The 57,671-nt window shown below is 45.3% G+C and carries 40 protein-coding genes and 1 riboswitch (2 of these 41 running past the window's edge); of the genes, 33 read left to right on the forward strand and 7 right to left on the reverse strand.

Going from position 1 to position 57,671, the window contains the following annotated elements:
• Window positions 1-241, forward strand: the 3' end of a protein-coding gene (locus P3T48_RS00945; RefSeq protein ID WP_276505268.1) for an Outer membrane protein SusF domain-containing protein. The gene continues 1,139 nt to the left of window position 1, outside the view; only the last 241 of its 1,380 coding nucleotides appear in the window; its start codon lies beyond the left edge, outside the window; the stop codon is at window positions 239-241.
• Between the two features lie 165 nt (window positions 242-406).
• On the forward strand, window positions 407-967 hold the full coding sequence (locus tag P3T48_RS00950; RefSeq protein ID WP_276505261.1) for an ORF6N domain-containing protein: 561 nt from the start codon (window positions 407-409) through the stop codon (window positions 965-967).
• Between the two features lie 223 nt (window positions 968-1,190).
• Here the strand turns inward: P3T48_RS00950 and P3T48_RS00955 are convergent, their stop codons facing one another.
• Window positions 1,191-2,318 (reverse strand): AAA family ATPase, encoded by a 1,128-nt coding sequence (locus P3T48_RS00955; protein ID WP_276505269.1) that lies wholly within the window; start codon window positions 2,316-2,318, stop codon window positions 1,191-1,193.
• A 79-nt stretch (window positions 2,319-2,397) separates the two neighbouring features.
• Window positions 2,398-2,805 (reverse strand): hypothetical protein, encoded by a 408-nt coding sequence (locus tag P3T48_RS00960; RefSeq protein ID WP_276505270.1) that lies wholly within the window; start codon window positions 2,803-2,805, stop codon window positions 2,398-2,400.
• Between the two features lie 380 nt (window positions 2,806-3,185).
• Between P3T48_RS00960 and P3T48_RS00965 the strand changes: the two genes are divergently transcribed.
• The 16 genes from P3T48_RS00965 (at window position 3,186) to P3T48_RS01040 (ending at window position 27,945) form a co-directional block, all read left to right on the forward strand.
• Window positions 3,186-4,211, forward strand: coding sequence for a LacI family DNA-binding transcriptional regulator (locus tag P3T48_RS00965; RefSeq protein WP_217757618.1), 1,026 nt, complete (start codon window positions 3,186-3,188; stop codon window positions 4,209-4,211).
• Between the two features lie 26 nt (window positions 4,212-4,237).
• Entirely contained in the window at window positions 4,238-5,566 is a 1,329-nt protein-coding gene (locus P3T48_RS00970) for an MFS transporter (RefSeq protein WP_276505271.1), read from the forward strand.
• A 109-nt stretch (window positions 5,567-5,675) separates the two neighbouring features.
• Window positions 5,676-8,351, forward strand: a complete 2,676-nt coding sequence (locus P3T48_RS00975; protein WP_276505272.1) for a 4-alpha-glucanotransferase — start codon at window positions 5,676-5,678, stop codon at window positions 8,349-8,351.
• Window positions 8,352-8,536: 185 nt separating this feature from the next.
• On the forward strand, window positions 8,537-10,672 hold the full coding sequence (locus tag P3T48_RS00980) for a glycoside hydrolase family 97 protein (RefSeq protein WP_276505273.1): 2,136 nt from the start codon (window positions 8,537-8,539) through the stop codon (window positions 10,670-10,672).
• A gap of 291 nt (window positions 10,673-10,963) precedes the next feature.
• On the forward strand, window positions 10,964-13,015 hold the full coding sequence (pulA, locus tag P3T48_RS00985; RefSeq protein WP_276505274.1) for a type I pullulanase: 2,052 nt from the start codon (window positions 10,964-10,966) through the stop codon (window positions 13,013-13,015).
• A gap of 40 nt (window positions 13,016-13,055) precedes the next feature.
• Window positions 13,056-14,984, forward strand: coding sequence for a glycoside hydrolase family 13 protein (locus P3T48_RS00990; RefSeq protein ID WP_276505275.1), 1,929 nt, complete (start codon window positions 13,056-13,058; stop codon window positions 14,982-14,984).
• Between the two features lie 286 nt (window positions 14,985-15,270).
• Window positions 15,271-16,035, forward strand: a complete 765-nt coding sequence (locus P3T48_RS00995) for a DUF5020 family protein (protein ID WP_022253283.1) — start codon at window positions 15,271-15,273, stop codon at window positions 16,033-16,035.
• Between the two features lie 28 nt (window positions 16,036-16,063).
• Window positions 16,064-16,252 (forward strand): hypothetical protein, encoded by a 189-nt coding sequence (locus P3T48_RS01000; RefSeq protein ID WP_276505276.1) that lies wholly within the window; start codon window positions 16,064-16,066, stop codon window positions 16,250-16,252.
• A 621-nt stretch (window positions 16,253-16,873) separates the two neighbouring features.
• Window positions 16,874-17,059 carry a restriction endonuclease subunit S domain-containing protein gene (locus P3T48_RS01005; RefSeq protein ID WP_276505277.1) on the forward strand — a complete coding sequence of 62 codons (186 nt, stop codon included), beginning with the start codon at window positions 16,874-16,876 and terminating at the stop codon, window positions 17,057-17,059.
• A 72-nt stretch (window positions 17,060-17,131) separates the two neighbouring features.
• On the forward strand, window positions 17,132-18,280 hold the full coding sequence (locus tag P3T48_RS01010; RefSeq protein ID WP_276505278.1) for a Fic family protein: 1,149 nt from the start codon (window positions 17,132-17,134) through the stop codon (window positions 18,278-18,280).
• A gap of 579 nt (window positions 18,281-18,859) precedes the next feature.
• Entirely contained in the window at window positions 18,860-20,302 is a 1,443-nt protein-coding gene (locus tag P3T48_RS01015) for a DNA recombination protein RmuC (RefSeq protein WP_276505279.1), read from the forward strand.
• A gap of 132 nt (window positions 20,303-20,434) precedes the next feature.
• Window positions 20,435-20,650, forward strand: a complete 216-nt coding sequence (locus P3T48_RS01020) for a helix-turn-helix transcriptional regulator (RefSeq protein WP_276505280.1) — start codon at window positions 20,435-20,437, stop codon at window positions 20,648-20,650.
• 18 nt (window positions 20,651-20,668) lie between these two features.
• The gene (locus P3T48_RS01025; RefSeq protein ID WP_276505281.1) at window positions 20,669-22,558 is read left to right on the forward strand and encodes a site-specific DNA-methyltransferase; all 1,890 of its coding nucleotides are present in this window, start codon (window positions 20,669-20,671) and stop codon (window positions 22,556-22,558) included.
• Between the two features lie 12 nt (window positions 22,559-22,570).
• Window positions 22,571-24,013 carry an AAA family ATPase gene (locus P3T48_RS01030; RefSeq protein WP_276505282.1) on the forward strand — a complete coding sequence of 481 codons (1,443 nt, stop codon included), beginning with the start codon at window positions 22,571-22,573 and terminating at the stop codon, window positions 24,011-24,013.
• Window position 24,014: 1 nt separating this feature from the next.
• On the forward strand, window positions 24,015-24,914 hold the full coding sequence (locus P3T48_RS01035) for a hypothetical protein (protein WP_276505283.1): 900 nt from the start codon (window positions 24,015-24,017) through the stop codon (window positions 24,912-24,914).
• A gap of 4 nt (window positions 24,915-24,918) precedes the next feature.
• Window positions 24,919-27,945 carry a type III restriction-modification system endonuclease gene (locus P3T48_RS01040; RefSeq protein WP_276505284.1) on the forward strand — a complete coding sequence of 1,009 codons (3,027 nt, stop codon included), beginning with the start codon at window positions 24,919-24,921 and terminating at the stop codon, window positions 27,943-27,945.
• Between the two features lie 364 nt (window positions 27,946-28,309).
• On the opposite strand, the gene P3T48_RS01045 is transcribed toward P3T48_RS01040, so the two are convergent.
• From P3T48_RS01045 to purL, 4 genes are all read right to left on the reverse strand, one after another.
• On the reverse strand, window positions 28,310-28,720 hold the full coding sequence (locus P3T48_RS01045) for a hypothetical protein (RefSeq protein ID WP_217757594.1): 411 nt from the start codon (window positions 28,718-28,720) through the stop codon (window positions 28,310-28,312).
• Window positions 28,721-28,772: 52 nt separating this feature from the next.
• Window positions 28,773-29,345: a chromate transporter gene (locus P3T48_RS01050; RefSeq protein ID WP_276505285.1), complete on the reverse strand. Its 573-nt coding sequence runs from the start codon at window positions 29,343-29,345 to the stop codon at window positions 28,773-28,775.
• A 97-nt stretch (window positions 29,346-29,442) separates the two neighbouring features.
• Window positions 29,443-29,994: a chromate transporter gene (locus P3T48_RS01055; RefSeq protein WP_276505286.1), complete on the reverse strand. Its 552-nt coding sequence runs from the start codon at window positions 29,992-29,994 to the stop codon at window positions 29,443-29,445.
• Window positions 29,995-30,013: 19 nt separating this feature from the next.
• On the reverse strand, window positions 30,014-33,745 hold the full coding sequence (gene purL / locus P3T48_RS01060; protein ID WP_276505287.1) for a phosphoribosylformylglycinamidine synthase: 3,732 nt from the start codon (window positions 33,743-33,745) through the stop codon (window positions 30,014-30,016).
• Between the two features lie 534 nt (window positions 33,746-34,279).
• On the opposite strand from purL, the gene P3T48_RS01065 reads away from it, so the two are divergent.
• The 7 genes from P3T48_RS01065 to P3T48_RS01095 all read left to right on the forward strand — a co-directional run bounded on the left by P3T48_RS01065 (window position 34,280) and on the right by P3T48_RS01095 (window position 41,469).
• Window positions 34,280-35,134: an OmpA family protein gene (locus P3T48_RS01065; protein ID WP_276505288.1), complete on the forward strand. Its 855-nt coding sequence runs from the start codon at window positions 34,280-34,282 to the stop codon at window positions 35,132-35,134.
• Window positions 35,135-35,289: 155 nt separating this feature from the next.
• Window positions 35,290-35,387, forward strand: a riboswitch (TPP riboswitch).
• Window positions 35,388-35,449: 62 nt separating this feature from the next.
• Window positions 35,450-36,265 (forward strand): bifunctional hydroxymethylpyrimidine kinase/phosphomethylpyrimidine kinase, encoded by an 816-nt coding sequence (gene thiD, locus P3T48_RS01070; protein ID WP_276505289.1) that lies wholly within the window; start codon window positions 35,450-35,452, stop codon window positions 36,263-36,265.
• 82 nt (window positions 36,266-36,347) lie between these two features.
• Window positions 36,348-36,971, forward strand: a complete 624-nt coding sequence (locus P3T48_RS01075; protein ID WP_022251640.1) for a thiamine phosphate synthase — start codon at window positions 36,348-36,350, stop codon at window positions 36,969-36,971.
• Window positions 36,972-36,994: 23 nt separating this feature from the next.
• Window positions 36,995-38,584 carry a phosphomethylpyrimidine synthase ThiC gene (thiC, locus tag P3T48_RS01080; protein ID WP_276505290.1) on the forward strand — a complete coding sequence of 530 codons (1,590 nt, stop codon included), beginning with the start codon at window positions 36,995-36,997 and terminating at the stop codon, window positions 38,582-38,584.
• Window positions 38,585-38,662: 78 nt separating this feature from the next.
• Window positions 38,663-39,436: a sulfide-dependent adenosine diphosphate thiazole synthase gene (locus tag P3T48_RS01085; RefSeq protein WP_022251642.1), complete on the forward strand. Its 774-nt coding sequence runs from the start codon at window positions 38,663-38,665 to the stop codon at window positions 39,434-39,436.
• A gap of 12 nt (window positions 39,437-39,448) precedes the next feature.
• Window positions 39,449-40,036 (forward strand): thiamine phosphate synthase, encoded by a 588-nt coding sequence (locus tag P3T48_RS01090; protein ID WP_276505291.1) that lies wholly within the window; start codon window positions 39,449-39,451, stop codon window positions 40,034-40,036.
• A gap of 221 nt (window positions 40,037-40,257) precedes the next feature.
• Window positions 40,258-41,469, forward strand: a complete 1,212-nt coding sequence (locus P3T48_RS01095; protein ID WP_022251644.1) for an NADP-dependent isocitrate dehydrogenase — start codon at window positions 40,258-40,260, stop codon at window positions 41,467-41,469.
• A 182-nt stretch (window positions 41,470-41,651) separates the two neighbouring features.
• On the opposite strand, the gene P3T48_RS01100 is transcribed toward P3T48_RS01095, so the two are convergent.
• On the reverse strand, window positions 41,652-41,894 hold the full coding sequence (locus P3T48_RS01100; RefSeq protein WP_022251645.1) for a helix-turn-helix domain-containing protein: 243 nt from the start codon (window positions 41,892-41,894) through the stop codon (window positions 41,652-41,654).
• A gap of 1,092 nt (window positions 41,895-42,986) precedes the next feature.
• Here P3T48_RS01100 and phoB point away from each other — a divergent pair.
• The 8 genes from phoB to P3T48_RS01140 all read left to right on the forward strand — a co-directional run.
• Window positions 42,987-43,682 carry a two-component system response regulator PhoB gene (gene phoB, locus P3T48_RS01105; RefSeq protein WP_217757944.1) on the forward strand — a complete coding sequence of 232 codons (696 nt, stop codon included), beginning with the start codon at window positions 42,987-42,989 and terminating at the stop codon, window positions 43,680-43,682.
• Between the two features lie 17 nt (window positions 43,683-43,699).
• Window positions 43,700-45,166: a sensor histidine kinase gene (locus P3T48_RS01110; protein WP_276505292.1), complete on the forward strand. Its 1,467-nt coding sequence runs from the start codon at window positions 43,700-43,702 to the stop codon at window positions 45,164-45,166.
• 95 nt (window positions 45,167-45,261) lie between these two features.
• Complete coding sequence (locus tag P3T48_RS01115) at window positions 45,262-47,391, forward strand: Tex family protein (protein ID WP_276505293.1); 2,130 nt, start codon at window positions 45,262-45,264, stop codon at window positions 47,389-47,391.
• 147 nt (window positions 47,392-47,538) lie between these two features.
• The gene (locus tag P3T48_RS01120) at window positions 47,539-50,310 is read left to right on the forward strand and encodes a TonB-dependent receptor (RefSeq protein ID WP_276505294.1); all 2,772 of its coding nucleotides are present in this window, start codon (window positions 47,539-47,541) and stop codon (window positions 50,308-50,310) included.
• Window positions 50,311-50,329: 19 nt separating this feature from the next.
• The gene (locus P3T48_RS01125; protein WP_158463069.1) at window positions 50,330-51,649 is read left to right on the forward strand and encodes a DUF4876 domain-containing protein; all 1,320 of its coding nucleotides are present in this window, start codon (window positions 50,330-50,332) and stop codon (window positions 51,647-51,649) included.
• Window positions 51,650-51,685: 36 nt separating this feature from the next.
• Complete coding sequence (locus P3T48_RS01130) at window positions 51,686-53,185, forward strand: DUF6850 family outer membrane beta-barrel protein (protein ID WP_276505295.1); 1,500 nt, start codon at window positions 51,686-51,688, stop codon at window positions 53,183-53,185.
• A 51-nt stretch (window positions 53,186-53,236) separates the two neighbouring features.
• Complete coding sequence (locus P3T48_RS01135; protein ID WP_276505296.1) at window positions 53,237-55,000, forward strand: hypothetical protein; 1,764 nt, start codon at window positions 53,237-53,239, stop codon at window positions 54,998-55,000.
• 26 nt (window positions 55,001-55,026) lie between these two features.
• Window positions 55,027-57,671: the 5' portion of a M16 family metallopeptidase gene (locus tag P3T48_RS01140; protein WP_276505297.1), read on the forward strand. Its footprint extends 169 nt past the window's final position; only the first 2,645 of its 2,814 coding nucleotides appear in the window; its start codon is at window positions 55,027-55,029; its stop codon lies beyond the right edge, outside the window.

The raw sequence follows: 57,671 nt of genomic DNA on the forward strand, positions 1-57,671 counted from the left end.
CGATACGAATATGACATACAATCCGGAAGAGCGCTGCTGGGAACTTAAGGACGTCGAATTGACTGATGGCGAAATGAAGTTCCGTCACACAAACGATTGGTCTCTCAGTTGGGGTGGAGAATTAGATAACCTCACTACACAGAATGGTCCAAACATCGCTGTAGCAGCTGGTACTTACGACATTAAACTTAAGGTTAATTGGGCAGAAGGAACAGCAAAGTGTGAGATGACAAAGAAGTAAACATTTGCTTCATCAAATAAACTAAATATCAATGAGGGTGTGTCATAAGTCTGTGACGCACCCTCATTTTTTTCTTTATCCCCATCCCTACATTTTTCTCTAAAACTTTGGAAGTTACAAGGAAAAGTCGTATCTTTGCCCATAAATAGCTCTAAAAAAGGAATTATGGGACATCAAGAAGATATTGTAAAAACTGAAAGTAAAATCATTGTCATCAGGGATACGCAAGTTATCCTTGACAGAGATGTTGCGGAATTGTATGGAGTAGAAACCAGAGAAATCAACCAAGCACTAAGAAACAACCCTAAAAAGTTTCCTCCAGGTTATGTTATTGAGTTGAATAACAACGAGAAAGAAGAACTCATCAAAAATTTTGATCGGTTCAAAAAACTCAAACATTCCACTGTTGCACCTCACGCATTTACAGAACAAGGACTTTATATGCTTGCCACTATTCTGAAAGGTGATTTAGCCATCAGTACCACCATTGCCATCATTGATACTTTCACTAAGCTTCGCAAATTGGCAAGAACCATCGACAAGGTGAACGAAGATGCTAAGGAGCATGGTATTTATCCGGACAAGAACACAGAGGACAAGATACAGACTGCCATGAACGAAGTCTTCGCCGACAACTTGCCACTGAAAATGCGCAAGCTTACCTTTGGTGTGAACCTGGGAATCCTCAAATTCTCTTTGGAAACAACAAGGGAATCCAAAGAATAAAAGAATATTAAAAGGCGGTCTCTGAATAGAAACCGCCTTTTTTGTATGCCCTGCATTCTTTCCTTCTTTTTTCCCTAAAACATTTGGAGATTAAAAAGGAAAGTGGTATCTTAGCGACATTATCCTATTTAACTGAACTTTCCCGCATTTGGGGAAGTTAGAGGGAAGTTAGAGAAGTTAGAGGGAAGTTAAGGGACATTTGATTTTCCAAGACTTTTTTGCTTTATTCCCCTTTTGCCAGCCATTTTGCAAAGAAGCGGTCGCTGACAAAGAAGCCTTTTGGGGTCTTGCTGATCAGTTGCTTGTCCACAAGAGCCTTCAGGGCAGTCTTTACGCTGCTGGTGGCAGGTAGGTGGTGGGTGATGATGAACTGTTGGCTAAGTGGGGAGGAAACTATTTGCTCCTTGGCAATTGCTAACAAGAGTAACTGCTGGTTTTCGGTCAGCCATGCACAATAGTTTTGGTATGCCATGGCTTGCTCCTCTATCAACTCTTGAATCACTTCATCCACTAAGTCCTTATTGATCTGCTCATCACGATGTTCGTAAATACCATGTAGGATGGCTTGTACATACCAAGTTACGCTGTCGGCTTGCGAGTAGATATAGGTGAATGTGTCTACATCAACCTCTCGTTTTTGTGATGACAAAAGACGATTGGCAAATGATAGATATCTTGACTCGGCGATACATGGTAGTGACATGACAAGAGAACTCTGGAAGAATGGGCGATTCGCCGACAAAAACATCTCTTCCATCATGTGCTGTTGACTGCCAGAAAATACGAAATATACATTGGGCAGGAATTGGATGTAGGAGCGTATCAATGCTTCCACTCCATCCTCTGGATAGTTCATGATTTGTTGAAACTCATCTATTGCCACGTAGCATCGCTTTCCAGATTGCTTCATGTACTCGAAGATTCGCTTCAAGCTTTCTCGTCCCTCGTTTGGTTTCAAATCCAAAGAAAATGTTGGAATGCCTGTCAGTTCGTCAATTGTTAGCGTTGGTCGCCAACTGCTGAAGAACTCCTGTACTTTACGCAAGGCGGATTGAGAGATTGTATCTAATTTCCCAATGATTTCCGAAGCCATGAGTTGCACCATCTGCTCCAAGTTCTTGGTGGCAAATATGTCTAAGTAGAAGCATTTCACATCATCATATTGCTTTTCCAACTGTTGGAAGACATGATGGATTAATCCAGTTTTGCCCATACGGCGAGGTGCGACAAGCGTGATATTTCGCTCGTTATGGAGCGAAGTCATCATCTTCTCAGTTTCTTTCTCACGGTCACAAAAGTACTCTGCTCCTTTGTATCCATACATCACGAAAGGGTTGTTAATTGTTGCCATAATCTTATTGCGCTTTTTACGTTGCGCAAATTACGCAATAATTATCGAGACAACCAAATGTTTTCAAGTTTTTTAATAATTATCCCATATCATCAAACAAGTCATCCATTGTCAGTTGCACTTGTGCAATTGCTGAATGGGCATTGGGGCGGATGCCGAATGTAGTTATTAGTGTAGGCAAGATGCCATGCCGAACACCTGTCTCTTCTACAAAATCACCCATACGGGTGCGAATATTTAACTCTTCTTCCTTCGTAATCGTATAAGGAGATTGTGAATACTTGATCTCGCAAAGATTGATGAGATGATCTGCTCGTTCTATCAACAAGTCTATCTGTGCTGCTGGAGTAGAGCACTTGCTACGCCATGAGTAATACTCCGTATATATCTGCTCTATGCCCAACCTCTTTTTGATTTGGGGAATATGTAGCATGCAGATACGCTCGAAAGCTAAACCATACCAAGTATTTTGACGTGGCTTTCCCATCTGATGCGTCCAATATGCAGTGTCGTGTGATTTCTGTTTTTCTGCCTACTATTTGCTCCATAACTGATATTCTTTAGCTGTTTATTGTGTTGCAAATTTAAGGAAAATATTTGAGAAAGCAAGCGATTCTTTAGCCAAATCGAAGAAAAAACGCTCGATTTGGCTAAGGAATAGGTGATATGATAGCCAAATCGAAGAAAAAACGCTCGATTTGGCTATTGTTTGCTCATATTCCTCACCAGCATTTGGTTGTTTAGAGATTTTGTTGTACTTTTGCTTTTATTGTGCAAACGTTTGCATGTAATTTTCTTGATTTAAGTCAAGCAAAAGGCGCTACTTTGGCAAGATTTGCATAATTTTGCACACAACACTAACAACCTATGAATGAGAAAACAATCATAACAATGAAAGATATTGCTCGCGAGCTGGGCGTTTCTATCGCAACGGTGAGCAGAGCTTTGAAGGACAGCCCTCGTATCAGTGCTGCCCAGAAGGAACGTATACAGACGTTTGCCAGGGCGCATAATTTCTGTCCCAATGTAATTGGTGAGGCTCTCAGATACAGTAGGACACAGCCCATGAAGGTCATCGGTGTTATCATTCCTGAGTTTGCCCATTATTTCTTCTCTTCTGTGCTTTCGGGTATCGAGGAGGAGGCAAGTGCGCGTGGCTATCGAGTGATGGTGGCGCAGAGCAATGAGCGATATGACAAGGAAGTGGCAATCTGCGAGGACTTCTATAAGAATAAAGTGTGCGGCATTATCGTTTCACAGGCGAAGGATACCATGCGCTATACGCATTTCCAAAGATTGATGGACAATGGCGTGCCATTGGTGTTCTATGACAGAATCTGTACTGGTGTGAACTGTTCGCGCGTAGTGGTGGACGACTATATGGGTGCCTTTACGGCTGTAACCCATCTCATTGACTCAGGCTGCAAGAGGATAGCTTTCTATGGCTCGCCCATGAACCTTGAAATATCCAAGAACAGATATAATGGTTATCATGATGCCTTGGTGAAGCATGGCTTGGAAGAAATACCCTCCCACGTACAAATCTGTGACAACAGGGGACAGGCAGAGGCGATTACGCCTGCACTCTTGGAGATGGAAAACAGACCGGATGCTTTCTTTGCGGTGAATGATGATACTGCCATCGGTATTCTCTATACTGCGAAACGTATGGGATTCCGAGTGCCTGAGGAAGTCAGCGTCTGTGGATTCACCAACGGCCAGCGAGCCATGGCTTGCGATCCTATGTTGACCACTGTCGACCAGCGAGGAGTGGCAGTAGGAGAGGAGGCTGTCAACATCCTTATCGGACAGGTGGAAGGTTCTATCCCGATGAATGAGGTGGAGAAGAGAGTGGTAAGAACCAAACTCGTGGTTCGTGGTACGACAAGATAAAGAAAATCAATAAAACAATAAAAAATATGATGACAAAACCTAATCTGAGTTTCTGGAAGCTCTGGAACTTGAGTTTCGGATTCTTCGGGGTACAGATAGCCTACGCTCTTCAGAGCGCCAACATCTCCCGAATCTTTGCAACGTTGGGTGCTGACCCACACAATCTGAGTTATTTCTGGATTCTCCCTCCACTGATGGGAATCCTGGTGCAACCCATTGTCGGAACCTTGAGCGACAAGACATGGTGCCGTTTCGGCCGACGAATTCCTTATCTCTTTGTGGGAGCTACGCTGGCTGTCTTGGTGATGTGTCTTTTGCCTAATGCCGGTTCGTTTGGCCTGACGGTTGGCGGTGCGATGATTTTTGGATTGATAGCCCTGATGTTTCTTGATACGAGCATCAATATGGCGATGCAGCCTTTCAAGATGTTGGTGGGCGACATGGTGAATGAGGAACAGAAGACGAAGGCTTACTCCATTCAGAGTTTCCTCTGCAATGCGGGTTCGATAGCCGGTTATATATTCCCCTTCCTTTTTGCCTTCTTGGGTATCAAAAACTATGCCGAGAAAGGTGTTGTGCCCGACTCTGTGATTTGGTCGTTCTATGTGGGCGCAGCCATCCTTATCCTCTGTGTCATCTATACCACGATGAAGGTGAAGGAGTGGAATCCGCAGGAATACGCCAAGTATAATGGAGTTACCGAAGATGCCGAGATGAAGGAAGAAGGCAAGGCCGACTGGATAAGCCTTCTGAAGAACGCTCCCTCTACCTTCTGGAAGGTGGGACTGGTGCAGTTCTTCTGCTGGGCAGGCTTCCTCTATCTGTGGAACTATTCTACGGGTGCCATTGCCGAGACCGTATGGAATACTACCGATGCCTGCACCAAGGCATTCCAGGATGCCGGCGACTGGGTGGGCATTCTCTTTGCCGTTCAGGCTGTGGGCAGTGTGCTGTGGGTGGTAGTGCTTCCCCAGTTCAAGAGTTCCAAGATGGCTTATGCGGTCAGCCTGATTATCGGTGGTGTGGGCTTTGCCCTTATCCCATTCCTGCACGACAAGTACCTGCAGTTCATTCCGTTCCTGATGATTGGTGCTGGCTGGGCAGCTATGTTGGCGATGCCTTTCACCTTTGTCACCAATGCTTTGCAGGGTTATGGACACATGGGTGCTTACCTCGGACTCTTCAACGGCACTATCTGTATTCCTCAGATTGTGGCAGCCCTCTGTGGCGGACACGTATTGTGGGTGGTAGGCTCTCACCAGAGTGACATGATGATAGTGGCAGGTGTGCTGCTGATATGTGGAGCTTTGGCTGTTTCCTTCATCAAGGAAAAGCAAGTGACGCAAAAAGCATAATAAGCGCAACCGATTGCGCAACATTTTGACATCTTTTGTGCAAGAAATTAATTGTATGTAGTAAGAAATGACTAATTTTGTACCATAAATAACAATCTTATAATTCCTTATGGTGTTTCGTTTTAATATAGAATACAAAACGGTTTATGGCGAGAATCTCGTCTTGAACCTGAACATGGACAACGAAGAGGTTCATAACAGCTTGGGAACTACAGACGGGCTTCACTGGTCGTGCGATCTGGATGTGACTCCCAAGACTAAAAACATTACCTATTATTATAGTGTAGAACGTGATGGCGTTTGTATCAAGAAGGAATGGCAGGTGGTGAAGCATCAGCTGAATGTGACAGCCGAGCGTGCCAATGATTATACTATCTATGATCACTGGCGTGACATTCCTGAGGATTCTTACCTCTATAGCAGCGCCTTCACCGACTGTATCAACCATCAGCAGCCTGCAGAGGTGAAGGATAATACCTTTGCCAAGACCATCAGACTGATAGTCCGTGCTCCACAGTTGAGAGAAGGTGAGCGCCTGGTACTGATAGGTTCTGATCCTCTTGTAGGAGCCTGGGACGTAAAGCGTGCTGTGCCTATGGTGGAACAGGCGTACAATGAATGGACGGTGGATGTCAATGCCGAGGCTTTGGCTGTCAATTACTTGGAGTTTAAGTTTGTAGCACTGAACGACAAGAAAAGCACCGAAGCATGGGAAACAGGTTACAACCGTAGTGTGGAAATCCCTGAGATGAAGGCCGGTTCGGTTGTATCTTACGAGTTGAGCCAGTCGTTCTTGGAGCGCTGGAACCGTAAGTTTGCCGGAACATTGGTTCCTGTTTTCTCACTTCGCAGCAAGAAGAGTGCGGGTATAGGCGACTTTGGAGACCTGAAGAGTATGATCGACCTGGTGGCAAAGACTGGACAGAAGGTGCTTCAGTTGTTGCCTATCAACGATACGACCATCACTCACACCTGGACAGACTCTTATCCCTACAGCTGTATCAGCGTGTTTGCCATTCATCCACAGTATGCCGACCTGCAGGCTCTGCCCGAGCTTGAGGATGCCAAGGCTCGTGCTGAGGCTGAGAAGACCAGAGCAGAGCTCAATGCCCTGCCCCAGATAGATTATGAAAAGGTAAATGATTTCAAGATAACGTACCTGCACCAAATCTTCAATCAGGAAGGTGAAAAGATGATGAAGAGTGCCGAATATCAGGCATTCTTCCAGGAAACAGAACAGTGGCTGGTGCCTTATGCACAATATTCTTGTCTGCGCGACAAGTATGGCACTGCTGATTTCTCGAAGTGGCCCGACCACAATGCTTGGGACGAAAAAGACCGCAAGGCACTGGTCAACCCAAGAACAAAGGCCTACAAGGAGGTGGAGTTCTTCTACTTCGTACAGTTTGTGCTGAACACACAGATGAAGGCTGCTCACGAGCATGCCATGGCCAAGGGAGTCATCCTGAAGGGTGATATTCCTATCGGTGTGAACCGTTTTGGATGTGATGTATGGACAGAGCCTAAGTACTTCAACCTCGACGGACAGGCAGGAGCTCCACCTGACGATTTCTCTGTGAATGGTCAGAACTGGGGATTCCCTACCTACAACTGGTATGAGATGCTGAAAGACGACTGTCAGTGGTGGACACGTCGATTCCAGAATATGTCGAAGTTCTTTGATGCTTATCGTATCGACCACGTGCTGGGCTTCTTCCGTATATGGGAGATTCCTATTGACTCTGTTCATGGTCTGCTCGGACAGTTTGCTCCTGCACTCGGCATGACAGCTGACGAGATTCGCTCGTATGGTCTTAACTTCCAGCAGGACAGATTCACCCGTCCATTTATCACCGACTGGGTGCTCGACCGTGTGTTCCATGAGCGTGCTGACGAGGTGAAGCAAAAGTATCTGGACCGTTTGGATGATGAGCGTTATCAGTTGAAGGAAGAGGTGGATACCCAGATAAAGGTGGAGGCTCTCTTTGAGGGAGTGACCGATGAGAAGGAAATATGGCTTCGCGACGGACTCTATGCTCTGATCAGCGATGTACTCTTTGTTCGCGACCATCGTAATCCGGGATTGTATCACCCACGTATCTCTGCTCAGTTCGACTTTATCTTCGAATCACTTTATGACAATGACAAGGCTGCGTTCAATCGTCTTTATAACGATTACTTCTATCGTCGCAACAACCAGTTCTGGTACGAGGAGGCGATGAAGAAGTTGCCTAAGTTGGTTCAGGCTACTCGTATGTTGGTTTGTGCCGAAGACCTTGGTATGGTGCCAGATTGTGTGCCATGGGTGATGAACGAATTGAAGATGTTGGGCCTTGAGTTGCAGAGTATGCCTAAGGATCCAAGTGTGAAGTTTGGGCATCTGAGCCGCAATCCTTATCGTTCGGTTTGTACCATCTCAAGTCACGATATGCCTACGCTTCGCCAGTGGTGGGACGAGGACATTCAGCGCACGCAAGAGTATTATAATACGATGCTCTATCGCCAAGGACCAGCACCTCATCCGCTGCCAGGATGGCTCGCACAGGATATCATCTCGCGCCATCTCACATCGCCCTCTATGCTCTGTATTCTGAGCATTCAGGACTGGCTTGCCATCAACGAGCATCTTCGTTTGCCCGATGCCAATGCCGAGCGTATCAATATCCCGGCCAATCCTAAGCATTACTGGCGCTATCGCATGCACCTCAGCATAGAGGATTTGGCGGCTAACAAGGAATTTATGGACAGTGTGACAGAGCTTGTTGCGCAGTCAGGAAGAAACTAATGCAAACGTTTGCACGTTATGCAAAAAAGAAATACCCTCCAATTTTTAGGAGGGTATTTTTCTTTTTTGTATATTTGCAATGTCTAACCAAAAGACTTACTTTTACTGACAAACAATAGCAGAACAAAGCAAACTGCAGAACAAGGCAAGCAACAACTGAAAAAGACAAAATAACACTGGACTATATGAAGAAATTGAATGTTTTAGTAGTTGGTCTGCTGCTGCCACTCTTGGCGGCAGCGCAGACCGTTAAATCGCCCAATGGCAATGTATCGGTAACATTCTCTCTGACTGGTAATGGACAGCCTACCTACGAGATGAGTTATAAGGGCAAGACAGTATGTAAACCCTCACACCTCGGACTGGAGCTTGCCAAGGACAAGCATGCCAGCAAGGGTATGACGGAAACCAATCTGATGGACGGATTCACCGAAACAGGAAGCAAGACCTCTTCTTTTGATGAGACATGGAAGCCTGTATGGGGTGAGACTGCTACCATTCGCAACAATTATAACGAAATGGAGGTAAACCTAAATCAGGCTTCTTCCAACCGTAACATCACCATTCGCTTCCGCGTATATGATTATGGTATGGGTCTGCGCTATGAGTTCCCACAGCAGGAATCGCTCAACTATTTCGTCATTCAGGAAGAGCACACCCAGTTTGCCATGGCAGGCGACCATACTGCCTATTGGATTCCAGGCGACTACGACACTCAAGAGTATGAATATCAGATTACTCCTCTGACAGGCATCCGTCCTGTTATCGCCAAGAACCGCGAATCATACAAAAGCAACTCTTCCACCACCGTCTTCTCTGACACAGGTGTGCAGACCTCTCTTCAGATGAAGACCAAGGACGGACTTTATATCAATATCCATGAGGCTGCCTGTCTGGATTATCCTACGATGCACCTCAATCTGGATGAAAAGACACTGACCTTTGAGTCATGGTTGACACCTGATGCGGTAGGCAGAAAGGGATTCATCCAGACTCCTTTCAACACGCCATGGCGTACCGTGCTGGTGAGTGATGATGCACGCGATATGCTTTCCTGCAAACTGACACTCAACCTCAACGAGCCTTGCAAGATAGAGGATACTTCATGGATTCATCCTACTAAGTACTGCGGTGTGTGGTGGAACATGATTGTTGGTACTAAAACATGGAGCTACACCAACGACCTGCCTTCTGTTCGCCTTGGTGTGACCGACTATAGCAAGTGCAAGCCTAATGGAACACATGGGGCTACCAATGAAGAAGTGAAGCGCTATATCGACTTTGCAGCAAAGAATGGTTTGCAGGAAGTGCTGGTAGAAGGATGGAACGAAGGTTGGGAAGACTGGTTTGGTCATCAGAAACTTGATGTCTTCGACTTTGTGACTCCTTATCCTGATTTCGATATCAAGATGCTCAACGAATATGCTCATTCCAAGGGCGTGAAACTGATGATGCATCATGAGACTTCTGCCGCAGCTCTTAACTATGAGCGTCACTTGGAGAATGCCTTCCAGCTGATGAACAAGTATGGTTATGATGCCGTGAAGACCGGTTATGTGGGCGATATCATCCCAAGAGGCGAATATCACTACAGCCAGTTGATGAACAATCACTACCAGCGTGTCGTTGAGACGGCTGCCAAACATCACATCATGGTGAATGCTCACGAGGCTACACGTCCTACAGGTATCTGCCGTACATGGCCAAACCTGGTGGGCAACGAGAGCGCAAGAGGTACTGAGTATGAGGCTTTTGGTGGAAGTGTAAGCTATCACACCGTGATGCTGCCATTCACCCGTCTGCAGGGAGGACCTATGGACTATACTCCAGGTATCTTCGAGACCAAACTGTCGGAGTGGAGCAACAACTCAAGTTATGTGCACACCACTCTCTGTGGTCAGCTCTCACTCTATCTTGTGATGTACAGTCCTTTGCAGATGGCAGCCGACCTGCCTGAGCACTATGAGAAGTACGACGATGCCTTCCTGTTTATCCGCGATGTGGCTTGCGACTGGGATGACTCCAAGTATATAGAGGCAGAACCTGCCAAGTATATCACCGTAGCCCGCAAGGCAAAAGGAACCGACAACTGGTTTGTTGGTGGCAAGACTGACGCAGCCCGTACATCGGTAGTGAAGCTCGACTTCCTCGACAAGGGTAAGAAGTATGCCTGCGCCATCTATCAGGACGGCAAGAATGCCGACTATGAGAAGAACCCTAAATCCTACCAGATTATTCACAAGACTGTGAAGAAGGGTGATGTCTTGAAGATCAAAGAGGCACGTGGTGGTGGCTTTGCCATCTCATTGCTTGCAAAATAAACTTTAAAATTTTAACTGGTGTACTTTGGTTGTGAAATTCATGAAAAAACAGGGTTCTTATATTCGCTGTATTTTCTGTATTTCCGACCGAATGGCAAGGTGGAATCAAATACGCTAAAAATGAGCGTGTTTGGTTCTGCCTATTTCTGCATAAAATACGCTTTTGTAGGTATTTTATGCAAGAAAAAGATAGTATAATAGCTATAGCTTAGTTAAAAGTCTATATTTATACGTAAAATGGAGAATGATTCTTGTTTGGATTTTCTCTCAATCTAGCAAAAGCTTAACCGTATGAGCATTAAAAATCAATTTTTAGTAGCCTTGACTGCTGTTTTAGTTCCCCATTCATTGATGGCACAAGGTGCTTTCAATGAAATGTCCTATTCTAAGGATAAAACTACTTTCTCTTTGAATTCACCTACAGCTTCTGTTGAAGTAGATGGTGTAACTGGTGCAACTCCACAGGTTTCTTCCAGTAGTGCAAAACCGAGTGTAAAAATCCGTATTTATAAAGACGGACTGATAGGAAAACCTGTTAAGACCATCAAGATGAAAAGTGTATGTAAGGACCGATGGGAAGCTACCGTAAAGGGTGACTTGAAGGGAAAGTTCTATACTTTTGATATGGGAAAGGGTGAATGTCCCGGTACTTTTGCCAAGGCTGTCGGTGTGAATGGCAATCGGGGTGCCATCATCGACATGGCTTCTACCAATCCTGAGGGATGGAAGGATGACAAGCGACCAGAACTGAAGTCGCCTGCCGACTTGGTGATTTATGAGCTCCACGTGCGTGATTTCTCGGTGTCACCTACCTCTGGGCTGAAGTATAAAGGCAAGTATCTGGCACTGACAGAACCTAAGGCGATAGAATATCTCAAGCGCCTCGGTGTCAATGCGATACACTTCCAGCCTTTGTTCGATTTTGCTTCGGTTGATGAGACACGCCTCGATACGCCACAGTTTAACTGGGGCTATGACCCTAAGAACTATAATGTGCCAGAAGGTAGCTATAGCACCAATCCTTATGCTCCGGGAACCCGCATCAAGGAGTTCAAGGAGATGGTGATGGCATTGCACAAGGCGGGCATCCGTGTCATCTTCGATGCTGTGTATAACCATACCTTCGATATCAACGGAAGTAACTTCCAGCGTACTTATCCCGATTATTACTATCGCAAGACCAAGGAAGGCAAGTATAGCGATGGTTCGGGTTGTGGCAACGAGACTGCATCAGAAAAGCCTTTGATGCGCCAGTTTATGCTGGAGAGCGTGAAGTACTGGATTGATGAATTCCATATTGATGGTTTCCGCTTCGACCTGATGGGTGTTCACGACATAGAGACTATGCTGGCTATCCGTGAGATGGTAAACCGCATTGATCCAAGCATTTATATCTATGGTGAAGGTTGGAGCGCAGGAAGTTGCGCTTATCCAAACGACCAGTTGGCGATAAAGGCCAACACCTTCAAACTCAATGGTATCGGAGCCTTCAGCGATGATATGCGAGATGCCCTTCGTGGTCCTTTCTCTGACAATACCAAAGGCGCTTTCCTGGCTGGCATTCCCGGCGAGGAAGAGAGTCTGAAGTTTGGTATAGTGGGAGGCATTGCCCATCCGCAGGTAGATATGAATTTGGTCAACTATGACAAGAAGCCTTGGACAGCAGAGCCTACCCAGCAGATCAGCTATGTGAGCTGTCACGACGATATGTGTCTTGTTGACCGTCTGAAGGCAACCGTGCCTGGCATCAAAGATGCTTCCAGAACGGAGAGCGAACGTATAGCAGAGTTGATTCGCCTCGACTTGTTGGCTCAGACTGCTGTGTTCACATCGCAGGGTGTGCCTTTCTTCTTGGCAGGAGAGGAGATGTTGCGTGACAAGAAGGGTGTGCACAACAGTTATTGCTCGCCCGACAGTATCAATGAGTTTAACTGGGAGAATCTGAAGAAATATCCACAGGTGTTTGAATATTATCGTAACCTGATTCAGCTTCGAAAGAATCATCCGGCTTTCCGTCTTGCCAAGGCTGAGGCAGTGAGAGAACATTTGGAGTTCTTGCCAACAGCCCCTGTTGCAGAGCAGAAGAAAGATGGCGCTCAGGTGGAGAAGAATGGTTGCCTGCTTGCCTTCAGACTCAAGAACCTGGAAGGCATAGACAGCTGGAAGAACATTATTGTCATCTTCAATGCCAACAAGGAAGCCCGCACCGTAGCGATACCTCAGGGCGAGTATCATGTGGCTTGCTGCAATGGGGTTATCAATGAAGACGGAATCGGGATGCCATTGGTGGGTAACGAAACCATCATAGATGGCCAGTCGGCATTGATACTGTATCAGAAATAAGTTTCGAAAGTCAATACAATAACTTAAACATAGATCTATAATGAAGAAGAAATTTGTTTCATTCATGTTGCTTATGAGTAGCGTAATGAGTATGACGGCGGCAGTCAACGTGAGCCGCATAGAACCTACCGACTGGTTTGTAGGTATGAAAGACGCTTCGTTGCAGTTGATGGTGTATGGTAAGGACATCAAGAATGCTGAGGTGACAGTCAATTATCCTGGCGTGAAAATCGATAGCGTTGCCCGTCTTGAATCACCCAATTATCTCTTGGTTTATCTTAATCTGAAGGATGCCAAGGCAGGCGAGATGGTTCTCAATTTTAAGCAGGGAAAGCAGAGCAAGAAGGTGAAGTATCAGTTGAAAGACCGAGAGATGGCTGGCGAAAAGCGCATGGGCTTCACCAACGAAGACGTGCTCTATATGTTGATGCCGGATCGCTTTGCCAATGGAAATCCTAAGAATGATGTTCTCAAGACGATGCGTGACACGAATTGCGACCGTCATGCTCCAAGTCTGCGTCATGGTGGAGACCTGGAAGGAATCCGTCAGCACTTGGATTACTTCACCCAGTTGGGTGTCACGGCCCTTTGGTTTACTCCCGTTTTAGAGAATGACAGTCCAGGCGACGGCAAGAGCAGCAGCTATCATGGTTATGCCACAACCGATTATTACAAGGTTGACCCTCGTTTCGGAACCAATGCTGAGTACAAGCGACTCATTGACGAGGCACATCAGAAAGGCTTGAAGATTGTGATGGATATGATTTTCAATCACTGTGGTTTCGAGCATCCCTGGATTGCCGACATGCCTTCAAAAGACTGGTTCAACTGTCCAGAATGGCTTCTTCCTGAGTATCAGACTCCTGAGCATGTGAAGAAGATTGGTACTGTGGACGGAGCAAGAACTGTGAACGATATGTATCGACAGACCAGTTATAAGTTGACTCCTGTCCTCGACCCATACGCCAGCAAGGTGGATATGGAAGAGACGGTAGACGGATGGTTTGTACCTTCTATGCCAGACCTCAATCAGCGCAACCCTCATGTCATCAAGTACCTTATCCAGAACAGCGAATGGTGGATAGAGACCGTGGGAATTGATGGCATCCGTATGGACACTTATCCTTATGCCGACCGTGATGCGATGGCTTTGTGGATGAAGACGCTCAACAACGAATATCCTAACTTCAATACCGTAGGCGAGACATGGGTTACTGAGCCAGCCTATACTGCTGCATGGCAGAAAGACAGCAAGCTCTCAGAGAAGAACAGCTATCTGAAAACAGTGATGGACTTTGCCTTCTTCGACCGTATCAACAGTGCCAAGAACGAGGAAACCGATGACTGGTGGAACGGAATGAACCGTCTCTATAATGTGTTCTGCTATGATTATCTCTATCCTAACCCAAAGAGCGTGATGGCATTCATTGAAAATCACGATACCGACAGATTCCTCGGCGAGGGCAAGGATACCGTGGCATTGAAGCAGGCTTTGGCGCTCTTGCTTACCATCAACCGTACACCGCAGCTTTATTATGGTACAGAAGTGTTGATGAATGGCACCAAGAGTGTAACCGACGGCAACGTGCGTAAAGACTTCCCTGGTGGATGGGCTGGCGACAAGCATAATGCCTTCACCGAAGAAGGAAGAACACAGGATGAGAACCGGATGTTCCAGTGGCTCAGCAACTTGCTGCATTGGCGCCAGGGTAACAAGGTGGTTACCAAAGGCAAGCAGACTCAGTTCTGTCCTTATAAGGGTGTGTATGTCATCGCACGCCAGTATCAGGGTAAAACAGTCATGACCATCATCAATGGCAAGAAGGAAGCCAATGAGCTGGATGTGACACGTTATGCAGAGATTATCGGTTCGCATGAAAAGGCTACTGATGTTACGAATGGCTGCACTGTTCTTATCAACAAGAACGTAAAGCTTCGTCCTCGTCAGGCAATGATACTTGAATTCTGATAAATTGAACATTCCAAGTTCAGAAGTTATAGAAGTTAAAGAAGTTATCACTCCCTTCGGGCGTTAGAAGTTATAGCCAACAGTCTTTTTAGTTGAAGATTTAGCTGTAAAGTATATGGCTTTAACTTCTCTAATTTCTTTAACTTCTTTAACTTCCCCATTTTCGAAAGTTGAGTTCAATATTTATTTAAGATTGTTTGTTTCTTATTATAGTTTTTATTAACTTTGCAAACGATTAGAGAGCAGGAGGCTTTCTTGTACATATTTAAAACTATAATAAGAAACAATGATTTTAAACCAACTCCGACATTTGCGATTAGTTATGGCTTTGCTGATTCTTTGGGCTTGCAGCTCAGTGGCAAAGGCACAGACCAACGCTCAGATTTTGTATGATTTCGGTTCCGACCGTAAGTTTGTCACCCTTACCCTCGAAATGTTCAAGCAGGACAAGTGGGGTAGTACTTATTTCTTTGTTGACCACGACTTCAACTACGACAAAATGGTAGTGGGCGAGAAGAATATTGCCCAGGGAGGAACCTATACAGAGATTTCACGTGCACTCAACTTCTGGCAGAAAACTCAGTTCAAGAACTGGAGCCTTCATGTGGAGTACAATGGTGGTATCACCAAGAATTATCCCATCAACAATGCATGGCTCTTCGGTGTGGAATACCTCGTGCACGACAAGAATTACAAAAACACTTTGACTCTGGATGCTTTATACAAGACCATCCGTCAGACTGATCAGAATGTACCCTTGCAGTTTACTGCTGTCTGGACCTGTAACGACATCTTTGGTGTAAAGGGTTTGAAGTTCGACGGCTTTGCCGATTTCTGGTGGGAGACTCATGCTGTCGACTATCAGGAGGATGGTTCTGCTACAACCAAGCACACAGTCTTCATCACCGAGCCACAGCTCTGGTACAATGTAGGTCAGCACTTCGGTTGCGAGAACCTCAGTGTAGGAGGCGAGGTAGAGTTGAGCAACAACTTTGGCTCAACAGGTGGCTTCAAATGCCGTCCCTGCTTAGGTGTGAAATGGGACTTTTAGTAAAAAGTAAAAATAAAAATCTGTTGTCATGAATAGAGTCTATTGTTTGTTGGTTTGTCTGTTTTGTGCTTGTCAGGTTTCTTTATGCAAGGAACTCGATGAGAAAGTTCTTTTTGAGGAACTTGATCAACTGCTTGCACAGCAGCAAGAACTGACCCAAGAGAAAGAGCGCAAGATTTGCCATTCTGAGGTCAAAAGACGAGAAACGGTTACTTAATAAAGCTCATTTATATTTACTTCATGAATTTAGAACCTTTAATGGATCAGATAATAGAGAAAATGCCCAAAGGACAATATCCAAGTATAAATAAGGCAGATATAGAGTCTCTATAAATACCTGTCCCTCCCATCGAAATTCAAAAGAAAATTATATCTGAATGTGAGGCTATAGATAAAGAGTACGCTACTAGTCGTATGACTATTGAAACTTATCGTAAGAAAATTAGCGAAATATTTGATAATCTTGAAGTTATTGCTAAAGAAAAAATGGGGGTATGCTTAAGCAGATATGTTCTTACTCTAATGAACGTATGAGTATGAGCGAAATGTCTGTTGCCGATTATATCAGTACCGATAACCTCTTGCAGAATTATGAGGGAGTAAGGCCATATAATGGAGAACCAAATATAAATTCGGCAGTAAAGTATGATAAAGGGGCTATCCTGTTGTCTAACATTCGCCCATATCTTAAAAAAATTGGCTTGCAGATAAAGATGGTGGTTGTAGTCCTGATGTATTAGTCATAAGACTTGATTCTCGTGATTATCTGCCAGAATATGTTTACCATGTTATGGCTCGTCAGCGATTCTTTGATTTCGTAATGACAGATGTAAAGGGCATGAAAATGCCAAGAGGCAATAAAGACAACATTATGCGATATGAGATTCCTGTAATTCCTCTCGCAGAGCAACAGCAAGTTATTAATCAAGTTAAGGAGTATAAAGAGCAAATAAATATGGCTCATAAAATAATTACTGGTTGTCCAAAGCGAAAGAAAGCTGTGCTTGAAAATTATCTGAACTAATATGAGAAGTGAAACCATTTGTCCGATACTATTTGAATTATTTCGGACAAATGGTCTAAAGAAGATATAATTATGACTGATAAAAACAAACAACTATACCTTGACTTCGAAGCCTACGAGCGTGTGGCAGAGCCTCATAAGCGCGAAAGGGCTTCGGCATGGCGCACGGCTATCGGTCTGCAAGATGTTGACGGACTGAAGGTGTCTGACTATCTGAAAGAGACGGCTGTTAGACACATTGAGGGCGATATTACCATTGATGATGTGCGCGAACAGTTGAAATCGTATTATGTCAACAAAACTACTCATGATGAGGATGATGCCGAAAAAGAAGAGGCCGACCGTGTGGCTGCCAATATAGCCAAGCTACTGAGCGAGAAGTCTTTTTCGTTTACAGCATTGGAATTTCTGAATATCCATAGGCACTTGTTTGAGGGTGTATTCAAACATGCTGGTGAAGTGCGCCCCTATGACATCAGCAAGAAGGAATGGATATTGCAAGGAGATACTGTTGTGTATGGACGTGCTGCCGACATTATGATGGCGTTGCGATATGACATTCAGCAAGAAAAGGACTTTAATTATAAAGGACTGTCAACGGATGAAATCATCAGTCACATTGTAGATTTCGTCACCTTGCTATGGCAGAACCATCCGTTTCGTGAGGGCAACACACGAACAACGGCCGTGTTTGTCATCAAATATCTGCGCTCTATCGGTTTCAAGGTGGACAACGATTTGTTTGCCGACAACTCTTGGTACTTCCGCAATGCCCTTGTTCGTGCCAACTATCGCAATCCTTCAAAAGGTATAGAGCCCAACAAATCATTCCTCATCAGGTTCTTCCGTAATTTGATGTTGGGCGAACATCATGAACTGAAGAACCGTTATATGCTGATAGGATATGCAGATGTTGGTGACACCCATACAAGTACCCATACAAGCACCCATACAAGTTTTGATGAAACCGTATCTACGTTATCTGAAAATATAAAACGGTTAGTTATTGCGATTGGCACAGATGAAAAGAGCGTTAAGGAAATGATGGAGGCGGTCGGTTTGAAGAATCGTCCCAATTTCCTTGAATATTCTCTTACGCCAGCCATTACTGAAGGCTTGGTAAAAATGAAATTTCCGAACTCGCCACATCATCCTCGCCAGAAATATCTTCTGACCGTGAAAGGGTTAGCGGTGTATGATGAGTGTGTCAAATCAATGTGAAAAATCTGCCAGAGCTTGCTCCCCGAAGGTGCTCAGCCGAGGATGCTTGACTTGTACAAGAACTCCTTTTGGAGTGGCAGCCTGATGCGATTTTCAAAAACCGGTAATTAGGCTTACCGATTTTTAAAATCGTTGTTTTAGCGGCATCGAGATAGCTCGCTGGAAAAGTAAAAGCCAGTGCTCTTTGTGCATCTTATGTGAGGTGCGCATTGAGCATTGGCTTGACATTTATGAACAATTATTGTTTTTTAGCCTCTGTATGAGCCATTCAAGAGAGGGACAATCTCGGTTGTCTCTTTCAATCGGTCACCGATACGCTTGCCGTACACCTCTGAGATTTGTTGAAAAATAATTTGTTTAATTTTTAGTTAACATTTGTATGTGAAAACTTATAGAATGCACGGCTGTAGTGAAACAGTCGTGCATTTGACTTTAAAACGGTTGCTATGGCATTTCTTGGTTAAAAAAAGGATGGGGGCTTGGATATTCGTTAGAAAAAGTGTACCTTTGCGTCTGGTAATTGTAAGGATGAGAGTCCTTATATGTTGAATCGAGTAAACGCAAGAAATAAACAAAACAATGGAAATAGTAATCATCATCGGAATTATTATCGGTATCATCGTAGGCTTCTTTCTTGGCAAGCTGATGGCTGCGAAAACTGCAAGCGAGGAGAAAACACAGCTTGTGGCAAAGGCTCAAGTGTTGGCGGCAGAGATGGAACAAGTTAAGAGCCTGACCGACCAGGTGCGCCAGCAGGCAGAGAAGGAGAAAGAAAATCTGAAGGAACATTATGATGTTATCCTGAAGAATGAAAGAGCCCATCATGCCGAAGAGATGCAGGCTTTGAGGGAAGCACATGCTTCGGAGATGCAGTCGCTGAAGGGACAGATGGAGAGCGAACGTCAGTATGCAGCCAAGTTGCGTGCTGAGAGCGATCAGCAATGGGCGCAGAAGATGGAAACGCTAAAGCAAGACATGCAGCGCATGAATGCAGAACATCAGAAAGTGGCTGCAGAGCAACTGGCTGCCAAGCAATCGGCTTTGCAGGAGAACAACCGTCTGCAGATGGATGAACTATTGAAGCCTATCAAGGAACAGTTTGCAGACTTCAAAAAGTCGGTTGAGGAAAGCAAGACTCAGAACGAAGTGAACAAGAAAGAACTGCAGAATACCTTTGAGGCAACGATGAAACTCTTTCAGCAGGAGCAGCAGCAAGCAGTTTCTTTGTTGAAGGAGCAGACTTCGAAGATAGGTTCGGATGCAGCTAATCTAACTCGTGCCCTGAAGGGAGATAGTAAGATGCAGGGCGACTGGGGTGAGATGGTGCTTGAAACCATTCTCGAGAACAGTGGATTGCGAAAGGACGAGGAGTTCTTTATCCAGGAGAACACTAAGGATGAAGAGGGCAAGAACTTCCGCCCTGATGTCATCGTGAGGTTCCCAGAAGGCAGAAGTGTAGTCATCGACTCGAAGGTTTCGCTTACTGCCTATTCTGATGCTATAGCGGCAGAAGATGATGGCGAGCGCGAACGGCTGATGAAACTGCATGCGGCAAGTGTGCGCAGGCATATCGACGAACTGGCAGAAAAAGACTATTCCAAGCTGGTGGATGATGCCATTGGCTTTGTTCTGATGTTTATTCCCAACGAAACCAGCTATATTGCAGCCATGAAGCAGCAACCTGAGCTTAGCCGTTATGCTTATCAAAAGAAAATTATCATCATTTCGCCCAGCAATCTTCTGATGGCTCTTCAGTTGGCTTACAACCTGTGGCAGTACGATAGACAGAATAAGAATGTGGAGAAAATCGTGAAGACTGCAGCAGACTTGTATGATAAGGTGGCAGGTTTTGAGGACACCTTTATGGGTGTGGGCGACTTGATAACCCGTCTGTCTGGAACCTTTGACAAGGCTAAAAAGCAACTTTACGATGGCGCTGGTAATGTCATGAGAAGGGTAGAGAGTCTGAAGAAACTGGGTGTTACACCTAAGAAGCAGATTAAAGAACTATGTGATGAATAAAAGGACTTTTTAAATATAAAATGTATTATTAGTTGATTATCAGTATAAACCCCTCAACCTCATTTTTATTGCGAATTGTTCACGTTTCTCAAAAGAATTGACTATATTTGCATTATTTATTAAAGATGAGTCATGATGGACAGAAAGTTGAACACAATCAAAGCCGCATTGGCTGACAAGGACAAGACCAACAAATGGTTGGCGGAGCAGCTGGATAAGGACCCTGCAACGGTCAGCAAGTGGTGTACCAATGCCAGCCAGCCCTCACTGGAGACCTTGCTGATGATTGCCAAGCTCCTGAATGTGGAAGTGAACGACCTGGTGCGTCTGGAGGCAGTGAACGATTAACGATAAGAAGACTTGAATATGATCAAAGATATAATTAATCACAACGCTGATGCAGTGGCGGGACAGAAAGAAATGGATGCGCTGAAAAAGTACTTCCCCCAGTGCTTTCATGCTGACGGCGAATTTGACATAGAGGCTTTCAAGGCTGCATTGCCTGGAGGAACCACCATTACTGACGAAACCAGCGGTTTCAACTGGCTGGGCAAGAACTATGCCCGTATGCTTACCAACATGGACACCACCACGCTCATCCGTCCTGACGAGGAGCATAATGCCAAGCCTGAGAACAAGGATAGTCAGAATGTCTATATCAGCGGTGACAATCTGGATGCGCTGCAGCATCTGGTGAAATCGTATAGTGGCAAGGTGAAGGTGATTTATATCGATCCACCATACAACACCGGTTCTGATGGCTTTGTATATAACGACAAGTTCAACTTCACAGCTGAGGAACTTGCCAAACGCTTGGATGTAAGTCCTGAGCGTGCTGAGCGCATTCTATCCATGACTCGTCGTGGAAGTGCCAGCCATGCGGCATGGCTCACCTTCATGTTGCCTCGTTTGTCGTTTGCCCGTGACTTGCTTACTGACGATGGCGTGATATTTATATCCATTGATGATAATGAACAGGCAAATCTGAAGAGGCTTTGTGATGAGGTGTTTGGTGAAGAATGTTTTGTTGCGCAATTTATTTGGGAGAAAAGGCTAAATCGTGAAAATAGAAAAGAAACGTCTGTTCGTCATGACTATATCCTTTGTTATTCCAAAAACTATTATGATGATGAGGTAAAGCGTATCAATCAACTTCCAATGTCCGGTAAAGCCTTAGCAAGTTATAGTAATCCCGATAATGATCCAAGAGGTCTATGGAAATCAGACCCTGCACATGCTCAAGCTGGTCATGGTGTGGAATCTCAATTCTATACCGTTGTTGCTCCCAATGGTAAAAAACATGAACTTCCGAGTGGTCGCTGTTGGATTTATAACGAAGATACCATGAAAGAGGCCATAAAAGATAATAGAATTTGGTTTGGTCAGGATGGAAATGGAGTTCCTCGTGTAAAGACATACCTAAATGCAAAGGAAAGAGGTTTAACTCCAGAAACAATGATTTTTGCTAAGGAAGGTTCAACTAATGAGAAAGCTAAAAATGATTTGAAAGAATTATTTGATGGAATTGCTGTGTTTGAAACTCCAAAACCTGTTGAACTAATTCGGCATTTACTTAAGATGGCATTTAAGGAAGGACTTGCTGTAGATTTCTTTGGTGGTTCATCTTCGACAGCCCACGCTGTTATGGAAATGAGCATTGATGGAAGTAATATGCATTATATCCTCGTCCAACTTCCCGAGCCATGCAAGCCAGACAGTGAGGCAGCCAAAGCCGGCTACAAGACCATCGATGAAGTCGGCATGGAGCGCATCAAGCGTGCCGCTAAGAAGATTAAGGCTGGCAATCCACTCTTTGCAGGTGACCTTGGCTTCAAGCATTACACATTGGAAGAACCAAAGAAGGACGCATTGCTGCTGATGGAACGGTTTGACCCTGTATCCAATAATATCACGACCTTGAATGTAGATGACTTCGGTATGGAAACCGTGCTTCGCACATGGCTCGTCGCTGACGGCTATGGTTTGACCGAGGATGCAGAGGAAGTGTTGCTCGGTAAATACAAGTCTTACTGGAAGGACGATCACCTCTATATGATAAATCCAGACCACGACTTCGACGAAAGTAGCATCGCAGCCTTGATGGATAAGTATAATGGTGAGCCATTCTCTCCTCACAACATTGTGATCTTCGGCTACAGCTTCGGCTTCACCCACCGTGAGGAACTGCAGAAAAACCTCCGCACGCTAAAGGAGGGTAACAAGACTTTGACTGTGAACATAGATGTAAGATATTAAAAACGATATACGATGTATCTTAAGAAATTACATATCAGCAACTTCCGTTGCTTCCGCAACTACACCATTGAGTTCGCACCAGGTGTAACCGTACTGTTTGGTAAGAATGGTTCGGGTAAGTCTACATTAATACATGCCATTCATAAGGCATTGAGTTTTTTGATGTATTCCGAAGAAATAAAAGAGAAAACAGGGAAAGGGAAGAAAGCGAAAGTTATTGACGTTAAAACTTTCAGACTTAATAATCCATATCCTACTGTGGAAGGTTTCTCTGTGTTAGATTGTAACTATGAAGGAACCAAACCGATTGAATATGAAATAAACATTCATGCTGATGCAATATTCGGAGAGCATTTTCCTTTAGATTGGGATATGACAGGAGTTGCTCCAAAGATGTCTTTGAGAAAGTCGGGATACAGAAAGGAGTTTTTGGAACTATACAAATGGAGCAAGGATACCTGTCCTTCGCCCCAATTACCGCTGTTGGCTTATTATTCTGACGGTTATCCACATTATACTCTTTTTAACCAACGCAACAGAAAAGAGGAAACAAAGCGCGATTTTCATTTGAAGAATAGTTTTCCAGAGCTGGGATATACCGATTGGAATTCAGAGAAAGGGTTTACCAATATATGGTTAGAGAGACTGAGAAATAAGTTGAGCCGTCAAGAGGTTATTCCAAGGGAGATAAGACTTATAGAGGATAGATACAAGGCTGGTAAAATAGAAAAAGAGAAGTATAACGCCTTTATAGAAGCAAGCAAAAAAGAATTAGAAGAATGTAATAATGAGATAAGTAAAATATCGACTTGTTTACAGCTGTTTTCTGAGGGAGATTGTAACAATATGGAAGTGGCATCGTTGGAATTAGGTATCCACTACAGGACAGAAGTAAATATTGTTACTCCTGATAGGGAACGGTATGCTTTCTCAGTTTTGCCTGCAGGATATAAGCGATTGTTTTATATTGCATTGGATTTAGCCTATCGTTCATTTCTGCTAAGCAACGGAACAAGCACAGACATTACGGGTGTTGCAATCATAGATGAAATTGATTTGCATCTGCATCCAGAATTGGAACAAACAGTATTGGAAAGGCTGACAAAGACTTTCACACACATCCAGTTTATTGTCTCTACACATTCACCACTGGTGTTGACAGGAATAAGTACAGTAAATGGGAAAAATGCAATATTAAGGATGGAACGAAATACTGTTGAACCGATTCCAATATCAGATATTTACGGGCTGGACTATAATACAGGTGTTCAAGAAGTAATGAAAGTTAATAGCGGAGATGAGGTGTTAGAATGGGCTATCTCAGAATGCGCATTCATGCTTAATCATAACTTAATAGAACAAGCCGAAGTTTTAAAGCGACAAATCTTGGACAAGAAATATATTTCTGTGCAAGAACTAAATAGTCGTATAGAATTAGAACGTAAAAAACAGTAACATGATTTTTATAGACAAATCAACTAATAAACTTTTGGGTGACCAAGTTGCAAAAGATTACTTGGACAATTGCTGTTTGGATACTGCAACTGGTAGATACTCAAATGTATGTTACGATAAAAGAGATGGTGATGGGAACCGCTTCTCATCAACAAACATGGGTATTTACAAGAAAAGAATGATAGATGCAATTTACAGAAATCAACATGGATATTGCTGCTATTGTTTGCGAAAATTAAACAAAAAGGCATCAAATGGTGGTATTGAGAAGATTTCACTAGAGCATATTATTCCGAGAGGGTATAACAACACAAACAATGCTCGTCTTGCTGATTACCAAGCTGCACCAAATCTGAATATTGGGGACGTTATACTTAGAGAGGATTTTGAAAGAAATACAAATCAAGATACTCCGCCATATCCACATAATGTAGCTTACAACAACTTAGTGGCTTCTTGTTTGGGTAATTTTCCTGATGAAAAAAATGGAATATCACCTATGTGTTGCAATGGCATCAGAAAAGAAAAATATGCATTCCCAGCATATTACTTAACAGATATCCAACAATATATAGATTATGGGGTTAATGGTGAAATCATAGTAAAAGCCTCAATTCGCCATTATGATGATGTCAGGGCATGTGTTAGCTCTGCAAAACTTTTCATACGCCCATTAAAGGATATAAGAAGATTATGGTATGAATTACGTCATGTAAATTACCGTGATATATATAACTGTCAAGATGAAATAGCTAGACATAAATTGATCTCAAGTGCTCTGACTAATATGAATTTAGAAGATAAGAAGAAATTTATTCAGAAATTCAAATCAGAAGACTTTTGGAATACGTTTATGTTATATCATAAATTTTATTCTATTATGAATAGATTATATCCTTAATTACATGGAATTAAAACTCGAAAATAACCTCGCACACCAAATGATGCCTGTTGATGGCGTTGCCACAGTGGTAGAGGCTTCTATACAGGAACCAGCTAAGCAGAGCCACCAGAACCCACTATTGAAGCGACAGCTCGATGGTGAGGCTCTACGCTTGGTGCGTAAGAAAGGCAATATATTGGATAAAGCCACCAAGCAAAGGGTGACGCCCTATATGCTGTCGGATAAGATTAAAAACTTGCCTTACCATAGTCTTCTCGACATCAAGATGGAGACGGGTACTGGCAAGACATACGTCTATACCCGAACCATGTTTGAGTTGCATAAGCGTTGCGGATTCAACAAGTTCATCATTGCCGTACCGACATTGCCTATTAAGGCAGGAACTGCTGCATTCTTGAAAGAACAAGAGGTGAAACGCCACTTTGAGATGGTGTGCAATTACAATGCCGAGATAGAGTTGTGCTTGCTTGAACCTCATAAGCAACAGAAGAAGGGCCGTCTGAATATGCCTTCTGCCGTGGGACATTTCTTTTACGGCACTCATCATGCAAAGCATAAGATTTATGTGCTGTTGCTTAATACGCAGCTCATTACTAACGGAAAGTTACTGACCCGTGAGGACTATGACCAGATGCTGGGTGAATTTCATCGACCTGTAGATGCTATTGCTGACACCAAGCCTGTGCTGATTATCGACGAGCCACATCGTATGGAGCGTGGCGGCAAATCGTATGCCGCTCTTATTGAGAACTTCCGTCCTCAACTGGTGTTGCGCTATGGTGCCACCTTCCCTGAGTTGACAGTTGGTAAGGGCAAGAACAAACATGCAGTGAAGGATTATCAAGAACTGATCTACGACTTGAATGCAGCCGACTCCTTTAATCAGGGGCTTATCAAAGGTGTTGCCAAAGAGCATCTGGAGTTGCCTGGTGGTAAGAAGGCAGAAAAGAAAGTGAAGGTGTTATCGACTGTGAGGGGTGACTGTGCCAACATGAGGCTGACAAGTGCAGACAATACAGGTAAGACTTTCACACTCCATGTCGGAGAAAGTCTTGGCTCTATTGATAATGATTTGGATGGCGTTGTGGTGGAGGATATCAGTAAGAATAGCGTCAGTCTGAGCAACGGTCAGGAGAAGCAGACTGGCGAAGAGTTCTTCCCTGATCAGTATGGCGTATCCTATCAGGAGGGTATGATAGAATTGGCATTGATGCGTCATTTCGAAACCGAGCGTGAGAACTTCTGTCGTGAAGGACTTCCAATCAAGACACTGGCTCTGTTCTTTATTGACAGCATTGAGAGTTTCCGTGGTCCTGAAGGCAAGAATGACGGTTGGCTGAGAAAGAAGTTCATTGATCTGTTGGAGGCAAAAGTAAAGAAGGAACTGACATGCCAGAACACTCCTGAATACGAGGCATATCTGAGAGCCACTCTTGAAAATATAGATGCTTCATGTGCTGGCTACTTCTCGCAGGACAATAACGATTCTGATGAGAATGTTGCCAATGAGGTTAAGGTGATTCTTCATGGCAAGAAAGAACTCTTGAGCTTTACGGATGAGGAGGGCAAGCCAAACGTCCTGCGATTCCTGTTCTCTAAATGGACATTGAAAGAAGGATGGGATAATCCGAATGTGTTTACCATCTGCAAGCTCCGCTCAAGTGGTTCAGAGATCAGTAAACTGCAAGAAGTGGGTCGTGGACTGCGTCTGCCCGTTGATAGTGCAGGAAACCGCATCAGCGATTCTTCCTTTATGCTCAACTACATCGTAGACTTCACAGAGAAGGACTTTGCCAACAAACTGGTTGCTGAAATCAATGGTGAACTTGACGCTGACCAGAAGAGTCCGCTTTCTATCACCGCAGAAGATATCATCAAGGTTGCCGAGAAGCGCAATATCGAAGTCAATAAGTTCTTTATTGAACTGATGACTAAAGGTTATGTCGACTTTGATAAGAATGTGGTGCCTGAGAAGTTCGATGATATGTTGATTGAATATCCTGAGTTTAAGGATGTTACAAGTGGCGTCAATACCAATCGTATCATCAACCGTAACAGCAGTCGTAATGATAAGATTCATATCCGTAAGGCAAGATTTGAGAAACTGCGAGAGCTGTGGGCACAGCTGAATAGGAAGTACGTTCTGTACTTTGATAAGGCGATAGACAAGAAGATAGAAGCCGAACTGCCTTCAATCATCAAGGATAAGCACGTATTCTCTCTTCAGACCGTAGAGTCATCTCGCAAAGTCTTGGAATTCGAGGGAAACGTAGCAGTTGCCAATGAAGGAGCTCATACAGAATTGACATTGCATGACCGCCATTATGGCTATAATGAGTTTCTAAAGCGAGCTTCAAGATACACCAACATTCCGGTTCATATTCTGCATAAGGCTATATGTGAAGCAGCAAATGGTGGCTATCATCTCACCAACGAAATGTTCAACGATAGTTCGTTGACCAGATTGATTGGTGCTGTAGATGATTGGAAGTGTGACCAGCTCGTTGGTTTTGTGCGCTATAAGCAAGCCAACTACACAGTGAAGGAAACCAAGCTCACCAATGCTGATGGAACAGTGAAGGATGAAGTTGTTCAGGCATACATTGGCAATAAGAGTGTGCCAGGCGAACCACCTATCAAGTATCTCTATGATACTTATGCTCATGACTCAGGTTTGGAATTACAGAATATCAAGACAGAGATAGATGAAGTCATCGTATATGGCAAGATTCCATCACACAGCATCTGTATTCCTACTGTGGCATCAAGCAACTACAGTCCTGACTTTATGTATGTGGTCAAGAAGGCTGATGGAACCAAGGAACTGAACATCGTGATAGAGACGAAGGCTTACGATAAGGAGTCACATATCTCACCTGATGAGGACACCAAGATTTCATGTGCTGAGGAGTTCTTCAAGGCCATGACTGCAAATGGTTATACCGTCCACTTCCGAAAGCAGATCAACAGCACAGGTGTTAAAAACATCATTGATGAGTTGGTGACAGGAGCTATTCTCGATAAATGATTTTTACAACAGACAACAATGACAACCCAACTATTCATTTGTTATAGTTACAAAGCACTCAGAAGTGTAGAAATTAAAAATTACTGAAAATCAAGGTTTAAATATGGTTAGTCATAATTAGTTATAAGGTTCTAAATACAAAGGTAAAGGAGTAAAAAGGTAAAAACGCATCGCTTTTATTTTGTCAAGAATGAGAGAGTACAGTCTTTCTCTTATTCTTGACAAACAATTCATAATTTATAGGATCGTCCAGCTTATTCAGGGCGATAGGTTTTATTCATAAATAATCTGATGTATTCTTGCATGCAGATTCGACTTGCGTTATACAAAATAAGCGTCCTATTCTTTTTGATATAGAAGAATGTTATTGTTGAATGATTTCTTCGACGGCTTTCACGAGCGAGTCTTTGCCATTGAGGAGATAGAAATCGACACGTACCACGTGGTTGATATCAGCGCAACCCTTAACCTTGATGCGACGAGTCTTTCCGTATTCAAAGGTGTCTCGTCTTGAAGGATAGGAAACCAATTGTAGTTTTTCCTTAGAAGATCCGCTTCCGATATAGTATATTCCCACACTGTCGGTCATGGCCTTCTGAGCCTTTATTCGTGCCATCTTTTTGGCATGAAGTGCCGAAGTGTCTTCTGGATAGAATTCGCTGGCAGCCACTGTGTCTCCATCATTCTGCGATGGGGCAAACTTGCAGCTGGTGGCTGTTGAGACAGATGCGGTGGCAGCAATTACAACTGCAGCAAAATATAATAGTTTTTTCATTCCTTCGTAGATATATTGAATGTTCGTTCAGTTTCGGAGAAATTGATCTCTGTTAATACAGCAACAGCAATCCGGCAAAAGCAGAGTAGCATATCATGCGGATGGGGTTGATGCCGACAAACTTGACACCAAAGAAGGTGGCAAGGAAGAGCGCGATAGATATATAGAATCGCCAGGGGTCGGCAGGAGATGAGAAGTTTTCTTGGTTCATCAAGAGCAGGGCTGCAGCTCCTACGAGCCCAACTATGGCGGGGCGAAGACCGATGAAAATACTCTGTACGGCAGTGGTGTTCATATATTTGTACAGCATCTTGCTGATAAGAATCATCAAAATAAAGGAGGGAAGAACCAAGGCAAATGTAGCTACAGCACTTCCCAATATGGCCATTGATTCGCTCAAGCCTGCATTTTGTACAGCAGTATAGCCACAATAAGTAGCAGCATTGATGCCAATGGGACCTGGTGTCATCTGCGAAATGGCAACGACATCAGTAAACTCTTGCATCGTCATCCAGTGGTATTGTGTTACTACTTGTCCCTGTATGAGGGAAATCATAGAGTAGCCACCTCCGAAACCGAAGATGCCAATCTGGATAAAAACGAGGAAAAGCTGAAGAAAAATCATATCAATAGATAATTAAGAATCGATAATAGACAAATCTATACCTTGGAAGATTCATCTTTTCTGAAGACTTACACCTTATTATATATAAGCAGAGGTTTCATTCTGTAGGCAGTATGAACTTGCCGTAAATGTAGCCAGCTGCGGCTGCGGAAATGATGACCCAGATGGGGTTGACGTGCAGAAGCCAGATAAGCATGGCAGACAGAATGGGAATCCAGCAGTTGGCAAAAGTGATGTGTGCACTCTTGGCAAGTGAGAATGTAGGGACGGCTATCAGGGCAACGACTGCAGGACGAATGCCGGCAAACAATGCTGCCACAACCTTGTTGTCCTCGAACTGATGGAAGAACATGGCGATGGCCAATATGATAAGGAAAGAGGGAAGTGAGGCTCCGAGAGTGCAGATGATGGCTCCTGGAGTTTTTGCCAACTTATATCCCAGCATGGAACTCATGTTGATGGCCAGGGCTCCCGGACAAGTCTGTGTCACAGCGATGGCATCGAGAAACTCTTCCTTCGTCATCCAATGATGCTTGTCAACGACTTTGGATTCTATAATAGGAATCATGGCATAGCCACCCCCAAAGGTGACTATGCCAATCTTCGTAAATGTTTTAAATAATGTAAGATAACTTACGCTATTATTCATTTTTTACCTTTTTACCTTTTTACTTTTTCAAAGTTCTTTCTTCAATCCACTGGCGTGCATTGACGAATGCCTCAATCCAAGGAGTTACCTCGTCGTTGCGACGGTCTGCCGGATACCAGGCGTTCTGCCATGGGAAGATGGCACGCTCCAAGTGTGGCATCATTGCCAGGTGGCGACCATCTGCAGAGCAGATACCTGCCACGTTGTAGTCACTGCCGTTAGGATTGCCGGGATACTCAGCATAGTTGTACTTCGCAATCACATTGTAGTGATCCTCTGGCTCAGGAAGGTAGAAACGACCCTCGCCGTGAGCTACCCAGATACCTAACTTATCACCGCTGAGGCTGCCAAACATTACGCTGTCGTTCTGAGGAATGGTCAGACCCAGGAATGTGCTCTCAAACTTCTTGCTGGTATTGTGGCATAGGTGTGAGCGATGCTTGTGCTCAGGATTGATGAGGTTGAGTTCTACCATCAACTGGCAACCGTTACAGATGCCGAGTGAAAGAGTGTCCTCACGGGCATAGAACTTGTCGAGTGCCTCCTTAGCCTTAGGATTGTAGAGGAATGCACCAGCCCAACCCTTGGCAGAACCGAGAACGTCGGAGTTAGAGAAACCACCGCAGAATACGATGAAGTTCACATCCTCCAAAGTTTCACGACCACTGATAAGGTCGGTCATCATCACGTCCTTCACGTCGAAGCCAGCGAGGTACATAGAGTAAGCCATTTCGCGCTCACCATTGGTTCCCTTCTCACGAATGATTGCTGCCTTGATACCAGATGGCTTGCGGCGGTTGGCATCGAGACCATAACTTGCCAGTGTGCCTTTGAAGCTATAGCTGAACTTCATCTCGATAGGCTGCTTCTTATAGTTGGTGTAGCGCTTCTTAGCCATGCCATTCATGCTCTGCTTGCGGTCGAGGAGGTAAGAAGTCTTGTACCAGTTGTCGCGCAGGGCGTCAATATCGAATTCGTGCTCGAAGCCATCCTTCTTGATGATGATCTTGCGGAGCTCTGGAGCTGGATAACCAATCTTGGCATAGCCGATGCCATTGTCCTCGAGGAATGCCTTGAGTTCATCTTTATGAGCATCGCTTACCTGGATGACAACACCTGGGTTCTCTGCGAAGAGAGTCTTGATGATGTCTTTGTCGGCTATGTCATGGAGGTTGATCTTCATACCGCCCTCTACGTTGGCGAATGTCATCTCGAGGAGAGTGGTAATCAAACCACCGGCGCTGATATCGTGACCTGCCATTACCCAACCACGGTTGATGAGTTCCTGTACAGCATTGAAGCAATCAACGAAGTACTCAGGGTTCTTCACGGTAGGAACATCGCTGCCCACCTTGCCCAAGCTCTGAGCGAAGGCAGAACCACCGAGGCGCTGCTCGTCGAAGCTGAAGTCGATGTGATAGAGGCTTGAGTTCTTGTCGTTGACGAGAACAGGACTAACCACCTTCTTGATATCTGAAACCTCACCACCAGCACTTACGATAACGGTACCAGGAGCGATGATCTTCTCGCCGTTAGGATACTGCTGGGTCAATGAGAGCGAGTCCTTACCTGTTGGTACGTTCACGTGGATGGCGCAGCAGAAGTCTGACAATGCCTTCACGCCCTCGTACAAACGAGCATCCTCACCCTTCTGGCTGCGGCAAGGCCACATCCAGTTAGCAGAGAGGCTGATGCTGTCCATACCATCTGCCAATGGGGCCCAAACGATATTGGTCAATGACTCTGCTACAGAGAGTACAGAACCAGCCTTAGGATCAGCCAAACCAGCTTGAGGAGCATGACCCATTGCTGTTACGATACCCTTCTCGCCACGGTAGTCGAGAGCTACAACACCGCAGTCGGAGAGTGGCAACTGAATCTGACCCTGGCACTGCTGACGGGCAATCTTACCCGTTACGGAGCGGTCCACCTTGTTGGTCAACCAGTCCTTACAAGCCACAGCCTCCATCTGGAGAACACGCTGCAAGTACTCGTCGAGGTTGTCGGCAGAATAAGTTACATCCTCATATTTGCGCTCTACGGTCTCGTCGACCATTACAGTCTTAGGAGTATGACCGAACATCTGAGCTACGTCGAGGTCGAATGGCTTCACGCCGTCAGCCTGCTTGAAGCTGAAGTGAGCATCGCCAGTGGTCTCACCTACCACGTACATAGGAGCACGCTCACGGTCGGCAATCTTCTGAACCTCGCTGATATATTTTTCGTCGATGAGTAAGCCCATACGCTCCTGACTCTCGTTGGCGATGATTTCCTTGGCGCTCAAAGTCTTGTCACCGATAGGCAATTTAGCCATGTCGATTTCGCCACCGCACTCTTCTACCAACTCAGAGAGACAGTTCAAGTGACCTGCAGAACCGTGGTCGTGGATGCTGACTACAGGGTTCTCGTCGTTCTCAACGAGTGCACGAACCAAGTTGTAAGCACGCTTCTGCATCTCAGGGTTGGCACGCTGAACCGCATTCAACTCGATACCGTTGCTGTAGCGACCAGTATCTACAGAAGAAACAGAACCGCCACCGAGACCGATGCGATAGTTGTCGCCACCTACAACGACCACCTTGTTGCCCTTCTGTGGCTCTCCCTTCTTGTAATCACGCTTCTTGCCGTAGCCAACACCACCAGCAAGCATGATAACCTTGTCATAAGCATACTTCTCACCATTCTCCTCGTGCTCGAAGGTAAGCACAGAACCGGTAATAAGAGGCTGACCGAACTTGTTACCGAAGTCGGAAGCACCGTTAGATGCCTTGATAAGGATCTGCTCTGGAGTCTGATAGAGCCATTTGCGCACTGGCATGATGTCTTCCCAGTCGCGCTCGATGTCGCTCTTGCCGTTGTCGTCCTTCAGACGAGGATAAGCAGTCATGTAGCAGGCAGTACCTGCGATAGGCCATGAGCCTACACCACCACCCATACGGTCGCGGATCTCACCACCAGTACCTGTAGCAGCACCATTGAAAGGCTCTACAGTAGTAGGGAAGTTGTGAGTCTCGGCCTTCAGCGAAATCACGCTCTCGATGTCCTTCACCTGGAAGAAATCGCTTGTAGTTTGGTCGGCAGGAGCAAACTGCTCGATGACAGGACCCTGCGAGAAGGCCACGTTGTCCTTGTAGGCAGAGAGAATCTTGTTGGGGTTCTCGTTGGTGGTCTTCTTGATCATATTGAAAAGAGAAGACTCCATCTCCTTGCCGTCGATGATAAACTGTCCGCCGAAGATCTTGTGGCGGCAGTGCTCAGAGTTGATCTGTGCAAAGCCAAAGATTTCGCTGTCGGTAAGAGGACGTCCGTTCTCTTTCTCCAACTTGTGGAGATAAGCCATCTCGTCCTCGCTGAGAGCCAAGCCTTCCTCTTCGTTGTACTTCTCGAGGTCGTCTACGTACTTGATGGGTTCAGGCTCATGGTTGACGGTGAACACATTCTGGTCTATTCCGTTGTACATGCGCTGCAGCATAGGGTCGTGCTCAGCGTCCTCGCTTTCTACGGGGAAGTACTCCTCAATACGCGAAATGCCGTTAAGACTCATGTTCTGAGTTATCTCAACGGCATTCGTACTCCAGGGAGTAATCATTTCACGGCGTGGACCCACAAAGAAGCCCTGCAACTGCTGGGCGTCCTCTAATGTTGCGTCACCATAAAGCCAACAAAGTTCATTGATCTCGTCCTGAGATGGTTTGTGGTCAATCTCGGTCGCTATCACACTCTTGGATGGAGTTCTGAAAAAAAGAATCATACTTAGTCTTTCTCTTTTTATTGTTAATGTATTTCTTTTCGACTGCAAAGTTAGTGTAAAAAGGAGAGATAACAAAGAGAAAGCTCGTTTTTTTTGTTTTTTATCAAACTTTCGCATTTCTTCTGCCCCGTTTTTGATGTACAGCGCTCTTTTTCTGCAGGATGTAGTCAGTCTTCATAGACGGCCAGGCCGGAGTCTCTATGATGGCCGATATCGGTCATCTATTATGACTGGCATCGGTCATCTATTACGACCAGCCCTTGCCGTCTATTATGACCGGGATGAGTCTTCTATGAAGCCTTCTGTCGATAGAAAAAGTGAATGAAGAAAGGACCATAATTCGTGTTAAATCGTTAAAAATGAGAAGAAAAGGCTCAAAGGTGGTTAAAATTCCATAAATGGATTTGACAAAAGGCTTTTATTCCAGTCTTATTCATAACTTTGCACAATGAAAGAAGCATGTATTTAATGTTTAGGAAGACCCTTTACAAAAACTTAATTTTATCATCTAAGCAAAAAATAAACGAGAAGAATATGAAACAGACAAAGACTTTAGCGATTATCGCAATGGCAGGCGCTCTGCTTGCAACAAGCTGCGCCAGCAAAAAAGAGTTACAGAATTGTCAGACCGAGAATAAGGAACTGACCGGTAATTATCAGGCAGCCAAGGAGCAACTCGCTGCATCACAGGCTCGCGTTACTACTCTCGAGGATCAGCTCGCACAGATGAAGAAGGACTATTCTTCTATGCAGACAGCTCTCGACAAGAGTTTGAACAACGCCAACCAGAACAATATCAGCATCGAGAAGCTCGTTGACCAGATTAACGAGTCTAACCAGTACATCCGTCACTTGGTAGAGGTGAAGAGCAAGAGCGACTCACTCAACATGGTGCTTACCAACAACCTGACCCGCTCATTGAGCAAGGAAGAGTTGAAGGAAGTAGACGTACAGGTACTCAAGGGTGTGGTTTACATCTCTTTGGCCGACAATATGCTCTATCAGAGTGGAAGCTATGAGGTAAACAGCCGCGCACAGGAGACTCTGAGCAAGATTGCCAAGATCATCATGGACTATAAGGACTACGATGTATTGGTAGAGGGTAATACCGATAATGTACCTGTAAGCACCACAAGTCCTAAGATGAAGAACATCCGCAATAACTGGGACCTCTCAGCTCTGCGTGCTTCATCTGTAGTACAGTATCTGCAGGAGCACTTCGGCGTATCTCCTAAGCGCCTCACAGCAGGTGGCCGTGGTGAGTACAACCCTGTGACAACCAACGATACTGAGGTGGGCAAGATGCGCAACCGTCGCACTCAGATCATCATCACTCCTAAGCTCGACCAGTTCATGGATCTCATCGACAAGGCTCCAGAGGAGAAGTAAACTGAAGAATTAAGATATATCTTTTTAAGGCGTGCCGTAGGTTTTTACTTGCGATGCGCCTTTTTCTTTTCTTGAATAAATCTTAAATTATCCGTGAATAGTTGGCTCGTTGCCGATTATTGCTTATCTTTGTAAGCGAAAATAATAAATCAACAACAAGAAATAAGGGGTGCTGCACGGTTGTGCTGCTGAGATTATACCCATAGAACCTGACGCAGATAATGCTGCCGCAGGGATATTTCTATTCCGTATTATCTTTTATTGGTAAGGTACGTGTGTGTGCGCCTCTTCTTCTAAAGAAAAATGTAGATTGAAATGAGGTATATTTGTGCATTGACCATTGCCGGTTCCGACAGTTGTGGAGGAGCAGGCGTACAGGCTGATATCAAGACCATGTCGGCATTGGGCGTTTATGCGGCATCGGCCATTACTGCTGTTACTGTACAGAATACGCAGGGCGTTCAGGCCATTCAAGCCATAGAACCCGAAATTTTGGCAGGTCAGATCAAGGCTGTGATGGACGACATACAGCCCAATACTGTCAAAATAGGAATGGTGAACGATAAGGCCACTATCCAGACCATTGCCGATACGCTGAAACTTTATCCTGGAACTACACTTGTTGTCGACCCCGTTATGGTGTCGACCAGCGGTTCTATGCTCATGCAGCAAGATGCTCTCGATGTCTTCTGTCGGCAACTCTTGCCGATGGCCAACTTGCTGACACCCAATATTCCCGAGGCTTCCGTACTTTCTCATACCTCAATACAGACGGCAGACGACATGGATCAGGCGGCCCTGCGCATCCTGTCGTTAGGCTGTGAGGCTGTTCTGATAAAAGGCGGGCACTTGGAAGGCGACAGGAAAATAGACAAACTCTATCTTGCCGATGGCAGAACCGAAGTCTACGAGCATGCCACGATAGAAACCCGCAATACTCATGGCACAGGTTGCACACTCTCTTCCGCTATTGCCTCGTTCTTGGCCCGTGGCTTGGACATGTGTCAGGCCATAGCTCAAGCCAAGGATTATCTGTCGCAAGCCATAGAGGCAGGCAAGGAAGTGGAGATAGGAAAAGGACACGGTCCTGTCGACCATTTCTTCAACCCCGAGAAATTGAAGATTCGGTAAAGAAAAAGCCAATTTATATTTTCTTCGCAACTAAGCGAAAACCCTCATAAGATACGAAAACAAACAAAAACAAACAAAGAATATGATACAGTTTATAACCCATTCCAATGAGCGTTACGACCATGTAGAAGGCGCCAAGCTGGCTTTGCAGGGCGGATGTCGTTGGATTCAGTTGCGCATGAAGGACGCTATGGAAATAGATTTCCTTCGGGCGGCAAAGAAGATAAGAAGATTATGCGATGAATATCATGCCACATTCATTCTCGACGACCATGTGGAGTGGGTGGGGCTTACTGGTGCCGACGGAGTGCATCTTGGCAAGAACGACATGCCTGTAGATGAGGCTCGAAAGATGTTGGGACGAAACAAAATCATCGGAGGCACTGCCAATACCTTCGAAGATGTGGAGCGGCTTTCTCGTCAGGGAGCCGACTACATAGGTTGTGGTCCTTTCCGGTTTACCACTACCAAGAAGAACCTGTCGCCAGTGCTGGGTCTGGAGGGTTATCGGGACATCACGGCACAGATGAAGGCTCATGACATTCAGCTCCCCATCGTCGCCATTGGAGGAATTCTGCACCAGGATATTCCTGCCATCATGCAGACTGGCGTGACAGGAATAGCGGTAAGCGGAGCTATCCTGAATGCGGAGAATCCTGTAGAAGAGATGAGACTCTTTATCTCGGCTACGGACAATGACATGTGATTACAAACTAATACAACTTATAAATGAAGACAAAAATCAAGTTTGACTATCCTTCCTCAGAGAAGGTTTATCTCAAGGGAAAACTCTACCCCGACATCAGAGTGGGCATGCGTAAGGTGCGCCTTACTCCAACGGTTACTTTCGAGGGCGATGTGCGCCACGAGGAACCCAATACCCCTGTCTATATCTATGATACGAGTGGTTGCTATAGCGACCCCAATGTGGAAATAGACCTGAACAAAGGCTTGCCCCGTTTGCGTCAGTCATGGATAGAGAACCGCAAGGAGGGTGAGACTCAGATGTATTTCGCCAAGAAAGGTATCATCACAGAGGAGATGGAATACGTGGCTATCCGCGAGAATATGAACTGCGAGGAGCTGGGCATCAAGACTCACATCACTCCAGAGTTTGTGTGCAAGGAGATTGCCGAGGGAAGAGCCGTTATTCCTGCCAACAAGAAACACCCTGAGTCGGAACCTATGATTATAGGAACCAACTTCCTGGTTAAGATCAATACCAATATAGGCAACTCTGCCACAACTTCCGGAATCGAGGAAGAGGTGGAGAAAGCCGTGTGGAGTTGCAAGTGGGGTGGCGACACGCTGATGGATCTTTCTACGGGCAATGATATTCATGAGACCCGAGAGTGGATATTGCGCAACTGTCCTGTGCCAGTAGGTACGGTGCCTATGTATCAGGCTTTCGAGAAAGTGGACGGCAAGGCAGAAGACCTGACATGGGAAGTGTTCCGCGACACCCTTATCGAACAGTGTGAGCAGGGAGTGGACTATTTCACCATCCACTGCGGCATCCGTCTGAAGAATATCCACTTGGCGGATACTCGTCTTACAGGTATCGTGAGCCGGGGCGGAAGCATCATCTCGAAATGGTGTAAGGTGCATCAGAAGGAAAGTTTCCTCTACGAGCACTTTGATGATATCTGTGATATCTGTGCCAAGTACGATGTTGCCATCTCGTTGGGCGATGGCTTGCGTCCTGGTTCAACCTACGATGCCAATGATGCAGCCCAGTTTGCCGAACTCGACACGATGGGCGAGTTGGTGGAGCGTGCCTGGGCAAAGAATGTACAGGCGTTTATCGAGGGGCCGGGTCATGTGCCTATGCACAAGATCAAGGAGAACATGGAGCGACAGATAGAGAAATGTCACGGAGCACCTTTCTATACATTGGGCCCTCTTGTAACCGATATAGCTCCCGCCTATGACCACATCACCTCTGCCATAGGTGCTTCGATGATAGGCTGGTATGGTACAGCCATGCTCTGCTATGTTACTCCGAAGGAGCACCTTGCCTTACCAGAGAAGGAAGACGTTCGCACAGGTGTGGTAACCTACAAGATAGCTGCCCATGCTGCCGATTTGGCTAAGGGACATCCAGGAGCCTCTGTACGTGACAACGCGCTGAGCAAGGCCCGTTATGACTTCAGATGGAAAGACCAGTTCAACCTCTCGCTCGACCCAGAGCGTGCGCTGGAGTTCTACAAGACGAGCAACAGCGTAGATGCCAATTACTGCACCATGTGCGGTCCCAACTTCTGTGCTGCCCGCATCAGTCATTCATTGAAGAGCTGCGAGGAACGTAAAGGAGAATAAACGCACACTCTGTAATGCAACAGAGAGCAATGAGAATTTAGAATCAACTTATTTCAAAAAATAAAAAACTAAAAAAAAATGATTGAAACACAAGTATCCAAAGGTATTATCAGTACCTATTTTGACAAACTTCAGCGTAATCTCGATCTCGATGTAGCCATTGTTGGCGGAGGTCCTTCTGGTATTGTTGCTGCTTATTATCTGGCTAAGGCAGGATTGAAGGTAGCTCAGTTTGACCGCAAACTCTCTCCTGGTGGCGGCATGTGGGGCGGTGCCATGATGTTCAACCAGATTGTCATTCAGGAAGAGGCTATGCACATCGTAAAGGACTTCGATATCAACTACGAGACTTTCGAGGATGGTCTTTACACTATCGACTCTGTGGAGAGTACCTCTTCGCTGCTTTATCATGCAGTACATGCTGGTGCAACTATTTTCAACTGCTACTCGGTAGAGGACGTCATCTTCAAGAATGATGTGGTAAGTGGTGTGGTTGTCAACTGGACTCCAGTGCTTCGTGAAGGCTTGCACGTAGATCCTCTCAACATCATGTCGAAGTATGTTATCGACGGAACGGGTCACGACAGCGAGATGTGCAAGGTTGTTGCCCGCAAGAACGGAATCAAGTTGGATACTGCTACGGGTGGTGTTATCGGTGAGCGTTCACTGGATGTGATAGAAGGCGAGCGCATGGTAGTAGAGGGAACCCGTGAGGTTTATCCAGGTCTTTATGTATGCGGTATGGCCTCTTCTGCTGTTGCCGGCACTCCACGCATGGGACCTATCTTCGGTGGTATGTTGCTTTCTGGTAAGAAGGTGGCTGATGCTATCATCGCTAAGTTGAAGAAGTAATTTCTGTTCTGGATGAAATGGATCGTGATAACCTCTCCTGACTTCCTGTCGGGAGAGGCTCTTTTTATTGACAGACTTTTCTGTCATGGTCTGGATGTGCTTCATCTGCGTAAGCCGGGGGCTTCGTATGAGGACTGCCGGCATTTGCTGAGCGAGGTTCCTTGCCGTTGGCACAACAGGATTGTGGTGCATGAACATTTCTCTTTGGCCGCAGAGTACTCTCTTCTTGGCATTCATCTCAACCGTCGTTGCCCCGATGTCCCAGAGGGTTTTCGTGGGCATGTGTCTTGTTCCTGTCATTGCCTCGACGAGGTTGTGGCAGCAAAGCCACATTGCGATTATGTCTTTCTGAGTCCCATCTTCGACAGTATCTCCAAGCAGGGATATTCGGCTTCCTTTACCGACAACGACTTGCAGCAGGCTCATGTTGCCGGTACAATCGACCATAAGGTTGTGGCGTTGGGAGGCATTACTTCTTCGCATATTCCGCAAATCAAAGCCTGGGGCTTTGGCGGTGCCGCCTTCTTGGGTGATGTGTGGAGCAGAATGAATGATGCCGGAGTAGATGAATATCTCGACACTTTGCGCTTGCTCCTCTGATGGTTTTCAGACGATGCCGTCAACCAGCGACTTTGTATTGCCAACCTTCGCCTCTTGTACAGACTTATTCAGTGATAGAAAGTTCAAAGAAGTATTCTTCAAAATAACCGGATACGCAACAAAAACGTGGCATTGTGAAAGAAAAACACGAAAATATGTTTCTCTTTAAAATATTATTCGTAATTTTGCAAGCAAATTATCAAAAAAACAAGAGAAAGCTTATGGAAAAGATTCAAATGACAACTCCCTTGGTGGAGATGGACGGTGACGAGATGACTCGCATCCTGTGGAAGATGATTAAGGATGAACTGATATTGCCTTTCGTCGACCTCAAGACTGAGTATTATGACTTGGGCTTGCCCTATCGTGATCAGACCAACGATCAGGTGACCATCGACTCTGCTGAGGCTGCCAAGAAATATGGTGTGGCAGTAAAGTGTGCCACGATTACTCCTAATGCCCAGCGTATGGATGAATACAAGCTGCACAAAATGTGGAAAAGTCCTAACGGAACCATCCGAAGCATCATGGACGGAACTGTATTTCGTGCACCTATCACCATTCCAAGCATCCACCCATGTGTGAAGAACTGGGAGAAGCCTATCACCATTGCCCGTCATGCTTATGGTGATGTCTACAAGAGTGTAGAGATTCGTGCCGATGAGCCAGGAGTGGCTAAACTCGTGTTCGAGGGCAAGAGTGGAAAGAAGCAAGAGGTGGAAATCCACAACTTTGATGGTGCTGGTGTTATTCAGGGCATGCACAACACGGACAAGAGTATCCGCAGCTTCGCACATAGCTGTTTCAAGTTTGCTATCGACACCAAGCAGGATCTTTGGTTTGCCACCAAGGACACCATCTCCAAGACCTATGACGCACAGTTCCGTAAGATTTTCGAGGAGGTGTACGAGAGTGACTATAAAGAGAAGTTTGCCGAGTTGGGCATAGAGTATTTCTATACTCTGATAGACGATGCTGTGGCTCGTGTTATCCGCAGTAAGGGAGGCTTTATCTGGGCTTGTAAGAACTATGATGGCGACGTGATGAGCGATATGCTCAGCACAGCTTTCGGTTCGTTGGCTATGATGACTTCCGTTTTGGTTTCGCCCGATGGCAAGTACGAGTACGAGGCAGCTCATGGTACCGTGACACGCCACTACTATCGTTATCTGAAGGGTGAGGACACATCCACCAACCCAATGGCAACCATCTTCGCCTGGAGTGGAGCGCTGAGAAAGCGTGGTGAGCTGGATGGCAACAAAGCTCTTCAGCAATTTGGCGATCAACTTGAGGCAGCCTGCTTCGATACACTGAATGACGGAATAGCCACCAAGGACCTTGTCAACCTGATGGAAGGTGTAGAGGCCAAGGCAGTCAATTCTGCTGGCTTTATTGCTGCCATTCGTGAGCGCCTTGAGAAGCGCTTGGCATAATCATGATAGAATAAGAATATAAATAGTAGCTCCTAAAGAGGTAGTGCTTACATTGGCAAAGTAAGTACTACCTCTTTTTTTATAGGACAATAAAAAAGTGAGACTTGCCTCACGGCAAATCTCACTTTCGCTTTGTCCTTGCGGACTCTGCAAGTTATTCTAGGAAAATTATAACTGTCTATTTATCCCCTCTCTTGAGGATGTGTAAGTAATTCTGAGTATAGTTTGAAAAAATCAAAACTCAGGAGCTTGCTGATATGGAACAGCAGTCCTGTATCTATTGTGGCTCTTTCGTACACCTTATATATATTGGTACGATGGCAACCAAGTTGCTCTGCGAGCCAAACTGAAGTTTTGCCTTGTTTTTTGAGTTCCTGTTTTATTCGTTCGCCAATGACCAAGGCGTTAATACCATATTTTGCCATTTTCTGAAATAATTAAGTGTATATTGTATTATCGATTGCAAAATTAAGAATAAGGAATTAATCAAAGAAATTTTTTAGTAGCTAATTTAGCAACATTGTGCTAAAAAAAAATAAAATCTGGCGGTTTGTTCTTTTTTTTGCCACATTATTATACATTTAGTCTCCTTTTCTTCTTTTTCTTCTCTTTTTTATTTTTGCAGGGTCTGTTTTACTTTCTTATTGTTGGTCTTTGGTGTGCTCAGTAGGACAAGCAGTTAGAGTAAATGTTTTTTAGCCTATAAAAATCTATGTTCTAAACTATCGAACTTATGTTCTAAACTTTAGAACTTGTGTTCTAAACTATCGAACTTGTGTTCTAAACTTTGGAACATAGATTTAGCTAACTTAAAACACAATTTTCTGTAGTACTAAAAACAAATGGACAAAGAATTAAAAGCATCTGCAGGTGCATCCTTGCGCACTATTTATATACTCCACTTCTCTATTTGCGAAGGTTGAGGTACTTACAGCTCAATAGCGCCAGTAAAGGCTTATAGATGTTTTTGGAGGTACTTAGTAGTTGTATTAGGGGGTAAAAACATTAAATAAGTTAAAAAATACCCGTAAAACTCAATTTTTCCACCTAAAAAAGAGCTTTGTATTGCTTTTTTTTGTAATTTTGCAGTCAGATAATGGAATGGTTGCGAAACCATTGATAAGAATTTTGAGAATTCATATAGATGTAAGTTGTATTAGTAAAAGGTGGTTTTGAGTTTTTTTCGCTCGGCCTTTCTTTTGGGTTAGATTAGTAAAGAGTCAGAGTGAATCCGTAAAACCAGTACCACGTATTTTTTTATTTACTCTTACATGGGATGCATTTCGCTGGCGATGTGTGTTCTTTGCTATGTTATTCTCTTCTCGTTTTTTGAATAAAATTAAGTGTTTAGCAATAGGAAAGTGTTTTGAGAACTATATATATGGGGGAACTGGCCAGGGATGGTAGGTTCCCCCCTTTTGCTTTTTGGTAAAATGACACAGAATTGTAATCAAATGTAACGCATGTTACAAAATAAAAGTTGTAACTTTGCCCCCGTAATATTAAATGTTTCGATTATGGACGAAAAAGACAGCAGAATATTAGTAGTCGACGACGAGCAGGATCTCTGTGAAATCCTGAAGTTCAATCTTGAGACTGAAGGTTATCAGGTAGAGACCGCCAATTCGGCAGAAGAGGCTTTGGAGAAAGACATTGCGTCTTACAATCTCTTGCTCCTCGATGTGATGATGGGAGGAATGAGCGGTTTTCAGCTTGCCAAGCAACTGAAGAACAGTGAGGTGACGGCCCATATTCCTATTATCTTCCTTACAGCTCGTGATACGGAAAACGACACGGTGACAGGCTTCAACCTGGGTGCCGATGATTATATCTCCAAACCATTCTCTATCCGTGAGGTAATGGTTAGGGTGCGTGCCGTGTTGCGCCGTACAGCCAGCAGGTTGGAAGGAGCAGAGGAACCGGCAGTCATCAGTTATCAGGGCCTGTTGCTCAATCTCGACAAAAAGTCGGTGAGTGTGGACGGAGAGGACGTGCCATTCACCAAGACTGAGTTTGAGTTGCTTCGTCTGTTGTTGGAGGAGCGCGGAAGAGTCTTCTCGCGTCAGGAACTCATCGACCGCGTATGGCCCAAGGATGTGTTGGTTCTCGACCGTACGGTGGATGTCAACATCACACGTATGCGCAAGAAGATAGGCAAGTTTGCCAAGTGTATCGTTACCCGTTTGGGATTCGGTTATTATTTCGACGCATAATATAATAAGGTGGAGATATGTATGAATTTAAAGAAAAAAAGTCGAAGCTTGGGCGTCGGCTCTATTTCGTGGTGTTGGCTGTGTTCTTGGTGTTCGCAGTCAGCTTTATCATCTTTCAGCAGGCTCGCGAGAAGCAGTTCAAGATAAGCACGCTCACGTTGAAGTTGAGCAACTACAATGCCCTTTTAGAGGAAGATTTGTCGTTGGCTCACGACAAGGGAATCATTCTGAGCGACAGCAGCGGAAAGGCAGTAGATGTGGCACGCGACAAGCTGAATGTTTTTATAAGAGAACACGAGAGTAAGGACTTGCGTATTACTCTGATACGCCCTAATGGCAAGGTGGTGTACGACAATATGCGAAACGACTTCGATCATTTCTCCAATCACATTAACCGAAAGGAGATACAGGAAGCTTTGAGGACAGGATTGGGCTCGAGTGTTGAGCGACAGTCGAAAACCCTGAAGCATGATTACTTCTATGTGGCCACTTATTTTCCTGCCGATTCCATTATTATCCGAAGCGCTTTGCCTTATAACAACGATCTCTCCAAGTCGTTGAAGGCCGACCAGCATTACATCTGGTTTGCCATCTTTGCTATCATACTCCTTACCATTGTGCTTTATCGGTTTATGCATCGCTTGGGAAAGAATGTGGCCAAGTTGCGCATCTTCGCCTATAAAGCCGACCATAATGAGAGTCTTGAGATAGAAGACCTGGCGACTTTCCCCAATGATGAGCTGGGCGAGATTGCCGAGCGTATCATCAAGATGTACAAGAGAATACAGACCACGCGCAAGGAACAGGATATTCTGAAACGGCAGCTTACCCAGAACATTGCCCACGAGTTGAAGACACCAGTGGCAAGCATACAGGGCTATTTGGAGACTATTATCGACAATCCCCGTATCAGCGAAGAAATGAAGCAGCAGTTCTTGCAGCGCTGTTATGCCCAGAGTGAAAGACTCACTTCGCTCTTGCGTGATATTTCTACACTCAACCGTCTGGACGATGGTTCCGACATGATAGATTTCGAGGCGGTAGACATCACTCAGTTGGCCAGCGACATCATGAGAGAAACCGCCCTTGAGCGCGAGGAGCGCAAGATGAGTTTTCATAACCTGTTGCCCGAGCGCATCGTGGTGAAGGGAAACCGAAGTCTGCTTTACAGCATCTTCCGCAACCTTACCGATAATGCCATAGCCTATGCCGGTGAAGAAACAACCATCACCCTGGAAGGCAAAGAGGTTGGCAATAAGTGGCATTTCATTTTCCGAGACAACGGACAGGGAGTGCCTCAGGAGCATTTGGCTCGCATCTTTGAGCGTTTCTATCGTGTGGACAAGGGGCGCAGCCGTAAGATGGGAGGTACAGGGCTGGGACTTGCCATCGTGAAAAACTCGGTATTGCTGCATGGAGGAACCATTCGGGCAGCCAATCTGCCCGAAGGAGGATTGAAGTTCGAGTTTACCATCAAGAAGTAATGATAAGTAATGCTAAAAACAGAAAAAGTCGCAAGGAGATTTGTCTTTGCGACTTTTTTCTTGTATCTTTGCATTACAATAAATAAATGCAAGAAATGAATCCATTTTCAAAGATGATTGCGGCCGCTCTTGCTTTGAGCGAGAAGGCTGTCGAAAATACATTAGAGTTGCTTGAGGAAGGTTGTACTATTCCCTTCATCTCCCGCTACCGTAAGGAGAAAACCGGCAACATGGACGAGGTGAAGATAGAGGCGGTGGCTCAGGCCAACGAGAAATATAAGGAGATGGCGAAGCGCAAGGAAACCATCCTGAAGACCATCGGCGATCAAGGCAAACTTTCGGCAGAGTTGCAGCAGCGCATCGACAACTGTTGGGACGCCACAGAGCTGGAAGACATCTATCTGCCTTTTAAACCCAAGCGTCGTACTCGTGCACAGGTGGCTCGCGAACAGGGGCTTGAACCGTTGGCACAGCTCCTCCTGCTTCAGCGCGAACGTAATCCCGAGCAGGCTGCCCGCAAGTTCGTGGGTGACAAGGTGAGCGATGTAGAGGCTGCGCTCCAGGGAGCTAAGGACATTATAGCCGAGACGGTAAGCGAGAATGAGCAGAGCCGCAACCAGATACGAGGTGAGTTCCGTCGTGGCGCCATCATTACTTCCAAGGTGGTGGCAAAGAAGAAAGACGAGGAAGATGCCCAGCGCTTCTCCGATTATTTCGACTTCTCGGAACCATTGAAACGTTGTTCTTCCCATCGTTTGTTGGCCATGCGTCGTGGAGAGGCGGCAGGTTTCCTGCGTGTCAGCATATCTGCAGATGAAGAAACTTGCATCACCAAACTGAAACGTCATTATGTTCATGGCTTTGGCGAGTGCCAGGCTCTGGTAGGCGAGGCTGTCGATGATGCATTCAAGCGCTTGTTGAAACCCAGTATCGAGACTGAGTTTGCAGCTCAGAGCAAGCAGAAGGCCGATGAGGAGGCAATCGTTGTCTTTGCAGAGAACCTGCGCCAGTTGCTCTTGGCAGCACCTCTTGGACAGAAGCGTGTCATGGCTGTCGACCCAGGCTTTGCCAATGGATGCAAGACTGCATGTCTTGACGCCCAGGGCAATCTTGTGCATCATGAGATCGTCTATCCGCATCCTCCCCGCAGCAAGCGCATGGAGGCCACTGCTGCCATGAAGCGCATGGTGCGCCAGTATCAGGTTGAGGCCATGGCGGTAGGCAACGGAACGGCAAGCAGGGAAACCAGTGAGTGGCTGAACGAGATAGATTTTGAGCATCCGGTAGATGTCTATGTGGTAAGTGAGGATGGAGCCTCTATCTATTCTGCCTCTAAGATTGCCCGCGAGGAGTTTCCTGATGAGGATGTGACGGTGCGTGGAGCGGTTTCTATCGGCAGAAGACTGATGGACCCTTTGGCTGAGTTGGTGAAGATCGATCCCAAGAGTATCGGAGTGGGGCAGTATCAGCATGATGTGGACCAGAGTCAGTTGAAGAAGAGTCTCGACTCGGTAGTGATGAGTTGCGTGAACTCGGTGGGTGTCAATCTCAATACAGCCTCTCAGCATCTGCTCACCTATGTGAGTGGTCTTGGTCCCACATTGGCGAAGAATATTGTGGAGTATCGTCGTGAGAATGGTGCATTCTCCTCTCGAGCCCAATTGAAGAAAGTGCCGCGTTTAGGTCCTTCGGCTTATGAGCAGTGTGCCGGTTTCCTCCGCATCCCAGGAGCAAGAAATCCATTGGACAACAGCGCCGTTCACCCGGAGCGTTACTCTCTTGTAGAGACCATGGCCAAAGATCAGGGTGTGACGGTAAAGCAACTGGTGGAGGACAAAGCCTTGCAGAAAAAGATAGACATACGGAAGTATGTGAGTGGCGAAGTAGGCATGCCTACGCTTACTGATATCATGGCCGAGCTCGACAAACCCGGACTCGACCCACGAGGCGAGGTAGAGAAGTTTGAGTTTGATGCCTCCATCAAGACCATTGAGGACTTGCAAGTAGGCATGGTAGTACCGGGCATCGTGACCAACATCACTAAGTTTGGTGCCTTTGTTGATATAGGTGTCCACAATGACGGTTTGGTTCATGTCTCACAAATGGCCAACCGCTATGTGAGCGACCCTTCAGAAGTGGTAAAACTCCATGAGCACGTGATGGTCAGGGTGACAGAAGTCGACCTGAAGCGCAAACGTATCGCCCTGTCGATGAAGCAATTATAATGTAACGGGCTCTCTTCTGAGAGTCCGTTTTCTTTTTAGACATATTCTAAATTACCTACTTTTAGGTATTGTATGTTTTTCCTTTTCTTCATATCTTTGCAGCCGGAATTCTATATCATATAAAAAAGGTAAAAGCATCAAGGTAAGATGAGAAGGATGGTTAGTACCCTCTTGCTATTGCTTTTTGTGGTGATGGCTGAGGCTCAAAATTTGACAGGAAAGGTCATTGATAGTAAGACTCAAGAGGCAATCATAGGGGCGACAGTGACGTTGAAAGGCTCTAAAAAAATAGCGACAGTCACGGATATCAATGGTCAGTTTCGTTTGAACAATACGACAGAAGGAAGTATCATACGTATCAGTTATGTGGGATACAAGTCTTTGGATGTGCCATTTCATAATGGTGCCACTTATCGCTTGTGCCAGGATGTTGCTGCTCTTGGCGAGGTGGTGGTGACAGCTCGTGCCAGCAATGGTCCTGTGACCTCATCTGTAATAGGTAGAGATGCGATGACTCATCTCCAGCCGAACAGTATAGCCGATCTTATGGAACTCCTTCCTGGTGGCTATGCCAAAGATCCGAACATGGGAGAGGCAAACACGATAACCCTTCGTGAGACAGGTACGATGGGAGCTTATGGTTCTACTACCAAAAACAATAATTATTCGATTTCTTCTTTAGGAACTCAGTTTATGGTAGATGGTGTTCCTATCTCCACCGATGCCAACATGCAATATTCCCCATTGTCGGATACGCAGTCTTCAACTAGTTCTTCTACGTTAGAAAATAATCGCAACATAACCAATAGAGGTGTGGATATGCGTTCTATCTCAACCGATGACATCGAGAGCGTGGAGGTGGTACGTGGCATTCCTTCCGTGGAGTATGGTAATTTAACCAGTGGATTGGTGAAAATCAAGAAGATTCGTCGTGCTATCCCATTGACAGCCCGTTTCAAGGCTGATGGCTACAGTAAGCTCTTCTCTTTGGGCAAAGGTTTGGCTCTCAATAGTGCTGGCAACTCTATCTTGAATGTTGATTTAGGTTACATGGACTCTAAGATAGATCCTACCGACAACTTCGAGAACTATAAACGTGTAACAGGTTCATTGCGTTATACCTTGCGAGGTGAAAATGATAAGAAGTATCTTTGGCAATATAACTCCGCTTTTGATTACTCAGGTTCTTTTGATGACAGTAAGAGTGACCCTGATATCAACTATGGCAATGTGGAGGAATATAAGTCTTCTTTTAGTAGATTGGCATTGACTAATAGTTTCAACTTGAAGATGCCGAAGTCTTGGTTCAAGGAAGTGGATGTCAATACATTGGTAAGCCTTCAGCTCGACCGCTTGCACCAAACTCGTTTGGTGGCACCTCAGCGTTACGGCATCGTGCCTCTCTCCTGGACGGATGGTGAGAACGAGGCACAAGCTGTGTTTGCGGAATATACAGCCAACTATCTTTGTGACGGAAAGCCTTTTAATGCCTACGTCAAAGCCAAAGGTGTAATGGGATTCAAAACTACCCATACCGTCCATACCATCAAGATAGGTGCCAACTGGGATATAGCTAAGAACTTTGGACGTGGACAGGTGTATGATATGCACAGACCTTTGAGTGTAAGCGGTTGGAGTTCTCGTCCTCGTAAATATTCCGATATTCCTGCTTTGCAAAACTTTTCTTTCTTTGCAGAAGAATTAATGAAAGCGAATATAGGCATGAGTAAGATAGAACTGATGGCTGGTGTTCGCTTGAATACACTTTTGGGCTTGGATAGTAAGTATGATATGAGTGGTAAGTATTATGTCGACCCTCGTACCAATCTCGCTTGGCATTTCCCGAAGTTTGATGTGGGAGGTAAACCTATGTCTATTTCGTTGAATGGAGGATATGGTATCACTACCAAGATGCCTACGCTCAATTATCTCTATCCAGATAAGTATTATAGTAACTTTATCTGCATGGCTTATTATGATACGGAGAATCCTACGCAAGATAGTAAGTTTGTTGTGCATACATATGTGCAAGATCCTACTAATTATCAGATAAAGCCTGCACGAAATTATAAGTGGGAGATTCGTTTGGATGTGGATTGGAACGACAATCGCTTTTCCGTGGATTATTTCCGTGAGTCGATGACTTCGGGCTTCCGCTATTCTTCTATCTATGGTGTGTATGACTACCGTTCTTATGACGTGAGCCAAATGAAAGCCGGTGTGGATTATACCACACTTCCATACGAGAATCGTAGAGTGTTGGATGGGTATCAGCAGGTTTCTAATGGCAGTAAATTGGTGAAGCAGGGCATCGAGTTGGCTTTCACTTCCCAGCGTATTCATTGTCTCAAAACTCGTGTGAATGTGACAGGGGCTTGGTTTCATACCCAATATACCAATAGCCAACCGATGTTTGATGCCGTCAGTACGGTAGTCAATGGACAGACGGTTAGGGATAAGTATGTGGGGCTTTATGACTGGAACGATGGCCGAGAAAATGACCGCTTGAATACCAATGTCACTTTTGACACCCAGATACCAGAGTGGAAACTTATCTTCACCACTTCTGTGCAGTGTATGTGGATGATTCGTACCAAGCAGATGAAGAAGAATGGTATGCCAATAGCCTATATTTCTTCGGAGGATGGACAACTTCATGACTATACGGAAGAAAGCCTGAATGATCCTTATCTGTTACAGTTGGCAAGAACCTATAACGATGATCAATTTAAGGCTTTTACGGTACCGATGTCTATGGTTGTCAATCTGAAGGTGACTAAGGAAATAGGTAGGTATATGCGTCTTTCTTTCTTTGCTAATAAAATTTTGGATTATTTGCCAGATTATACAGCCAACGGAAGAGTGATTCGTAGAAATGCTTCGCCCTATTTTGGTGTTGAAGCAGGTTTTACTATATAATATAATAAGGTGTAAGAAGATGAAAGATTTTAGAAACGTAACAAAAACAATATGGTTATTGGTCTTTGGGGTGGTGAGTTTGTTCTTGTTGGCTTGTGAAGACCAAACGTCTGATATTCCACACACCAACTCGGAGTTTAGTATATCCATGCCGGAAGGAGTTGAAAACCTGAAGGTTGTGGACCAAACCTTGAAGATGACCAATTTATCTACGGGTAAGGTAACTGTTTTGGACGATTTGAAGAATGTCAGCCTACTGGAGGGACTTTACGACTGCGTCTATTCTGCCAATGTCATATATACAGCCAAGAACTCTGAGGGAGAGGAAACAGAAAGTAAAGGTATCTTGACAGGTAAGGCAGAGAATGTGGAGGTAACAGGGGAGACCAAGAATATTTCGATTGAGACCTATCTCTCTGCAGAGAACGATGACTTCATTTTTGAGGAAATCTTCTTCTCTGGCACCTTGCGATCTTCAGGCTTGCAGTATTATGGTGATAGCTATATTAAGATATACAATAATACCGACCATGTGCTCTATGCCGATGGCTTGGCTTTCTGCGAGTCTAAGTTCAAATCTACGCAATACTTTGAATATACTCCAGATATTCGTAAGGACACAATGACCATCTGGTCTTTGTATGTGGTTCCTGGTAGTGGACATGACCATCCTGTCTTGCCGGGTCATTCCATGATTCTGTGTGATACAGGCATCGATCACCGTACGGCAAATCCAAACTCATTCGACTTGAGTCATGCTGATTTTGAATGGTATGACGTCTCCATCCATCCTGATCACATGGACATAGATAGTCCTACGGTGCCTAATTTGGATAAATGGTATTGCTATACAGAGTCGTTTTATGTGCTTCACAACCGTGGCTTTACGTCGTTTGCCTTGGCTCGCATTCCAATCGACAAAGAGGAATACTTGAAGAAATATAGATATACCTATAAATATACGATGTATCTTCCAGCAGGTACTTTCCCTATGCAACAAGATGCTTACAAGATGCCGAATGCTTGGATTATTGATGGAGTCAACTGTAGTGTGGAGGCTAAGCGCTTGTGGAATATCTTACCGCCATCCATCGATGCAGGTTGGACACACGTGGGCAAGATTGACAAAGACAAAACTCGTTACTTCCGTAGCATTCGTCGCAAGATGCTCTATCTCAATGCAGATGGCACGATGCATTTGAAGGATACCAATAATTCTACGGAAGATTTCAACACAGAGTGTATTCCCTCGATCATCGAGATGCAGCATTCTGCCATTGATGCACAGGGCACGAAGGCAACGACTGAGACATACGATGGTATTCAATCTAAGAAATAAGCAAGAAGAATAAGTATGAAGAAAAAATATTATTTCATGGCAATGATAATATTGGCGACAAGTCATGTCGGAGCACAAGAGGCGAACTTGGTGGGCAAGGTCTTCGAGCATACCCTACTTCGAGATGGTATGAATGCTTCTGTCTTCTTGAATCCTGCCATGCAGTCGTTTCATTATCAGCATTCGTTGAATACGCTGAATGTGGGGTACGACTATCGTCATGCCACTACTCCTGAGAGATGGGAAGAGGGAGATGGGCATAGTAGAGTTTTTGCTGATGTGGATGCTTATTTGCATAAGGGAAAGGCTACACTTTGGGGAAATGCCTATTATGTGAACGGTAGTACTCGCAACGTTCGTTACAATGAAACCACGGATTTTGATTTACTCTATCCTTATTTGATGGCTGATACTGTGGGCGGAAAGACCCAGCAGGAGTTTTACCACTTCATGGGTGGTTTCTCCTATCCTTTGGACAAGAAGTGGACGATAGGTGCGGAAGGTGAATATACAGCCAGAATGGAATACCGTACTCGTGACCCTCGTCCCAAGAACCTTACAGGTGACTTGCGTGCGAAAGTGGGTATCTCGTATCTCTTGGGTGGCTTACACTCGATAGGCGCAGCTGTGACAGCTCGTAAGTACAAGCAAACCAATGAACTGAAACTCTACAATGAAGTGTCTGTGCCAACCATTTATCATCTCACAGGCTTGGGCAATGATTACTATCGTTTTCGTGGTGTCAATACATCCACTTACTATAAGGGCTATGGAGTAGGGGGTATGTTGACGTATTCGCAAAAAGATCAGAGGGGATGGTTTGCGCAAGCGGAGTATGAATATACCAACATCGACAAGATCATATCCACGCTCAACGAGCTTCCGATGGCAACTTTGGAGAGCGACCGTTTTCATGGTACGGTAGGTTACTTGATGAATGATGGACATCAGTATTATGGAGCCAACTTGGATGGCGAGATTTACCGCAAGTTTGGTACTGAGAATATTTTTGGAACAGCTCAAGACAACATTTATCCTCAAATAGCTTCTGCAGAATTTTATACTTCTGCACAGTCCAGGATTGGGATGGAGACTTTCTACCAAAACGTTCTTTCCGGCAAGTCTTCTTGTGGAGGTAAGTGGAAGTTGGCTTATATGGGCTATTCTGAGAAATATCAAGAACCTTATCGTCGATTAAGATATGCAGCAGTGGCAACCTCTTTGCTGTTGGACGGGAAGGTGAAAGTGGGCAAGTGCCTGTTGATGGCAAATGTGCATGGCGGTTATGAGTGGGCTATCAAGAAAAACAATGATGATAGTTTCTTGTCGGAGGACAACTCTGCGATGATGCAACCAATCGTTCATACAAATGAGTATTTAGCCCATGACCGTTGGAACGTGGGGGCGGATGTGGAAGTTCCTCTGTTGGTCGCTCGTCAGTTTTTGCCATTCATCAAGCTGTCATGGCAGTACGACCATTACCTCCAGACAGCTCATCAGAATGCCTTGGTTGTATCGGCAGGCATTCGCTTCTAAAAGAAATGATATAACATTAAAATAAGTTTATTAACTAAAAGTATCAATTTTATGAAGAAATTTACTCTTTTATTGATGGCAATGCTTGCAATGGTAGGCTTTGCTCGTGCAGATGAGGCACAAAGTGCTTTGACTTTCCAATGGGCACATTCTGTTGATGGTAAGACATCTGCTGGTGACAATGTTGTCGATATGTGCAAGTCTTCCGATGGCTTTTATTATGTAGCAACCAACTTTGGTTCTGTAGATAAAGACCTCAAGTTTTCTTGGAAATCTTATACAGTAAACTTTGATGGCGAACCATTGTTGGGAGTCGATGGACAAGCAATCGAAGGAAGTCCATATAATGACGGTTCAAGTTATAATCGCAATTTATTGCTTCAGAAGGTTGACCAACAAGGTAATGTAAGTTGGAACTTATATACCAAGAAGGGTGATGTGGATCAAGAAAGTGTATTGGCAGCTACCAAGGATGGTGGTCTTGTCATGGTTGTCAAGACAAGAGCGTGGGTGAAAGATGCAGGTCTTGACAATCTTTTGGAGATAGTAGATGGTACAGGTGCAACAACCACGATAAAAGACATGAATACATCGGACAGTGAGTACCGCTTTCTTGTAGTCCGTCTGACGGCAGAAGGAAAAATCGCTTGGGCTCGTTTGTTCAATGGCTTGGTAAACTATGCTGGTACAGGTAACTTTACCCAGAATACAAAAAACAATGCATCTGTTAAGGGACTTGCTTTGGACGATGAGGAGAATATTTATATCTCAGGAAACTATCGTACTCAGTTGAACTTCAAAAAGAGTGATGGCTCTGTAGTGACACTTACGGCTAAGAATGTGAGTGGATGGACTGGTGATTCTCAAAAATCAGTGGGAGATTTATATCTTGTGAAATTGGATAAGCAAGGTTACTATCTGAATCGTCTTACTTCGGATAGCCCCGCAGAAGCTGCTTACATGGATAAGATCGCTTATGCTAATGGCAAGATTTATGCTAATGGGCGTGTTGCCGGCAATGGATCTGAGTTCTTGCTCGGAGATAAGAAAATCGAAGCAACAACAGGGCATGAGACTCTCTATATCGCTTCGATTAATACTTCTGATTTATCGGTAAACTATGCTAATGTCGTTAAATGGTCTTCAAACACCTCAAAGTGGGGACTCCATAACAAAGGTCTTCAGTATATTGATGGTGCTTTGTATTCTACAGGCGGTGTGCAAGGTTCTTTTGACTTGTTGGCTAACCCTAAGGGAATGTACAAAGCTTATGTCATCAAGGTAAATCCAGAGACTGGTGAGGTGCAAAACGTTGTCGCTTCTCCAACAACTGGTATTAGTGAGTTTTTTGGTGTTGTTGTAGGTCAGTCTAGTATGTATGCTTTTGGCTATGATATGGCTCAGGGGGCCATCTTGGTGCCATACAACAAGTTAACGGCAGAAGCCGGTACTCCTTACATAGTTTGCAAGTATGGAATTGCTACATTGGGTTCTGCGCCTATCCTTGACGGTGACTATGTGGTAATGATGAATCGTGGTGGTCGTGCAAATTCAACTACAGCAGAAGCTACGTTCTACGGAACTAATACGAAGTTCTCTAACCTCGCCGCTTGGGGTGTTGCCTATTACAGTTATAAACTGAATGATGTGGCTACAGGTATCAATGCAGCCAAGTCAGATGCTGCAAATGGTAGTGTAAGCGTTTATACAACCGATGGCAAATTCTTGAAATCTGCTTCTTCTGTGGCTGAAGCAAAGAATGGATTGACTAAAGGTGTATATGTCGTAGGCAATAAGAAAGTGATTGTAGAATAACACATTTCTATATAAAAAGAAATTTAATGAAGAAACAATTATTAGGTCTGTTCCTTCTCTCTATACTTCCTGCCTCGCTGTTTGCTCAAACTGTGGAGCAGGATGCATCCATCCGTCAGGGCAAGTTGAAGAACGGACTCACTTACTACATTCGTCATAATGCCAAGGAGGCAGGACTTGCCGACTTCTATATAGCCCAGCGTGTGGGCTCCATCTTGGAGGAACCTCGCCAGCGTGGCTTGGCTCACTTCCTGGAGCACATGGCGTTTAATGGTACCAAACATTTCCCTGGCAAGGGTAAGCAACTGGGTATCGTGCCTTGGTGCGAGACCATCGGTGTGAAGTTTGGTACCAACCTCAATGCCTACACATCAGTCGACCAAACGGTTTATCACATCGGTTCGGCTCCCATCAAGCGCGAAGGTATCATCGACTCCTGCCTCTTGGTGCTCAACGACTGGAGCCAGTTTATCAACCTTGAACCCAAGGAGATAGACAAGGAGCGTGGCGTCATCCACGAGGAATGGCGCAACCGCCGTACGGGCATGGCCATGCAGCGCATGATGGAGAATGTGATGCCTAAGATATACAAGGGCAGCAAGTATGAGGACTGTCTGCCTATCGGCAATATGGACATCGTGGATAACTTCCCTTACCAGGACCTGCGTGACTACTATCAGAAGTGGTATCGCCCCGACTTGCAGGCCATCGTGGTGGTGGGTGACTTCGACGTGGATATGATGGAGAGGAAAATCCAAAAGCTCTTTGGTAAGATTAAGGCACACAAGAATCCTGCCGAGCGCATCTACTATCCTGTGACGGACAACGACAAGATGATTGTCGCCATCGAGAAGGACAAGGAGCAGCCTATCATCCTCGGTCATCTCTATATGAAGAGCGAGACCACTCCAGACAGCGAGAAAAACAGTGTGAAATATCAGCGTGAGGATTACATCAACGGTTTAATCACCTATATGCTCAATGGTCGCCTTTTGGAGAAAAAGCAAGTGGCCAATCCGCCTTTCATGAGTGCGACGGTGAAGAACGGTGCGTTCTTCGTTTCCCGCACCAAGGATGCCTTCAGCCTGAGCATCAGTTGCAAGCAGGACAATGTACTGGGTGGCGTTTCGGTAGCCGTAGGCGAGGTGGAACGTGCCCGTCAGCATGGTTTTACACAGAGTGAGCTGGAACGTGCCAAGAAACTCTATCTCAATGCTGCCGAGCGACAACTGAAGATGGAGAAAGACTATAAGAACTCTCACTATGTGAGCCAGTGCGTGAACAACTTCTTGGAGGGAGAGCCTATCTTGACCCCTACTTACAACCTCCAGTTGGTGAAACTGTTTGATGGCGAGGTGAGTCTTGCCGAGGTAAATAGTCAGGTGGGCGAGATAATCACCGACAAGAACCAGGTGTTCATCATGTATGGACCCGACAAGGATGGTTTCGTGGTTCCTTCGGAATCGGAAATTGAGAGCACCGTGCTTGCCGCACAGCAGAAGAGTTACGACGCTTACCAGGAGGAGCAAGTGCCAGCTACCTTGATGGCGGCCTTGCCTGCACCAGGCAAGATTGTGTCGGAGAAACCATACGGCAAGTTTGGCATGACGGAGATAGTCTTGAGTAATGGCATGAAGGTGTATGTGAAGTCCACCGACTATCAGGCCGACCAAATCACCATGAGCATGAGAGGCGAGGGCGGTACATCCGTCTATGGCAACGAGGACATACCTAACTTCGCCTTCTTGAGTGGTTCCATCACGGAGGCGGGTGTGGGCGACTTCACGGCCACTCGTCTTCGCAAGGTATTGGCAGGAAAGTCCTTGAAGTTGGCTCCTTCCATCACCAGCGAGGGACAGCGTATCACAGGCACCTCGTCAGTAAAAGACTTGGAGACGATGCTTCAGTTGGCTCATCTCTATTTCACTGCTCCTCGCAAGGACAGCATGGCGTTCGAGGGAATGATGAACCGCAACCTTTCGCTCCTGAAGAACCGCAACGCCAGTTCGAAGGTTGTCTATAACGACTCCCTCTCGGCTACTCTGTACGACCACAATGTGCGTATGGCTCCTGTAACCGTGGAGATTGCAAAAAAAGCGGATTACAACCGCATCTTCGAAATCTATCGTGAGCGTTTCAGCGATGCGAGCAACTTCAATACCGTCTTCATCGGCAAGGTCGATATGGCGCAGCTTCGTCCGTTGCTCTGCCTGTATCTCGCCACCCTGCCTTCTACCCACAAGGCAGAAAAGAGCAACAAGGCCAACGTGCCTCAGATTGTGAAGAAGAACGAGGTGGTGAAGTTCGTGCATAAGCAGGAAACTCCGCTTGCCAACGTGAGCGTGTTCTATACAGCCAACGTCCCATTTTCGCCTAAGAACGACTTGGTGCTCGACATGTTGACCCGTGTCCTCCAGATCGCTTACACCGACTCGGTACGTGAGGAGAAGGGTGGAACATACGGAGTGGGCGTAAGCTTCAACCTCGAGAAGGAGGACAATCCGAATGCCTTGCTTCGCATTTCCTACAAGAGCGACCCCAAGCGTTACGAGGAACTGAATCCAGTCATCTACAAGCAACTCCTGAACATCGCCGACCATGGTCCTGTGGCAAGCAGTATGGATAAGGTGAAGAAGTATCTGAAGAAGCAATACGGACAGATGGCAATCAC

This window comes from Segatella intestinalis, from assembly GCF_029348455.1.
Lineage (GTDB): Bacteria > Bacteroidota > Bacteroidia > Bacteroidales > Bacteroidaceae > Prevotella.

Bases quoted from the DNA above. Each gene is read 5' to 3' on its own strand.
- P3T48_RS00955 (WP_276505269.1), bottom strand. From the start codon at position 2,318: ATGGCAACAATTAACAACCCTTTCGTGATGTATGGATACAAAGGAGCA.
- P3T48_RS00965 (WP_217757618.1), top strand. From the start codon at position 3,186: ATGAATGAGAAAACAATCATAACAATGAAAGATATTGCTCGCGAGCTG.
- P3T48_RS01035 (WP_276505283.1), top strand. From the start codon at position 24,015: ATGATTTTTATAGACAAATCAACTAATAAACTTTTGGGTGACCAAGTT.
- P3T48_RS00970 (WP_276505271.1), top strand. From the start codon at position 4,238: ATGATGACAAAACCTAATCTGAGTTTCTGGAAGCTCTGGAACTTGAGT.
- P3T48_RS01100 (WP_022251645.1), bottom strand. From the start codon at position 41,894: ATGGCAAAATATGGTATTAACGCCTTGGTCATTGGCGAACGAATAAAA.
- thiC (WP_276505290.1), top strand. From the start codon at position 36,995: ATGAAGACAAAAATCAAGTTTGACTATCCTTCCTCAGAGAAGGTTTAT.
- P3T48_RS00995 (WP_022253283.1), top strand. From the start codon at position 15,271: ATGATTTTAAACCAACTCCGACATTTGCGATTAGTTATGGCTTTGCTG.
- P3T48_RS01065 (WP_276505288.1), top strand. From the start codon at position 34,280: ATGAAACAGACAAAGACTTTAGCGATTATCGCAATGGCAGGCGCTCTG.
- P3T48_RS01095 (WP_022251644.1), top strand. From the start codon at position 40,258: ATGGAAAAGATTCAAATGACAACTCCCTTGGTGGAGATGGACGGTGAC.
- P3T48_RS01040 (WP_276505284.1), top strand. From the start codon at position 24,919: ATGGAATTAAAACTCGAAAATAACCTCGCACACCAAATGATGCCTGTT.
- P3T48_RS01110 (WP_276505292.1), top strand. From the start codon at position 43,700: ATGTATGAATTTAAAGAAAAAAAGTCGAAGCTTGGGCGTCGGCTCTAT.
- P3T48_RS00950 (WP_276505261.1), top strand. From the start codon at position 407: ATGGGACATCAAGAAGATATTGTAAAAACTGAAAGTAAAATCATTGTC.
- P3T48_RS01125 (WP_158463069.1), top strand. From the start codon at position 50,330: ATGAAAGATTTTAGAAACGTAACAAAAACAATATGGTTATTGGTCTTT.
- P3T48_RS01055 (WP_276505286.1), bottom strand. From the start codon at position 29,994: ATGAATAATAGCGTAAGTTATCTTACATTATTTAAAACATTTACGAAG.
- pulA (WP_276505274.1), top strand. From the start codon at position 10,964: ATGAGCATTAAAAATCAATTTTTAGTAGCCTTGACTGCTGTTTTAGTT.
- P3T48_RS01015 (WP_276505279.1), top strand. From the start codon at position 18,860: ATGGAAATAGTAATCATCATCGGAATTATTATCGGTATCATCGTAGGC.
- P3T48_RS01005 (WP_276505277.1), top strand. From the start codon at position 16,874: ATGAAAATGCCAAGAGGCAATAAAGACAACATTATGCGATATGAGATT.
- P3T48_RS01135 (WP_276505296.1), top strand. From the start codon at position 53,237: ATGAAGAAATTTACTCTTTTATTGATGGCAATGCTTGCAATGGTAGGC.
- P3T48_RS01000 (WP_276505276.1), top strand. From the start codon at position 16,064: ATGAATAGAGTCTATTGTTTGTTGGTTTGTCTGTTTTGTGCTTGTCAG.
- P3T48_RS01045 (WP_217757594.1), bottom strand. From the start codon at position 28,720: ATGAAAAAACTATTATATTTTGCTGCAGTTGTAATTGCTGCCACCGCA.
- purL (WP_276505287.1), bottom strand. From the start codon at position 33,745: ATGATTCTTTTTTTCAGAACTCCATCCAAGAGTGTGATAGCGACCGAG.
- P3T48_RS01120 (WP_276505294.1), top strand. From the start codon at position 47,539: ATGAGAAGGATGGTTAGTACCCTCTTGCTATTGCTTTTTGTGGTGATG.
- phoB (WP_217757944.1), top strand. From the start codon at position 42,987: ATGGACGAAAAAGACAGCAGAATATTAGTAGTCGACGACGAGCAGGAT.
- P3T48_RS01130 (WP_276505295.1), top strand. From the start codon at position 51,686: ATGGCAATGATAATATTGGCGACAAGTCATGTCGGAGCACAAGAGGCG.
- P3T48_RS01085 (WP_022251642.1), top strand. From the start codon at position 38,663: ATGATTGAAACACAAGTATCCAAAGGTATTATCAGTACCTATTTTGAC.
- P3T48_RS01025 (WP_276505281.1), top strand. From the start codon at position 20,669: ATGATCAAAGATATAATTAATCACAACGCTGATGCAGTGGCGGGACAG.
- P3T48_RS01010 (WP_276505278.1), top strand. From the start codon at position 17,132: ATGACTGATAAAAACAAACAACTATACCTTGACTTCGAAGCCTACGAG.
- P3T48_RS01115 (WP_276505293.1), top strand. From the start codon at position 45,262: ATGAATCCATTTTCAAAGATGATTGCGGCCGCTCTTGCTTTGAGCGAG.
- P3T48_RS01050 (WP_276505285.1), bottom strand. From the start codon at position 29,345: ATGATTTTTCTTCAGCTTTTCCTCGTTTTTATCCAGATTGGCATCTTC.
- P3T48_RS00990 (WP_276505275.1), top strand. From the start codon at position 13,056: ATGAAGAAGAAATTTGTTTCATTCATGTTGCTTATGAGTAGCGTAATG.
- P3T48_RS00980 (WP_276505273.1), top strand. From the start codon at position 8,537: ATGAAGAAATTGAATGTTTTAGTAGTTGGTCTGCTGCTGCCACTCTTG.
- P3T48_RS01030 (WP_276505282.1), top strand. From the start codon at position 22,571: ATGTATCTTAAGAAATTACATATCAGCAACTTCCGTTGCTTCCGCAAC.
- P3T48_RS00975 (WP_276505272.1), top strand. From the start codon at position 5,676: ATGGTGTTTCGTTTTAATATAGAATACAAAACGGTTTATGGCGAGAAT.
- thiD (WP_276505289.1), top strand. From the start codon at position 35,450: ATGAGGTATATTTGTGCATTGACCATTGCCGGTTCCGACAGTTGTGGA.
- P3T48_RS01090 (WP_276505291.1), top strand. From the start codon at position 39,449: ATGAAATGGATCGTGATAACCTCTCCTGACTTCCTGTCGGGAGAGGCT.
- P3T48_RS00960 (WP_276505270.1), bottom strand. From the start codon at position 2,805: ATGGGAAAGCCACGTCAAAATACTTGGTATGGTTTAGCTTTCGAGCGT.
- P3T48_RS01020 (WP_276505280.1), top strand. From the start codon at position 20,435: ATGATGGACAGAAAGTTGAACACAATCAAAGCCGCATTGGCTGACAAG.
- P3T48_RS01075 (WP_022251640.1), top strand. From the start codon at position 36,348: ATGATACAGTTTATAACCCATTCCAATGAGCGTTACGACCATGTAGAA.